Source organism: uncultured Clostridium sp., from assembly GCF_947039605.1.
GTDB lineage: Bacteria > Bacillota > Clostridia > Clostridiales > Clostridiaceae > Sarcina.
Window position 1 is genome coordinate 1 of the sequence record NZ_CAMQZG010000021.1, and the last position, 57,671, is coordinate 57,671.

Here is a 57,671-nt window from a genome sequence, read left to right on the forward strand (position 1 = left end):
TTTAATCGAAAAACAAAAAAAAGGACATCGACATTGTAGTTTGTCGACGTCCTGACTCCTAGATATTAAAATCTAGGAGTTTTTTATACTATGCTTCTAATTCATCTTTTTCTTTAAATATAACTTTTCTTAACATATCTACTGGAATAATTGTAAGTGCGAATACTATTAATATTACCCAAGCTTTAAAACTTATAGGTGTGCAATCAAATAGTGAACCACCAACAAATGTTAATGCTATTTGTACTATTACTATTATTCCCATTACTTTAATAAAGCCTGGATTTTCTTTAATATTTTCAAATATATTTAGACTACTACTTCTTACATTAAAACCATTAAATACAGCTGCTAAAACAAACATTGAGAAGTATGCTGTAACATGCTCTGTTGATAATGTTATAGCGCCATATTTATCTGTTGTACTTCCAAACATATTTAAGAAATATGGAAGTTTCAAGAATACAAAACTGATTATTGTAACCCATGTCCCTGCAAATAAGACTTGTATCATCATCTTCTTAGATACAATACTTTGAGTTCTTGATTTTGGTCTTTCCTTCATATATTTTTGAAGTGCAGGCTCTGAACCAAGCGCTAAAGCACCAAGACCATCCATTATAAGGTTAATCCATAAAATATGAGTAATACTTAGTGGTTGATCAAGATTTAAGAATGGTGCTATAGCTGAAACTGCAACTGCCGCAACATTTATAGTTAACTGGAATTTAATAAATTTAAGTATATTGTTATAAATTGTTCTACCATATAAAATAGAACTTTCTATTGACTTAAAGTTATCATCAAGTATAACTATATCTCCAACTTCTTTAGCTACATCTGTTCCTGAACCCATAGCAAACCCAACATCTGCTCTTTTAAGTGCTGGTGCATCATTAACTCCATCACCAGTCATACCACAAACAAGATTAAGTTCTTGTGATAATCTAACCATTCTAGATTTATCTGTAGGAAGTGCTCTTGCTATAACTCTAAGATTAGGAATTATCTTCTTAATCTCATCATCTGACATCTTATTAAGTTCTTCTGATGTAAGTGCTATATCAGTATTCAGTTTTATAAGTCCACAGTCTTTTGCAATTGCTACAGCTGTTTCTTTTCTATCTCCTGTAATCATAACAACTTGAATACCAGCACGTTGAACATCGCCAATTGCTTGTTTAGCTTCTGGTCTAACATCATCTCTAATTCCAACAAATCCAATAATTATTAAATCTTTTGGAAGTTCATTTTCAACGAGACTCTCCTCTGAATAAGCAAATGCTAAAACTCTCATAGCTTTTACTGCTAATCCATCTATTTTTTCATTTATTTTATCCTTATCAATATCAATAATCTCACCATTTGCATTTACATACTTAGTTGCATTTGCAAGTAATCTCTCTGGTGCACCTTTATAAACTGTTTTGCCATTGATTTCTGATGCTGAATATTTATTTGTAGAGTTAAACTGTTGAACTTTATCAATTTTTATATCTTCATACTTTTGCACTTGTGATTGTGTTAAAAAGTTAAGAAGTGCTTTATCCGTAGCATTTCCTCCTATAACTTTCCCACTAGCATCAAACATAGCATCAGTATTTTTACCGATACAAAGTGACATTCTTTCTTTTATCTCAGTACTTGTTCCATATGAACTTGCTATATCTCCATCAAAGAATTCTACAACTTCAAGTTTACCTTTTGTTATAGTACCTGTTTTATCACTAAATAAAATATTTAATGAACCAGCAGTTTCTATTCCTATAGGCTTTCTAACCAATACATTTCTTTTTAACATTTTTGCAGTATTCTTCATAAGAACTATTGCAATCATAAGAGGAAGACCCTCTGGAACTGCCATAACAACTATTACAACTGCAAGCATAAGTGCATCTAAGACATCTCTTATAATTTCCATATAACCAATTGCTAAATATGCATTAACTCCGCCTATAGCAATTACTTTATGAACCATAAATGATACCCCTATAATAGTTGCACCAATATATCCAAATTTAGAAATTTTATCTGCAAGGTCTGTAAGTTTAATTTTAAGTGGACTATCTACATTTTCATCAGCCATATCTTCAGCCATTGAACCCATAACAGTCTTCATACCAACTTTAGTTACAGCCATTATTCCTGACCCACCAACTACAACTGCACCTCTAAATAAAGAATGCTTATCAACAAATAAATCGCCTGTTAATGTTACCTTTTTTTCTAAATCAGCCTCTGTATATAAATCAGTAGCTTTCTTTTTACATTCTTCTGTTTCACCATTAAGCGCTGCATTATCGACACTTATAGCTCCATCAATTAAAAGTCCATCTGCTGGTATCTTATCTCCTGATTGAAGAATAATATAATCACCTGCAACTACTTCATCAATGCAAATTTCTACTGCTTTACCATCTCTATATACTTTACATCTATCTTTTACTGCATTTTCTTTTAATTTTCTATACTCATTATCTGATGAAACTTCTGTTTTTGCAGATATGAATGTAACAAGAAGAACTGCTATACCAATTCCTACTATTTCTCCAAGTTCTGCATATCCAAACCAAGACATAATAAATAATATTACAGCAATTGCTACAAGTAGCTTTATCATTGGGTCTCCAAATGCCTCTTTGAACTTTGCAAAGAATGTTTCCGGTGGCGCCTCATGAATTATATTATCTCCATACTTCTGTCGACTCTTTTCAATCTGATCTTTATTTAATCCATTTAACATATTTTACCCCTAACTTTTATTAATTTATATATTCTCAAAGTACTTGCAATTAAATTGCATGCACTTGAATAATCTACTGATATAATGCTAATACTTCGTTTAAGTCGCCTAGTTTACCTTCTCCAAGAGCTTTAAACTGCCACTCTATTCCTTGTCTATACAATTCTGCAAATATAACTGAAGTCGCTGTTGAACCATCTTCTTTTAAATTAAATCTACAAATTTCTTTTTCATTTTGAGCTTCATCTAAAAGTCTAACATATGAATTGTTTATCATTCCAAATGTTTGTCTTTTTTCTTTGGCTCCATGAATAGTAACAACAAAAATAACTTTTTGAATTGAAGCATCAATAGTATTTAAATCAAGATTCATTCTCTCATCATCACCATCTCCAGCACCTGTTCTGTTATCATCTCCAAGTTTAATTCCTTGCCCTTGTTTATTGTTAAAGAATATTACATTAGAAATTGTGTTAAATTTATTATTTGCATCAAGTAAAAATGCTGCTATATCTAAATCAAACTCAGAACCTCCAACTGCTATATCCCATCCTGCACCAAGAATTACTTTTTTTAGGCCAGGATTTCTCTTAGTTAAATCTAATATATCATTTTTTTTAAGATTTAATGCTAATCCACCTTGTGCTGGAGTCTGCATATTATCATTTGATGTTCCACCAAAATTGCCGCCTAAGTTTATTCCCATTTTAAAACACCTCTTTCTTATTATTTATAACTCTCATATAAACTTGAAACACTTGCATCTAAAAGTTTTCCTACAGCCTTAAATTGCCATTCAGAACCTTCTCTCACAAGTTCTGCAAATACTATTGCAGTATTTGTGCCACCATCATCTGTTAGATTGTATCTACAAATTTCAGCACCTCTTTTATCCTCATCAACAAGTCTCACATATGCATTTCTAACTTTTCCAAAATTTTGATTTCTAGTTTTAGCTTGATATATAGTAACTGCAAAAACTACTCTTTCAGTATCAGTTGGAATTTTATCTAATGCTACTGAAATTTTCTCATCATCACCATCTCCAGCCCCTGTTCTATTATCTCCATGAAGATATATTCCAGCCTCCCTTTGATTTCCATAGTACACCAATGATTGTTTTCCTGTAACCCTTCCACTCTTACTTAATAATACTGCTACTAGATCTAAATCATAGTCTGCTTGAAAACTAAAAAACCCCTTTTTAGCAACATCCCATCCAGCACCAAGTATTATATTTTTAAGCCCTGGATTTTTTTTAGTTAAATCTAAAACATCATTTTTTTGTAAATTTAGCATATGCATCCACCCCTCTTTATTTAAACTAATCTCTTTTAAATTACATATATAAACCTAATATCCCATTCAAATCTGCTATTTTACCCTCACCAATCGCTTTAAATTGCCATTCATATCCATCTCTAGAGATTTCAGCGAATACAACTGCTGTTGCTGTTGAACCATTTTCTTTTAAATTGAATCTACAAACTTCTCGCTCATTATTCTTTGCATCAAGCAATCTAACATATGAGTTTTCTACCATTCCAAATGTTTGTCTTTTATTCTGCCCTTCATGAATTGTAACCACAAAAACTATTTTTTCGACGTCCTGTCTAATTTCTGATAAATCCATTTCTATTCTTTCATCATCTCCATCTCCAGCACCGGTTCTATTATCACCCTGAAGCGAAATGCCTTGTGCCTTCATATTATTAAAGAATATTATATCATCAGGAACTCTTGCAGCTCTCCCATTAGAATTCAATAAAAATGCTGCTATATCTAAATCAAAATCAAACCCATTATTCGCAACATCCCAACCTGCACCAAGTATTACCTGTGTAAGTCCTGGATTTTTTTTAGTTAAATTTAATACGTCATTTTTTTTAAGATTTAATGCATTAACATTATTTGATGATGCATTTCCACCCATAATACCACCTAAATTTATCCCCATGTGTAAAATCCCTCCTGAACTTTTTATTGATTATATCATATTAAATTATGTCATAAATAAACAATTTATTACATAATTATTATCTTAATATAAAGAGTTTCTTAAGACTCTGCAATATTTCTCTTCATATTCGCTTTAATATTCTCAAGTTTATGAGAATTTTCGGCTCTTTTTTGTCTATTAGCAACTTGTATAGCCTTTGTATCTTCTATACCTTTCATTATTGTTTCAAATGATTTCTCTAATGTTTCCATTGCTACTGAACTACCAGATGCCATTTTAGCTATTTCAACTGATTGTCTTGCTGTACTAGATGCATTTCTTAATATAAGCTCATTTGTCTTATCATCAAGTTGCTTAATTGACTTAGCTTGAATCTCTTGTCTTTTTAAGATAATTGCTTGTGCTAAGCATTGCTTGAATATAGGCAATGTAACTATAAATGATGAATTTATTTTTCTCATAAGATTAAAGTTTGACATTTGTATTGTCTGTATCATAGGAGCTGCCTGTATAGCAACATTTTCTGCTATTTGAAGGTCATAAACTCTTTGTGATAGCATATCTTTACTTATTTCAAGTTTTTGAAGCATCATATGCTTTTCTTCTTCATTCATTGAAGTATCCATTGGAATTTGTGCAAGGTATGTATCTATTTCTTCTATAGCCATTTCACCTGCAACTATATATTTTTCTAAGATTCTATAAAACTCAAGGTTACCATCATATAATCTTTTAAGATGAGCATTAGAATCTCTTATATCACTTTCATATTTCTTTAAAGTAACATATACCTTTTGAACTTCCATTCCCATACTATCGTATTTTTGGAATAAGTCTGCTACTTTATTGCCCATTTTTTTAAATAGTTTTGCAAGTCCTGAATCTGGCTTTACATTTTCAAGGTCTTTAACATCAAATTTATCCATTATCTTTGTAAGGTTAACAAGCATTTCACTTGCCTCTTCTGACTTAACTGCCTTCATTGAATTTAAAAGTTCATCTGATACTTTTGAAATATTATCACTAGCCTTTTGACCAAAATTTATTATTGAGTTTGTATTTTGAATATCCACTTCACTTGTTAGAGCCTGAACTTCTCTCATACCTCTAAGTCTTTGTTTATATTCACTTATATCAGCAGAAAAATCTTGAACCCCCATATTATCAGTTTGAGTAGTCATAGCTCCACCTTGCTGTTGCCCCATGTTCATGCCACCGTGATTTGCCTGTGCATATCCTTGATTCATTCCCATTTGATTATTTTGATATTGTGGTTGCTGCTGTCCATAACCACCCATTTGTTGGTTCATTCCTTGTTGTTGATTCGTTTCACCCATATTAGAATTTTGGTAATTATTCATTCCTTGATTTTGATTCATGTTATTACCATATTGATTCATCCCTTGATTTTGACCTTGGAATTGATTATTTGTTCCATGGTTTTGACCATTGAATTGATTATTCATATTCTGATTATTAATTGGATTTCCATATTGATCATATTGTGGCATTCTATTATTCATCCCATATTGACCTTGACCATTCATATTTTGATTATTCATATGACCTTGATTTGTACCCATCTGATAATTTATATTATTCATATTCTGCATTTCTTCTGGGCTTGGTGCATTTTGATACTCAACATCCATTCCCTTATCCATGTTTATTACATCTTCATTTTCAAAATTATTCATAAATTTTCCTCCAAACATCTATTTATTAAGTATTCTTGATAAAAACCCTTGTTTTACAGTTCCAATATTCCTATAATTTGTGTTATAGCTCATTTCCTCAAGTCTACTTATATTCACTATATTATTATTTAGCACATTAGTTATATTAAGTAATCCTGATGGATTGAAAATAACTATATCTACCCCGACGGTATGAAGATACCCAAGCAACATTAATATATTATCACTAATTCTATCCTCATTATTCAAGAAAATCGTTATCTTAGGTATATTAGATGTAAAATCAAAATTATCAATGAGTCTTACGATTTGTTCATTCATTGTAAGTATTAAAACTAATAGCTTTAATCTAGTTTCTTTATCTAATTCTTTTGTATATACACTTTTATCTGTAATTGCTTCATTAAATTTGTTTAATAAGAAGTTTTGAACCTCTTCACTATATTTCCCAAATTTATAATCTTTTGATTTTTTAATTTCATTTATATCAAAACTACCATCACTAAGTTGACAGAACATAAGACTATACATATCTTGACTAACACCGGCTTCCTCTGATATAAATCCACTATTAAAAAATAATGTATTTTCTGATTTTGCACAGCAATTAACCATTTTTTGATACTCTTCCTTATTTTTATAAACTCCATCTAATTTCTTAAACAAGCATGGTACTGTTACTATTTTTCCTTTTACTTTAAATCCAGGTCTAAGTCTTGCACCCTCGTTCCAATAACTTAATATATCCTCTGGTATTCCATCAATTAAAATGCTTTTAGTATTACCATCTCTATACTGCCATGGCATAAACATTCCTGTCCCATCAAAAAGTTGTTCTTGAACTTCTCTTTGAATTTGCTTTGTTATACTTTCAACATTATCTATTAACGTTCCTTTTTTAGATCTTTCCTCTAAATTTTCTACATTTAAAATCCCCATGTACTTTTCACATACACTTAAATTTTCTATATCAATATCAGAGAAATATTCCTCTTTTAAAGGATTTATATAAACAACATCAAAACCCATTTTATATAGCATTATAAGAAAATAAATTGAATGCTTTTCTATAGTTCCATAATAAATACACTTAGGATTTATATCATTGTCGTAATCAATTTTTTTAAGATAACTATAAGCCCATACTATAAGCTTTGTTATAAAATTATTTCTTGCACTATCATTAAAGAAGCTTTCATTTTTAAGAGCTAAATTAACCACATTTTCTAACGCAATTAAAAACTTTTGATTTTGGTTAGAATCTTCTAATATACTTATATCTTCATTCGCTAAATTATAGATATTCATGTTATTAAGCTCATTGAATATATACTGTATAAGCTCCATTTCTCCTTGAAGAGGTAAATTATTATCAAAAACTAAGCAAACATTTTCATTTTCTTTACACTTAGAATTAAGTGTTTTTAGAACATTATTGTAATTATTCTCTTCTTTCACACCTATATATCTATAAAAATATGGTTTAAACTCAGCAAAATCGCCAGTTCTTTCATAATTTTTTCTAAACATAGAGTGCGTTAAACTCATCAGTTCCAACTGTTGCCTCTCCTCCTACAAAAAAAATTTATTAATGTTTTAATTATAACACTTTTATAGTATAAATTTTAGAAAGTTATTTATTAAATTCTTTTTTCAGATAATCTATTAAATCTTCAGTAGAATGTATTCCTTCTTTTTCTGTCACAAATGCATCTACATGTCTAAAGCAGGCATGTTTTGGAATTATTGCTTTTCCTCTAGTTGTAAACTCTAAATCAACTTCACTGTCACCCGCTGTAAAAAGATTATCAATGTCATATTTTTTAATTATATAATCAACAGCATAAATTTTATTGATTCTCTCATCTATTATAAAAATTTTAACTCCTATATGCATTACTTTTATATTTGTCTTGAATTTGTTTTTTAAAACACTAAAAACAACTTGTGCTTCCTCTTTTGTTGCACATTTTATAGTTATATAAAATCCTTCTATATTTCTTATATCATCATACTTTAAATTTAATGTCTTAATATAATTAATATCGTCTACTACTACACTTTTATTTACAGTACTTTTAATATAATTGTCCCATTCTAAATCAAGTTCTCCTGATATATATATCTGCGCTCCATTTGTGCAAATTATAACTCTCGGGTTATATTCCTTTATAAAGTCCACTCTAAGTGTTTGCTTTAAATTTCTCATTGTACATGGTATAAACTCTAAATTATCATTATTTAAAATTTCAAGGAAGTCAGTATAACTCTTTTCAGTCATATATGTTACTTCTTTTTCTCCCATATGCTCAACACATCTATATCCTTTATTTTTAGCATGAATAATTGTTCTATCAAGATCTGTTATGAAATGAATTTTTTTCATTACTCAACCTCCATCTCATCTATTATTGCAATAGCTCTATATTCACACTCCCTATATTCTTCTATTGGAACATTTTTAGCTTTTGCAAGTAAAACTAGTTGTTGTACTTCAATATCATTTATATCATTTAAAAGTATAATTCTAGCCTTTCTTCTTAAAAGAACTCTACTAGCTTCACCTATGCTAAGTTTAATTTTATTGATGTCTTCAACATTATATAATTTCTGAATTCTTTGAGTTATATCTTTAGCATAATTTATATCAATAGATTTTGTATCACCTACTGAATTATCCTTTTTAAAATGCTTAGCTATTTGCTCTACATAATACTGTGAATAATCATATTCTTTTAAATATTCTATATTTATAGCACCATGAAAATCACCTGCATTAATAAACTCATCATTTAAAATAGTTCTACTTATTAAACCACTTGCAGTTGAGTTTAAAATAGAATTAGGAACTGCTATATCATCTCTTGTCCCGTATATATTGCAACGTCTTGCTGGGTCTGCTATAACCGCTAAAGAACTATCAATATTTTTATTATTTTCATCATTAAATCTATCAATAGATGTTTTAAGCTCATTGATTATAGAACCTTTTCCTGTCCATCCATCAACAAACTGAATATTAGTATTTTCATTATGTTCTAAAATATACTTAATAGCATTAAAATCTATTCCTTTTCCTCTTATAATTGAAATGCTATAGTGTGGAATCTCAATATTATACTTAAATTTTAAATACTTCTTTATTAATATCCCATAAGGTGTACCTGCCCTTGCAAGTGATACAATTACTAATCCACTATCTTTATCTTTATATATCTTTTCTGCTAATACAGATACATACTCTGCTATTTTTTCTGAATACTTCTCTACCATATCAAAAAAAAGGTCTTCTACTTCTTCTGTTGGTATCTCTTCCTTTGAAATGAAATTAGAATAACTTATTCCCCTTGCAATAAGCTTTTCTTTTTCCTCTATACTTATTTCTTTAAATTCACCTGTAAGGTCTTTTAAAAGAAATATACAATCCTCTTTATAACTGCCTTTTATATTCATTTTATGCCCCCACTATATTCTAAAAATAGCTATATTATTAGTTAGCTTTATATCTAAATCTGTCTCTATAATTAAAACTACTTTATCATATTCTTTTTCAATACTAGATTTATTATAAAAATAATATTTTACCCCTCTATCATCAAAACTGTGTTTCTCTAAAATAGGATATCCCTCTTCATCTTTGCAATATATAGGGCTTCTAGTTGTTGTTTTAAACTTTACATTCCCACCCATATAAGACGCTATTCTTGATGGTATATATATATTTTCCCCATGTCCTAAAATCAGCACTTTTTTATATTCACCTATTATCTTTTTTATCTTCTTTGCAGCTTTTCTACTATTCTCCTCAATCGAAACTATATCCTCATATGCAACCCCAAATCTTCCTGTATCTTTTAAATAATTTTCCTTTTTACCCTCTAACGTGTCATGGGATTTCTTATTAAAATCACCACTTATATCTATAACTTCTATCCTTTCATTAATTGTGCTTTCATCTTTATCATAATAGACAATATTATCAGAATTTTTTATACTTCCTGATATTAATGATAGAACATCTATATCTACATTTTTTTCTAATTTAAATTGCTTGTACATCTCTAGATATTCTTCATTTCTCCAATCAAGAACACTAAGAATTGTGTATTTATTTATCCCTGTAACCACTTTTAATTCTTCAATAATATTAAGCATTGATTTTCCTGTTGTAATTTCATCATCAACAAGTATTATTCTATCTTTTGATTTCAAAATGCTTAATTCTTCTAAATAGCACTTATGCGTTGTAGCATGTGAATGTTCTTCCTCAAACTTTAATATAGACTTCATATCCTCTATATTCTCTCTAGTTGTAGTCAAATAAACTGAATCTTTAATTGCTGATGCAACTGCCATACCAAGACCTGTTGCTGTTTCTGCAAATCCTAAAACTGCAATTCTATCCTTACATATGTATTCTGTTTTAAAATACTCTTTATAAGAATCATTTTGCTTTTTAAAAGCTTCAATAATCTCTTGTGTATACGCATTTTTTTCGCATGTAAGCGTTGCTAGCATATACCCAATAATTCTACATATATCTGGACTTACCTCTATATGCTTACCTAATATCTTACTAACAAAAAGAAAATTTCTTTTTTCATTATTCGCTCTACTTGCCATTACAATTAAATCTTTTAAATCTATATCATACTTATTTTCTTTTATTTGTATATCCATTCATTTATCCCCTTTAATAAAGAACTTGTCCATCTAAGCCTTCTTTTAAAACACCAAAGACATCAGCTCTCTCAATTATTTTTCTAGCCCAATTTAAATGTGGAGAAGCTTCATTCATTTTATTGTTTGAAAACCCTTTAAATACTCCTCCTATTTCCTTAAGACCCGCTATACTTATAGCATCCATATAGTCCTCATATTTAACAACAAAATTAGCATTTACATACTTTACTTGTTGTGGATGAATAACAGTTTTCCCAAAGAATCCATTACCTATATCAAACTTTAATTCTTGTAAAAGTCCTTTTACCTCTAATGAATTTATATCATCTGAAAAATACTCCCAAACCGGCGCTGATATTATATAATTACTGCCCTCTCTTGCAAATATATTTATTATGTCAATAAGACAGTCTCCAACCACTTTTATATCATATATATTAGCATCTACACTTCTTCTTAGACCAAACTTTGATGAAAAATCAGTTCCTCCTACTCTTATATTTAAAACCATCTCATCATATTTTTTAATTATCTTTTTCAATTCTATAAGCGTCTTTAATCTACTTTCTTTATAGATTATTTCTTCACTTTCTAATATCGGCATAACATAAAACCTTGAATCAAAAACTCCTGATATCTCTTCTGTATAGCTTAAATAATCTTCTGCATTATCTACATTAAACTTTGGAAAAACAAAGCCTGATAAACATCTAGCTTCATTAATCTCTAACCTTTCAACAAAGCTTACAAATTGCTTGTAATTTCTTACTCTTATAAAAATAAGAGGCATGTCTTCTACCGAAATACCTCCATTATCAATTTCATTTGAAATTTTATTTAATTGTCTAAAAATATTTTGTTCAGCCCTATCAAGGTCACTTTCTTTTATAGAATCCTCAAAACAAATAGTTATAGCCGATACTTTACCCTTTAAATCATTTTTAATTTTTTCATATACATCCATAAGGCCATTCATATATAAATTGGCTCCTACCGCATATTTTAAAATATTCTTGTCACTAAATTTATTAAATTTTAAAGGTAACTTTTCATAAAAGCCCTCTTTTAACTTATTTAAATATCTCATTTTTTCCACCTTTTTCTAATTGTCATATAATTTATATTATTATACCACAAATTACCTTAAAAAAAATTATGTCAATTATTAAAATATTACTACTATTATCTTAATAAACTTCTTATACTTCATAAAAATTAAAAGAAAAAGAAGACTATCTTAAAATTAATTAAAATAACCTTCTTTATTCTAAATATTTACTCTGAAAATACTGGCTTATCAAATAAAAATGAATCTGAATTTTCATAAACAGAACTATACTGACTTATTAAACTTCCTATGCTATCAGCATAATAGGGTTTTGTTGCATACTCATGCCATACATTATTTAAGTTAGATGTATATCTTAACTTATATGGTGTATTTTGATTATAAGTTGCATTATTTACATATGTATTTGATAAAAATTTAGCTGCCCCGTATATTGCTTTTGGAACACTTGTCCACCCATGTTTATATGCATAAGTAGTCCCAAGTATTAATGCCCTGTTATTAAATCCCGGCAAATTATTTCTTGCTCCAATTCCAAATAAATTAAAAACAGTAACCGGCTGTGAGAGTTTTATCATTCTATATCCAACTAAATTTCCATTACTATATATAGGATGGTTTACATCCGCTATAGAACTTATGGTTACACCCTCTGCAAGCGTGCTTTCTCCATATCCTGTCTCTAAAACCGTTTGTGCTGTAAGATATACAGGGTCTATGTTATATCTTCTAGCTGCATCATTCATAACCTGTGCCTGTCCTTTTAAAACACCTTTGTTAGATAAAACATTATTTAATTTACTAACACTTATATCTCTATATCTATCAATTCTTAAAAACTCATATCTGCTACTAGCATTTTGAGGATTGATATATTTTTTATATGTTGAAGCTTTAGTTTCACCCCAAACATCATTTTGCATATCAGCATAATTACTCATACTTGTATTATAACTCGTATATATAGTTCTTGACCCTTTAGAATTTACACTTGATGAGATTGTATTTAAATCATTTAAGTAATATGTACTTACAAATCCAATTGTTCCATCATATTCTACCTTAGCCCATCCATCATTCTCTGCTATAATATTAAGCTTTGCCCCTACTGGTATATTATCAATTATAGAACTATTAGTTGTTGCACTACTTCTTAAATGCAAATAAGAATAGCTTCCTAAATTTGTAACTACCGCTTTTTGAAAACTCGCCGCCTTCGCTTGCATATGACCTGATGCTATTATTATACTAGCGATAGCAAATGTAGTTAATATTTTTTTGTTATTCATTGTAAGTCACCTATATCCTCTTAAATATCTCTTCATTCATTTTATATCCTCTAAAATTATAAATTATTGTTTATCATATTTCAACTATATTGCAATAATATCGAAATTAAATTGGAACTAAATTGTTATATATAACAATATAATTTACATTTTGAACCAAATAACTTATTCCTTTATAAAATAAAAAGAGCTATATCACAATAGCCCGCTATCTACAATATATAGTTTTTTTTAAATACTATATATTATAAGTAACTTAACTTTTGATATAGCCTATTTTTTATATCCTAATTATATTATGCTTCTAATACTATATTCTCTTCCATAATATAATTATGCATTTCTGTTTCTTTTATTACATTAAAATCAATAACTTCAGCAAGTCCTATATTACTTCTTCTTTCCATTAAAAATGTATCTTTCCATACCCCAAAAATTGTTCTAGCAATTTTCTCTCTATATCCAACTTCTCTAAATCCACACTTTTCATGTAATTTTTTACTTCCAATATTATCTTCAAGTACAGTAGCTTGAAGTGTCCAAATATCAGCTTCTTCTGATAACTCTACTAATTTATCTAAAAGCTTTGTTCCTATTCCTTTTCCTCTTTGTCCTGCTTTAACATAAATACTAAGCTCTGCAACTCCACTATATTGTATTTTACCATTTATTGCTGTAAGTGCTGCAAAACCAAGTACTTCATTATCTTCTAATAAAATTATATTAAATCCCTCTAGATGAGAATCTATCCATTCATCATAGCTAGGCACCATCCTTTGAAAAGTAGTGATTCCCGTCTTTATTGAGTTCTCATATATGGCGGCCATTTCGCCCCAATATTTATTTTCTAATTCGATTATTTTGTACTTTTCCATGTACCTAACCTCCTATTACTATTGTTAATATTTTATTAACAACGACTTCTTATATCGCGAATATTATTATAATATATATATACTCAAATTTAAATAAGATAACTGATAAATTTATATTGATTTTTTTAATTTTTTGTTAATAACTAGCCATTTTTTTATCATTTAGATTTGCACTCTATTCCTTTGCCACTTTTTATATTGTCAGCATATTAAAATAATTAAAACGACTCTTTTTTTAGTCATAGTCTCATTTTCTAAGTAATAAAATTTAAAACATATTTTATTACTTTTGCTCAAAATAGCTCTTTTTTTGATATATATATACTTATTAAATGATATTTTTATTATTTTTATAATATCTTATAAAATATCTATATGATTTCTATTTTCTTTTGTTACATTTCAAATTTTTAAGCTTTTATTCCAATTGTTAACTCTATCTAAATAACCCAATATTCATATCTTGTTCATATAAAAGCAACCTTTTTGTTCTCATAAAAAAATACCAATTTAAAAGTTTACAACACTCTAAATTGGTATACTTTTATTCTATTATTTTTCTTAATATATCAAGCTCTTCTTTTGATATATCTCTCCATTTCCCATATTCTATATCATCTAAATTTATATTAAGTATTCTTATTCTCTCAAGTACCTGAACTTTATATCCAAATGCTAAACACATTTTTCTTATTTGTCTATTTAGTCCCTGTGTTAAAATTATTTTAAATATAAATTCATCTACTTTTTGGAGCTTACATTCTTTTGTTATTTTATCCCCTATTTTTACCCCACTACTCATACTACTCAAAAATTCTTCTGTTACTTCTTTATCAACAGTCACTACATATTCTTTTTCATGACCATTTTCTGCCTCTAAAATATCATTCGCAAGTTCACCATCATTAGTTAATATAATTAAGCCTTGTGAGTCTTTATCTAACCTTCCTATTGGAAATATGTATTCTCCATAATTCACATATTTTATTATGTTTTCATCTTTACTCTCATCTGCTGTACATATTATTCCCTTTGGTTTATTAAGTGCTATATAAACTCTATCTTTCTCTTTTAATATATCTCCATCAAGTAAAATTTTATCTTCTTCTACTTCAACCCATTGACCCTGTATTGCTTTTTCTCCATTTACAATAATTCTTCCATCTTCAATAAACTTTCTAGTGTCCTTTCTTGAACAATATCCATAATTGCTTAGTAACTTATTTATTCTCATTTTCTTTTCCTCACAAATTATATTTTTTCTTAAATTTATTATATTACAAATATCTACCCATAACAAAAGAGATGACTTTTTTTGAAAAGTCATCTCTTTTGTATTCCCTTATATTTCAACTAGGCACTAAGCACATTTCCTTCAATGTCCTTACCTTTATGTTTTTCCTTATACATTCTTCTCCATAAATAGAATCCATAGAATGAACTTACTCCATACTGAAGCCAAGTCATTGCACCTGATAAATTATTTATTGAGAATCCTTGTTTAACCATCGTTTCTACAAATACAATAAATCCTATATTTGATAGAATCCAGAAATACCACTGCTCTACATATCTTCTTGATGTAAGATATAATGCATATGTAGTAATAACTGATGATAATGAATCCATTATATATGATGGATCTGCTGCTATATGAACATTAAATATATTCATCATTATGCTTGGTATATTTTTCAAGAACATTCCATATAATACCCACGCAACTAACATTATGATTATTGTTTTCACCCATTGCATTGGTGTAAACTGTCTAGCTTCAACAATTCCATCTTCACTTTGCTCTGCACTCCTCTTCCACATATAGAAACCATATATCTCTAAAGGGATTAGTATAAATAAATTTTTCAATCCTTCCCCATATAGTCCACCTATAAATGAAACAAGTGTCATTGCAAGAGTATTTAATATCCACCAAAAGTAAACTGTTAAACTAGCTTTCGCTTGATATATTGATGTTATAACTCCTGATACTGTAGCTATAAGTCCTATGAATCCAGTAACCGTTAAAACAGTTTTAAAGTCCCAATCATTTAAAAATGCTGGCACAAAAAAAGTTAGTATACTTGATATCATAAATACTACAAAAAATATTTTTTGAAAAGGTGTAAATGCTTTATAAAATTTCATTTTTTCCTCGCTCTGTTAACTAAGATTTGAAAATTCATTTATCTCTATTAAACAAACTTACAGTTCATTCTATATATATTTATACCTAGTTTCAATAGCACTATAAATTTTTATTATATATTTTATTTACTTCTTTTATATATATTGATTTTACTTTTTTATATCTATTTATTTATTGATTTCATAATCGCATGTTTTAAAAACACGAATATTATGATTTTATTTTCTTTTTAGAATATGTTATTTTTCTTCTTTCCATTCCACAAATTTCTTTTTCTTTCTTTAAAACTCTTTTTTTTCTCATAATATTTTTCTTTAATTCTTATAATCAAATCTCAATCAAAACTCTCCAATTATTATGGAATATATATTAAAATGTAATTCCTTTACAATCCATATTATTATAAATATTTGCAAAAACCACATCAAATATTTTCTACTTTTTAAAAGTAAGGTATTAAATCTAACTAAAGTAATAACAAATAAAGTTGTAGCTAGCAACAATCCTATATAGTTTGAAACTTTAAAAAAACTTATCATCACATCACCACTCTTGCTCTACATTAAAGAAACTATAAATAAAACTTTGTATCATAACTGCAACTTGAAACAATCCATATAAGACTTCTGGTATAAAAAGTAGTTTTACAATATAATCTTTAGCTCCTCTTTTCTGCGTATATTTAAGCCTATAAAAAGAATCAACATACGTATAAAAAGTTACTAATATAACTAATTTACTTACTTGATAGCTTCTAAATAAATATATAAAAACTATCATAGCTATAAATACTATTAACCTTTGTAACATAACAAAAACAAATAATATGTCATTTAAAAAATCTTGTGCTGTAACCTTATCAAATCCATGAAATCTAACTGTATCAACACCACCTCTTAACCATCTTAATCTTTGTACATATAATTCTTTTACCCCTAAAGGAACTTTAGTCCATGCTAGCATCTCTATGGCTACTGAAACTTTCCACTTATGCTTAACGCATAAAGTTAATTCATAATCTTCAACTAAATTATTTTCTAAATATACCCCTGTTTCAACTCCAAATCGCTCTTTTCTATACTCAATCACATATTTTAATACCTCAACTTTAAATATTGCCGCCATTCCATGTACTACCTTTATTCTTCCATCAGTCTCAACTCTATGTGCATCAAACTGCCCATACTCAATATGTTGTAAATGCCAAACAAAGTCTTCTAATAAATTTATTTTTTCACTTTTATTATATTTTAAAATTCCTGCTCTTGAACAAACAGCACCATATGCTTCATCTGACTCTATTTTTTTCAAACCTTCAAATATGCAATTTTCATCTAAAAGTGTATCTGCATCCATTACTAATACATACCCTTCAATTTCATTATTTCTAAAATATTGGTTTAACGCTCCTGCTTTTTTACCTTTATTCTCAACAGTCTTAATAACCTCAAATGTTTCATTTTTATATTTTTCTAAAACTTCTTCTGTTTTATCTGTACAGTTATCACATATTATAACAATTTTATCAGCTGGTCTAGTTTGTTTAAATATACTTTCTAACGTTTCTTCTATCTTATCCTCTTCATTATGTGCTGGAATTAACATAGTTAATTTTTTCATTTGTTTTACACCCACTTAGTTCTCTTCTAATTTATATTTATAAGGGTATTGTTTCCTAAAATCTTATATATATCCTTATAATGAAAAAATACTCTAGAAATTTTTCTAGAGTATTTTATATTCAATTAACCATATAAACTAAATGGTCTTTTTCAACTTCAATTAGCTCTGATTTATCAAAATTAAAAACTTTATCATCCTCTTCATAAGAACTTACTATATTAAGATTCCTATACCTTGGATTTGCAACAAGTTTTGAACTAATTAAAAGCTTTGTATATGGATGAAGTGGATTTTTATATAACTCATCAGCTTTTGCAATTTCAACTATTTTACCTTTATACATTACAGCTATTCTATCGCTTATATAGCGTACCATAGATAAATCATGTGCTATAAATATGCATGCTAAATCATGATTATTTTTTAAGTGCTTAAATAAATTAACAATTTGCGCTTGCATAGATACATCTAATGATGCAATAGGTTCATCTGCTATTATAAGCTTTGGTTTTAAAATTAACGCTCTAGCTATCGAAACTCTTTGTCTTTGCCCCCCTGAAAGTTCTGATGGATATTTAAATAAATCTTCTTGTGTTAGTCCAACACTTTGAGCAGTCTTTTTAACTCTTTCTAATAATTCTTTTTTACTTTTACAAATACCCTTAATTCTAAGTGGCTCTGATATAATACTTAAAATATTCTTTTTTTGATTTAAACTAGATGTTGAATCTTGAAATATTATTTGCATATCAGTTGTTATCTTATCTTTATTTTGCTTATATTCTCTCTTATTATTTAACTCTATCCCTTGAAATTTTATAGACCCCCCTGTTGATTCATGTATCTTTATTATACTCCTCCCAAGAGTTGACTTTCCTGAACCCGACTCTCCAACAATTCCCAAAACTTCACCATTATAAAGTTCAAAACTAATATCGTCCACAGCTTTAACTATACTTTTTCTACTAAGAGAAAAATGTTTTTTTAGATTTTTTACCTCAAGAACCTTATTATCAAGCATTATTTAAAGTCTCCTCTAAATGGATGTTATTTAGTTCTTTAAACAATGGATGAAGTGTCCAAGTTGCCGCCTTATGTGTTTTGCTAATCTCAAACATTGGAGGTTCTTGATTGAAATCTATTACAAGTGCATTTTTATTTCTTCTTGCAAAACAATCTCCTACGGGAATATCAATAAGACTTGGTGGTGCACCCTCTAAACTTTCAAGGTCTTTATTCATATCCTCACCTGGAAGTGCATTCATAAGTGCTTTAGTATAAGGATGTTTAGGATTTTCAAAAATTTCTCTTGATGTTCCAATCTCCACAAATTTCCCTGCATACATAACTGCTACTCTATCTGCTATATTTGCAACAATAGATAAATCATGTGTTACAAATATAATACTTAATTTTATTCTATCTCTTAAATCTAAAATCAAATTAAGTATTTGCTTTTGTATTGTAACATCAAGTGCAGTTGTGGGTTCATCTGCAATTAAAATATTAGGATTTGTACAAAGTGCTATTGCAATAACAATTCTTTGTCTCATTCCACCTGAAAATTCATATGGTCTTGAATTATATCTTTCTATCGCATTTTCTATTCCTACAAGTTCCATAAACTTAATTGCTTCAAGTTTTGCTACTTTTTTGCTCATCCTTTTTTGATTTAATATACCTTCTCTTATTTGATCTCCAATTTTCATAGTCGGATTTAATGCTGTCATTGGATTTTGAAATATCATAGATATATAACTCATATTTTTTTCTTCCTTACTTTTTAATGGAAGATTTATTTCTCCCTCTGCTATGTATCCATTTTTCGGAAGAATACCTTGAATAGCTCTACAAAGCATTGTCTTTCCACATCCTGATTCACCAACAATTGCAAGAACTTCACCCTTGTTAAGATCTAAATCAATCCCTCTAACAGCTTTTACAATTCCACGTTTTGTTACTATATCTACCTTTAAATTATTTATTTTTAAAATACAAGTCATAAATCCACCTCCAATTGAAATTTTAATTATAGATGAGATTTAACTCTCATCTATAATGTTTTTTTAATCTTGTGAAATTGTCCATTCATCTACATTAAAGAATATCCCAACTCCATGATGTCCAAGTACTGTATCTGATGATAAACCTTTTAATTTATCCTCAGCTGCATAAATTGCATCAATATATGCTATATATGTGTATGGCATATCAAGAGCCATCTCTTCTTGGAATTCTTTATAAAGTTTTAATCTTTCATCATTGTCATCAGTAGCCCTTGCTGCTTTTAATAACTCATCAACCTTTGCATTTGAATATCCATTATAGTTCGCCCCCTTATCAGTTCCAAAAACTTTATAAGTATGATCATCAGGATCAAATGGACTTCCCCATCCTATAAGATAAGTATCCTGATTTGCCCAGTCTACCTCTGCGTTAACGGTTACTTTAGTTTCTACACCAATTTCCTTAAATTGCTGTGAACATATATTAGCCATATCTATCCTAACTTGGTCACCCTCACCACAAACTATTTCAAATGCTAACTTTTGTCCATCTTTTTCATATATTTTATTAGCTCCAAGTTTCCAGCCTAATTTTTCAATCTCTTCTTTTGCTTTCTGGGGATTATACTCAAACTTCTCCATATCTGGATTGTTATACGGTCCTGCTTGAAGAGGTGAATATGCTGTGTATCCTTGTCCTAAAAGAACACTATCAATTATAACTTCTCTATCAATTCCATAACTTAGTGCATTAGGTAAATCTTTATTTGCTTTAAAGAAATCAGAATTAAAGTTATACATTATACCTCTATAATCTGCTGTTTTAAATTCATGAATTTCAAAATCTTCATTTCCTTCTAAAGCTGGCATATCTTTTGGTGTAATTTGCGCTAAATCAAGTTCTCCTGATTTAAGTTGTAATGCCTTTGCCTTTGCATCTGTAACTATCTTAAATATCATATTATCAATTTCTGGCTCACCCTTATAGTATTCAGTATTCTTTACAAGTGTTATACTTTGTCCTGTATCCCATTTATCTAATTTATAAGGACCTGTCCCTATTGGCTTTTTATTAAACTCACTTGTTGTAATATCTTTCCCTGCTAAAATATGCTCTGGTATTATTCCAACAGTTAAATAATCTAAAATAGCAACATTAGGCTCTTTAAGTTTTATTTTAACTTCAGAATCCGAAACTATTTCTACCGATTCAATATCTTCATAATTTGATGCAATCTCTGACATAGAATCTGGATTTTGAATAGTTTCTATTGTAAATTTAACATCCTTTGAAGTAAAAGGTTCTCCATCATGCCACTTAACATCAGTTCTAAGTTTAAAAGTATAAGTATCACTTGCTTTATCAAATTCCCAACTTTCTGCAAGTGCAGGAATTATATTATTATTCTTATCTCTAGCTGTAAGTCCTGTAAATATAAGAGAGTTTATCTCTCCATGTTCTTTTATAGCTGGATTTATACTTGTATAATCTCCACTTCCATAAACTAAAGTTTCATTATCACCTTTAGCCTCAACCTTTGATGACTCTCCCTTTTTCTCCTCTATATCATCTGTGCCACAAGCCACAAATCCAACTGATAATGCCATAACCCCTGCAAGCATTAAAGCTTTTAATTTAATTTTTTTCATTTTTAAACTGCCCCCTTAAATTTATAAATTACTTTGTTTTTTATTTGAAATACCTCTTAAATAATTACCTATATTGGTAATACAAAGAAGTGTTATAACTAAGAAAAATCCTGGGATTATAATAATCCACCATAAATTTGATAATAATGCACTATCAGCAAGTGATAGCATACTTCCCCAAGAAATACTATCTATCGGAAGTCCTATTCCTAAAAAACTAAGCGTTGCCTCAGTTCCTATCGCCGCAGCTATACTTGTAACTACCATAAACATTATTGCGGGTATAAAATTAAGAATCATATGCTCTTTTAATATATGAAAAAATCCTGCCCCCATAGTTTTTGAAGCTAGTATATACTCACTATGTTTTATTTGACTTACCTCTGCTCTAACAACTTTAGCCATATTCATCCAACTTGTTATTCCTATAATAAAGGCTAAACTTATAACACTTGATTCTCCAAGCATCCCTTGAATAAAAATTATCACTAAAATTGATGGTATTGTAAGTATAATTTCAGTTATCCTCATCATTAAGTCATCAATATAACTATTTGAACATGCGCTCACAGTACCGTATATAATTGCAATTACTGTTGATATTAAAGTAGCTAGAAAACCTATAAATAGTGATATTCTACCTCCATACCAAATCATTGAAAAAATATCTCTCCCCATTGTATCTGTTCCAAATAAAAACTCACTACTTGGAGCACTTGAAACATCTCTTAAGTTTAAATAACTTGGGTCATGTGTCATAACTCCCTCTGCAAAAATACAAAGTAAAATTATAACCCCTAAAATTCCAAATGATATATATGGTCTTTTACTCTTTATCTTTTTTAAATTTTTATTCTCTTTAAGATTATTTAAATAACCCTTATTTCCTATAATTTTAAAATCACTTTTTTGTAAATTCAAAATATTCCCCCCTTACTTGCTTTGTTCTAGGGTCTATTTTATTATTTATCATCTCAGCTACAATATTGCTTATTATTATAACCACACCTGTAATTAGGCATAAAACCATTAGCATATTATAATCATGATATTTAGCACTTTCAAATGTAAGTGACCCCATCCCTGGATATGAGAATATCTTCTCAACAACAAATGTACCTCCAAGAATATGAGGAATTGAAATTGCCATAATTGTAATAAGTGCAGGCATTATATTTTTAAGACAATGCTTATAAACAATAACCCTATTACTACAACCTTTTATTTTTGCAAGTAAGACATAGTCTTCTCTAATCTCTTCTAAAAGTTTATTTCTTATCATGTAAGCATAATACCAAACATGACCTAAGACCATAACTATAAGCGGTAATATTAAATGTTCTATTCTTGATACTACACTTTCCTCTTGTCCTATTTTGTAAGCTCCACTACTTGGTAAAACATTTAGGTTAATACTAAATATAAGTATTAATACTAAAGCTACCCAAAAAGTAGGAATTGAATTTATTATATTACCAACCATGCAAACTATCCGGTCAAAAATATTACCTTCATTAAGCGCACAAAATATCCCAAGTAATGTACAAAGAATAAATGTAAGTATATAAGCTGATACGCCAAGTATAATTGTATTTATAAAAACATCACCAATAACTGATATGACATCATCTTTATACTTATATGAAATTCCAAAATCACCTTTTAGTGCATCTTTAATCCAAATTCCATATTGCTGATATATTGGTTTATTTAGACCTAATTTTTCTGTTGCAACCTGTTGTTGCTCTATAGACATTCTTTCGACGGCCTCTCCATAGTAAGACTTCAAAGGCTCACCTGGTGCTAATCTAGACATATAAAAAACAATGAAAGAAAGTATGAAAATAGACAAAAAGAATTGTAAAAATTTCTTTAAAAATATAATCTTTATCCCCTCCTAAAAATTTTGACTAAGTAAATTTTCTCGTTAACGATAAATGTTTATCTATTGATTATCTTATCTCAATTGCCGATATTTTACAATATCTTTTTTGTTTTTTACTTTAATAATTTAATTAGATTAAAATAATATAAGTTAACATAATATTCTGTTTTTACTATTATTTATTTATTTTTATCAGCATATTTTATTGATTTATTAAATGTATACGTTTTATTTTTTTCATTTCATCTGCTATACTAAAAAAAACAAATGATAAGGAGCTGTTATTATGCTATTAGTATTCTGTAACAACTATAGAGAGGTTCAAAAATTAAATGTATTTAGCGATACAAAGGATATCCCATATATAGAGTTTTATATCCCAAGAAAAACTACAGACTTTAAAATCTGTAAGCCTTTTGAACTTGAAAAAACAATAGAGGAAATCAAAGCCAGCCTAAAAGATGATGAATGGATGTCTGACTTAAACGTTAGTGGCTTATCTAATGAATCTACTTGTATTTCATATGCTATAACAAAAGAAGTAATGTATGTTGTACCAGTTGAAAACTCAACACACAAAGAAGTTAAAACTTTCATAAATAATCTTATTAGAAATAATGAAGTCATTGATATTGATAGATTACAAACAGAGCTTAATAGAACTAAAGCATCTACAATTTCAGAATTTGCCGAAAACATAATAAGAAGAATTTAATCTAGTGGGCATGTTGTTAATTCAATATGTCTTATTTTTTTATTTATGACATAAATTTTTTTCTTAAAGTACATACTAATATTGTAATAATATAATCTATAAGTCAGTTAGGAGGCATTATTTTGAATCTTAATAACAAAAAAGACGAAAATAAATTAAAACTAGAATATACACTTAATAGTTGTATAAGTCTTCCATCTAATTTCAAAAGAACTGATTATTTTCAAAGTAGTAAATATAAAAATAATGTATATGAAATTGAAAGCTTTGATGATTATGATAAAAATTTAGTTAGATTCATTTGTAGATTTATTTATTCTTTTGAATCAATAAAAGAAACTAAGTTTTATTCAGATGAACTAGAAAATTATAGAAAATCAATTGAAAGTTTTCTTGATTCTATACTTAGTATATCCTCTAAAGCTAGTGAAACTGAAGCTGAACTTTTAATCAGATCACTTGCACCAATTGCTTTTCCTATACTAAGAAAAAATACTCCTAATATTATTCGCATTTCAGATTTTCCAGAGGACTACTTAGAATAATTATCTATAAACAGATAAAAGACTATTCCAAATTATTTGAAATAGTCTTTTGCTTGTTTATTTAATTACTTGATGCAAACTCACTTATTTTATAAGTTCCTGTAGTAAATATTGCAATTCCCATAAGAAGTAATACTACTACTCCACTAACTAAATTCCCCTTTGCAATTTCTCCAACCCAATAAAATGGTGAAATATATCCTATCATCCCAAGATATGATACCGATTCAGGTAAATAAGGAACCATAATTCCTATTATCCCAATAAGGAAAAGTCCAAGCCCTGTAAATGTTACTACTCCAGATACAATTTCAGGCTTTTTAAACCACCTCACTGTAAATATTGTAATTGCTACAAATACAAAACTAGCAAGTATCACAGATATATATCCATTAAAAGCTACAACCCCCTCAAGCATCTTTGTTTCTTTAACTAAAGTATAAGTTACACACATTGACATTGATAAAAATATAAATGCTGAAAGAAAACTACCTATTAAAACCTCATAACTTCTATTAGGTGTTGTTATAGCTCTTTTTAAAACATTCTGTGCTTTAAGTTTCATCAAATCATCTGTTATCATTGCGGTTGTAATAAAACCATAATAAATAATCATTAATAAACTCATAAGTCCAAGTGGCAAACTTTCTTTTCGAATTATTTTAATTGAAATATTCTCATCTAATTTTGCCCCTAAAATTTCTTGTTCTAATAAACTTGTTGTTGCCTCATTGCTTATACTTATTACATCTAAACTTCCTCCATTTAAACTGTGTACTAAAACTTCTGGTAACTTTTTGTTTTTTATTTTTTCCTGATATCCAGATTTTATAGTTATAGCTGCATTCCATCCCTCGTCTATTGCCTCTTCATCATCAAACCCGTTATCTAAAATTTTTATATCTTTATTTTTTTGAATCTCACTAATTAACATTTGTGAATATTCACTTTTGTCCTCATCTACAATAATAATTTTTTCTTTTTCTACTGTATGGTTTCCTCCCATTGTCATTAATACTATTATGGGTAATAAAACTCCAAAGGATAGCATTACAGGATTTTTAATAAGTCTTTTTAAATTTATAACTGTAAGTTTAAATATTTTCATTACTCTACTACCCTCTTTCTTTTTAGCACTAGTGCCGTTACTAATCCCATTATAAATATTATAGCTATAGTATTTAATATATCTCCTTTAATAAGAGCAAAATCTGCATGTACTTCATAACAAGTAAACATATTACTAATAGAGTCAAATGGATTAAACTTTGTTATTGCATTTAAAATATCATTGCTTCCCCCAAAACTTCCAAGCATTGTAACTAGCATAATTATCATTCCTGCACCTGCACCTATTTTTTTAGGTATCAAGACTTTCATAAGGATTAGTATAGCAATACCAAATATGCAAGTAATCAAACTCAATAATCCTATTATAGCTAAATTGCCTGTAAATCCATTACCTGTAATCCTAAATATAGCAATATATATAGACATCATAATTACTAAAACAACTCCACTTACGGCTATCTCATAAAAAACTAATGTATACTTTGAATTTGGCGTTGAATTTTCTCTAATATTCAAAGTTTCAGTAAACTTCATACATCTTGCTTGTGAATATTGTCCTATAAACATTGCAACTATCATAACTATGAAACTAGCAGCTATTGGTCCCATATCTTTTGCTTCTTTTTTCACATCACTCTCTACAATTTTTGCTACATTACCAAACATAAGTAAGTTAATCTCATCCGCACTAATTCCCTCTTCCATCAAATTTATTTGTTTATGATAATTATTTATAATTTGCTCTACAGCCTTTCCTTGTCCTTGATTTTTTTCTTCTTCTAATTTAATTTCAAAATCTAAATTATTCCAAAGTGCATTTTCATATCCTTTTGGAATATTTACAACATGACTTTTATCCGAATCTTCTATTTCTATCTGCTCACTCATAACTTCACTTTCAAAAAAGTCAGATAACCCTTTTGATGCTACTGTATTATCAGCATCTTCTATCATAATTCTAATTTTTTCAACTTCATTACCCTTTTCAATTGCAAATGTTCCACCTAAAAAAAATACTAACCCAGCTGGAAATATTACATACATTAATAACATCAAAGGCAAGGTTGCAGCCATCTGCTTTAATGCTATTTTCATTACTATAAGCAATTTCTTCAAAACTGTCCCCTCCTAATCTCTTAATTTGTTACCTGTCAGTGCTAAGAATATATCCTCTAATTTTTCTTCTACATAATTAATATTTCTTACTTCAACATCTTTTTCTTCTAATATAGTAAGTAAATTTAATATCTTAAACTTTTCACTTATCATACATACCAGCTTATCTTTTTTTTCTTCTATTCTTGTAATACCCTCTATAGCTTCAATTTCTAGTAAAACGTCACCAGTTAATTTTGAAACTTCAATTTCAACTTTTTTATTCTTACTAAAAGTATCTCTAATTTCCTTTTGAGTCCCACTAGCAATTTCTGTTCCTTTATCTATAATAAATATTCTCTCACAAAGTTCCTCAACCTCTTCCATATAGTGAGATGTATATAAAATGCTTGTCCCCCATTTATTAGCTGTACTTTTTATAAAATCAAAAATATGATTTCTTGATTGTGCATCAACGCCTACTGTAGGCTCATCTAAAATCAAAAGTTTTGGATGATGCATAAGTGCTACTGCCATATTAAGTCTTCTCTTCATTCCACCTGAAAATTTATTAACCTTCTTTTTCTTTGTATCCTCAAGCCCTGCAATTTTAAGTGCTTCTTGTATTCTCTCTTTTAAAAGTTTTCCACTAAGCCCATATAACGCTCCAAAATACTCTAAATTATCATAAGCTGTTAAAGCCTCTATAAGTGCTAAATCCTGCATTACATATCCTATACACGCTTTAGCTTTTAAAGTTTCTTTATCTATGTTATATCCACACACCTCTACAGAACCGCTATTTGCTCTAATTATTCCTGTAATAATATTTAACAAGGTTGATTTACCTGCCCCATTTGGTCCTATAAGTCCAAATATTTCTCTTTCCCTTATTTCAAAACTTATATTGTCTACTGCTAATTTATCTTTAAATCTTTTTGATACATTTACTACTTTTAATGCTGACATAAATTAAAACCTCCCGTATTTCATCTTATATTTATATAATAAACAAAATTTAGGAGGCTTTCTATTACTTAAAGTCACTACTTAAAATGACTTAAGTCACTATTCTATTTTTAAATGCAAATATGGCAATTTGAGTCCTATCTCTAAGGTCGAGTTTAGATAAAATATTAGTTATGTTATTTTTAATCGTTCCCTCTGATAAAAATAATTCACCTGCTATTTCTTTATTAGTTAATCCCTTTGCAATATATTCAATAATTTTAATTTCTTTCTCAATTAAGTTATGCTTTGAATTATCAAAAGTTATTTTAACATCTACTGATTTATTAATGATTTTCTTAGCCATTTCATGATTAATCACAACACTACCATTGTAAGCTGATTTAATTCCTTCATATATCACTTCTGGAGAACTATCCTTTAAAAGATAGCCATAGGCTCCATACCTAAATGCATCTCTTATATATTCACTATCCTTAAAAGTTGTAAGTATAAGTACTTTTATTTTTGTAAATTGCTCCTTTATAAGTCTTGTCCCTAAAACTCCATCGCAATTTTTCATTCTAATATCCATCAAAACAACATCTACATTATGCTCTTTACACAGTTCAAGCCCCTCATACCCATCACTAGCAGTTGCAACCACCTCTATATCTGGAAATGTTGAAAGCATTAGCCTTAATCCTTCTCTTATAAGTCTCTCGTCATCTACAATTAAAAGTTTAATCTTCTCCATAAATACCTCCATCACTTTTTGGAATTATTATCTTAGTGAACATTCCCTCATCACTTCTAGATTTCATCTCTACCCTACCTAAAAGTTCAGAAGTTCTCTCTTTTATACTTTTAAGTCCAACACCACTTTCTACTATATTATCAGTACCAACTCCATCATCCTTAAATACTATCATAAGTTCATCCTCATAAAACTTAACTATAATATCTATCTTACTAGCTTTGCTATGCTTTACCGCATTAGATAAAACCTCTTGAACTATCCTATAAATATTATTACCTTGTATAGCAGATAACTTCCACTTATCCCCTGTTATAGATAGCTTTATATTTATTCCTGAAAATTTCTCTACATTTTTACAAAACTCATTTATCCTTATAAGAGACTCATAATTTGAATATTCATCAGGCTTTAAAGCTCTAACTGCCACTTTAACATCCTGAAAACTATCAGATACAAACCCTCTTAGCTCCCCTGCCATCTCACCAAGCATATTTTCTTGTGATTTCCCAATCCTCTCCATAGCTGATAATTGTATCATTGTTGTAGATAAAACATGTCCTACCCCATCATGTATCTCTCTAGAAATTCTATTTCTTTCCTTTAATATAGAAAGTTCCTCAACTGATTGAGAATAAACTTCTAACTCTTTATTAAGTCTTTTAAGTTCACACTCTGATATTCTAATCCTATCATATAAATCCTGTGCTTCATTCTTACTCATATTTAAACTATATATATATTCCATCAATATATATATTACTATTATTATTCCAACTGAAGATATACTATCTATACCTTTAAAAATTCCAATATCTTTAAAACTTATAATAATAAAACATCCTAAAAGCTTTCTTCTAATACTCTTTTCAAAGTAAAATAAATCACTAATACTTGAAATTAAATAAAAACCTATTTTAAACTCAATTATTATTGATAGACCTAAAACAACTAAAAGTTCTATAAAAATGCTACCTAATTTTAATATCTCTTTATCTAAATAAAACTTTCTAATATTACTACTAATAATAGCTAATAGTACCACAACTATAATTCCTGCTTTTTCTTTACTTATTACAAGCTCTATAAAAAATAAACATAGAAATATATATTTAACTTCTAAAATCCTATTATTCCCCAATACCATTCCCCCTCATTAGTCATAAATAATATTGTACCATTTTTTCACATGCAACTCCTTCAACATTTTGTAAACTTATTCTTTATATATATTTTAATTATTAGTATTATAAAAATATTAATACTTTTCATTTTAATTATTAATCTTTTATCAATTTAATTCTAATATTCATCTCATATTTCTTAATTAAGTTTCCTTATTACTAATAGATCTTAAATATACACTTTTTTCCCTTTGCCTTTTTCCCTTTATTAATTTAATATTGATATAGTTATATTGATATTTTTTGTTTTTACTAACAATCTTTTCTATATAATAAATTAACAGTACTAATTCCCTATTTAAATTAGATTTTAGTACTAATAATTTCTACAAAAGATAAATTTTATATTACGATATACATTAGGAGGCATTTATTAATGAACAGAAAAAGATTAACAGCGGTTATATTATCAGCTGGGCTTGTACTAAGTAGTGCTAGTTTTCATCACACAAAGCAAGATAACCATATACTTTTAGCAAACCATGAAGCTAATGTTGTAAGCTCAAATAATGATTCTACACAGACTACAACTATAAATAAAACTTCAGTGCAAAATGAAAATTCAAATACTGAAAAAGAGCAAAATTCAACTAAAGTTGAACCTATACATATAGAACATAACTCAAAAAATACTTCTCACTTAGTTTCTTCTACAAAAGAAACTATTAAACCTGAGGTAAAAAAAGATTCAATTTTACATACAAAAATTAAGACAAGCACTCAAAATAAGAAAACTCATTCAAGTAATGTGAATTCTAATTTAGCACTTGAAGCTAATACAAATATTCAAATAGCATATATTGGTGGATCAAATAATACTCAAATGGATTCAAATAATACGAATACTTATAGCTTTGCTGCTATAAATCCAAATTCAAAAAGCTCTGAAACAAACGTTAATATAGCACCTAAAACATCAAGTAAGGCTCCATTAACATTTGCTTCACCACTTCAAAAGAAACTTTATGAGTACTTATCAGTACCTGCTAATCAGGCTACAACAATGCAAACAGCAATAAGTTTACATGATGGAAATCCAAATGATACATGTGTTCTTTTCCAATCATCTGCATTAAGAGCTAATGGATTTAATATACCAATGAATACTGCTTATACAACTGTATTCCAAGGAAACCTACTTGAAAGAGGTTGGGAAAAACATACAAACTTTAATAATTTACAACCTGGAGATATCTGTTTTGCTTCAACTTACCATACATTTATGTTTATGGGTTGGTATAATAAAGAGAAAAAAATAGCTTATGTTATGGGAAATGAATCTTATATGAATAGTAAATATTATCGTGAAAGACATATAGATGGACAAGTCCCTACTCCTGAAAATGGATATAATAATCAATATCAAGCAACGTCTTACTACACATATACAGGAACTCCAGATAAAAAGCCTGTTCTTTCTGGCCAAATTATAGGGGGAACTACTAATGTAATGTCTCAACCTTTTGACGGTGGTTCAGTACTTGGACAAGTTTATTATGGTGATAATGTAGCTATATTAAAACAAGATGGTTATTACTATCAAATAGAAAAAAATGGTCTAATAGGTTGGGTTTATGCAGTTGATTTAATGCCTACTGGAACTTTAAAAAATTATGTAGCACCTAAAAAAGATGATACACATAAGAAAGATGAGCCTATTACTCCTGTAATTGTTTCACCTTCTAACAAAGGTGAAACTATACAAGTAACTTCCCCTGTAGGTTTATGGTTATTACAATCACCTTCACTGCAAAGTTCTAAAATTAAAATAATGCCTTATAATACTAAGATTGAGGTTCTTGGACAAAATGGTTCTTGGACAAAAGTAAATTATAATGGAACTATCGGTTGGTGCTATACTCAATACACTAAAATTGTAGCTAAACCAGATGTTAAACCTATTAAACCAGATGTTAAACCTATTAAACCAGATGTTAAACCTGTTAAACCAGATATTATTATTGGAACTACAACTATTACTTCTAATATTGGATTATGGCAATTATCTTCTCCTTCTATGCAAGGTGGACATATAACTGTTATTCCTGATAATGTAAAAGTAAATGTTTATAATGAAAAAAATGGTTGGTATGAAGTTAGTTATAATGGTGTTAAAGGTTGGTCTTATGCTGAATATACTAGTGGATTAAATAAAAATAGTGGAAATACTCCAAAGCCAACTGCTCAAACAGCAAGAGTGCACTCAAATATCGGATTATGGCTTTTATCTTCTCCTTCTATGCAAGGTGGACATATATCTGTTATGCCTAATAATTCAAACCTTACAGTTTTAGACCACAGTGGAAACTGGACTAAAGTTAACTTTAATGGAACTATTGGCTGGTGTTATTCAGAATATATAACTCAAACTAATAATAAACCAACTCCTATAAAGCCAGTAAAGCCAATTATAAATAATACTTCAATTGGAAGTACAACTATTACTTCTAATAATGGTCTATGGCAATTATCTTCTCCTTCTATGCAAGGTGGACATATAACTGTCATCCCTAGCGGAGTACAAGTACAAGTTTTTGCCGAGCAAAATGGTTGGTATGAAGTTAGTTATAACGGTGTTAAAGGTTGGTCTTATGCTAAATATACTAGTGGACTAAATAAGCCTTCAGATCATGTTTCAGCAGCTTCTGCTATGAAACAAGTAACTTCAACTATAGGATTATGGTTATTACAATCTCCATCTCTTACAGCTGGGAAAATTGAAATTATGCCCTACCAAGCTAATTTAAAAGTTTTAGCCCAAAATGGTGCTTGGACTAAGGTTGATTATAATGGTACTCAAGGTTGGTGTTATAATCAATATACTAAAAATATATAATATATTACTATAAAAAAATAAGGATTAAAGCAAAATGCTTTAATCCTTATTTTTATTTTTCGCTATCTAATATAAACATACTAACTATTGATGAAAGTATCGCACCAGCTATTGGTGCTACTATAAATAGCCATAATTGCTTCATTGCTATTCCACCTGCAAATAATGCTGGTCCAAGACTTCTAGCTGGGTTAACAGATGTTCCTGTAATTGGAATTCCAACTAAATGAACAGCTGTAAGAGCAACCCCTATAACTATACCGGCAACTATAGGACTTCCCTTTTTACCTGTAACAACTAATATTACTAAAACAAATATAAATGTAAGAACAAATTCTGTTAAGAATGCTCCCCACCATGCATAATGTCCAAATCCATCTTGACCAAAATTATCAAGTGGCATATTTCCTGCTTTTAAAATTAAATATAATACTCCCGATGCCGCAATAGCTCCTAAGCATTGTGAAATTATATAAGCTATAAGTTCCTTGAAACTCATTCTTCTATTTATAAACATTGCAATTGATACCGCTGGATTTATATGACACCCTGATATTGTCCCTATACTATAACACATAGCCATAATTGCTACTCCAAACGCCATTGCTATACCAAGTATACCAATCCCACCAATTCCACCACCAAGAACTGCTGTTGATGGTCCTATAAATACAAGTACGAAAGTTCCTATGAACTCTGCTATAACCTTTTTAGTCATTTAGACTCACTCCTTCATTTTTTGTTTTTCTTTTGTAAAATAAATATTTATTATTTCTTTTCAACAAATACCTATACTACAATTATTTTTCCATAGTTTCAACTTTTTATTTATTTTTATATAATTTACTTATTATTTCCCTATTTTTATTGATATTATTTCAAATTAATTAAAGTAATGATTAAAATCTTATTTTTCTTTAAAAATGATTATTAGCAAATTAAACTTCTTTTATTTACAATTACTCAAACAAATATTATACTTACATAAGAAAATTATAGAATCGAGGGTTACTAATAATGAATTTAAATGACTATGAAGATATAAATAAAAATGTTTCTATGGAGGAATTCGGTAGATTTGTAGCTATAAATGATAAAAAATCTAAAGTTACAAATATGCTTGCTCTTAGAAAAATGTCTATGGCTGGATTTGATTATAAATCAAATCTTTTAGAACTTAAATCATTTGATGATGAATATAAACGTTATGCAAGAAAAGGTAACTGTGACCAAATTCTTTTATGTGAAAAAAGAGTTGCAGTTGTTAGAAAAATTGAAGAAATTGAAAAGGTACTTAGAAGCCTTTAATTTTATTTAAGTGGTAAATCATCTTTAACTAAAACTTAAAGATACATTTACCATTTATTTAATGTTATAATATTTTAGAAATTTTAATTAGGGAGATAATATAATGACTATTGGTTTAAAAAGAGAAGATGAAATAAAATACTTAGATAAAACTATTGCTGCTATAGATAATTTACTTGCTTCTTTTGGTGTTTCATCAGATAGGCAAAGCAAAGATATCAAAAGTGATAGAAGACATTTTTGGACTAACTTTAGTGAACTTGATGAGATAGAAGTTCAACAATTTAACCAAGATATGGCAATGCAAGAAAAACTATATGTAAAAAACAGAACTAAAATAAATACTCTTCAAACACAAAGAGAAGTTCCTTATTTTGCAAGAATAGACTTTAAAGAAGATGGTGATTCTTTTGCCGAAAGTTTATATATTGGAATATCAAGTGTTATGGAAGATGATTTTGACTTCCTTGTGCTTGACTGGCGTTCTCCTATCTCTAATATGTTTTATGATTTTGAAATGGGTAAGGCTCATTATCAAACACCTAACGGAGAAATTGAAGGTGAAATTGTTTTAAACAGACAATATAATATCAAACATGGAGAAATCAAATTTATACATGAATCAAATTCTAGTATACATGATGACTCGCTACTTGATATTCTTTCATCAAATACATCAGATAAAATGAAAAATATTGTTTCTTCTATTCAAAAACAACAAAATGAGATTATAAGAAATGATAAATCTAAAATACTTTTACTTCAAGGTTGTGCGGGTTCTGGTAAAACATCTATTGCTATGCATAGAGCCGCTTACCTTTTATATAAGCATAGAAAAACTTTAAGAGCTGATAATATTCTAATATTTTCACCAAACGAAGTTTTTAGTGATTATATAGCTGATGTACTTCCAGGACTTGGTGAGCAAAATATCAAACAAACTACATTCGAAGGTTTTTATAGCTCATACTTACCTTCTATATTTGAATATGAGAAAAAACATGATTATCTTGAGTATACTTATTCAAATCAAAATGATAAAAGATACCAAGTTAGAAATGATGGTATGATATTTAAAAATTCAAAAGAATTTATGCTTATTTTAGATAAATTCTGTGATACATTACCTGATATACTTCCAAATTTTAATGATATTAAATTTGATGGAGAAGTTATTATTAGAAAAAATAAAGTTAAAGAAACATTTATTGATAGATTTAGAAATGTTCCTTACTTAAATAGAATAGAGAATTTAAAACAAAGTATCATATCACAAGTTGAAACTAAATATCTTAAACAAGCTAAAAAGAAAAATTCATCTGATTATGGATATAATATGATTGACCATGGTGAAGATTTTAATACTTATCTTATTGATGAAATATCAGAACAAGTTAATGCTATGTTTAAACTTGTTAATCCTATTGAAATTTATAAAAGACTTTGGCTTACTATTGAAAATTATACAAATAAGCCACTTGATGATGTTAAGTCATTAACTATAAATTCAATCAATGATTTGATGGTTAATTTTGAGGATATAGTTCCTGCATTATATATTAGATGTGCTATGGAAGGTTTTAGAGATTATAGTAATATAAAACATATAATTATTGATGAATGTCAAGATTATAGCCCACTCTTCTACTCTCTTATAAATAAAACATTTAAAAATGCTTCTGCAACTATTCTTGGAGATTTAAATCAAAGAATTGCAAGTAATACAAATATAACTGCTAAAGAAGAAATTTCTTCTATCTTTGGTGAAGATAAAACTGAAATTGCTTGTTTAACTAAAAGTTACCGTTCTACAAAAAATATAACTAACTTTGCTAAAGAAATTCTTAGGTCATCTGAAGCTGTTGAGGCTGTTGATAGAAATGGTTTAGATGTTCAACAAATTAAATCATCAAATATAAGTAATGATGTTGCAAATATTGTTAAAGAAATTACTAAAAGAGATTTAACTTCAATTGCTATAATACCTAAAACTGGTAGTGTAGCACAAGAACTTTATGATTCACTTAAAGATAAAATAGAAAACCTTAATCTTATAATTGATGAAAATAGTACCTACTCAAGAGGTATTACTATAATTCCATCATATATTGCTAAAGGTTTAGAGTTTGATGCTGTAATTATTCCTGATGGAAATTCAACTTCTTACTCACTAGATTCTGAAAGAAATCTACTTTACACAGTTTGTACAAGAGCACTTCATGAGCTTCATATACTTACTGAGTCAGATTTTTCAAATTTATTTAATTAATACAGAAGCTGCAAAGATATTAAAAGTCTTTGCAGTTTTTTTATAGAACTCCTCCTATCCCCATTTAAACATATACTTGAATTCTATAACATTAATTACCAACCTTAATCGCCACAATTTTGACATTCTTTATATGTATAATATTCTATTTAGATACAAACACATAAAGGAGAACATATGGAAAATAATAGAACTAAAATAGTCATAGCACTTATGCTTACTATGTTTCTTGCTGCCTTTGAGGGTACGGTTGTTAGTACAGCAATGCCAACAATCGCAAGAGATTTAAATGGTTATAAGTTAATAAGTTGGGTTTTCTCTGCTTATCTTTTAACATCAGCAGTTTCAACCCCTATATATGGTAAACTTTCTGATTTACTTGGAAGGAAAAAGGTCTTAATAACAGGTATTATAATATTCTTAGTTGGTACAGTACTTAGTGGCTTATCACAAACAATGGTTCAGCTTATAATTTCTAGAGCAATTCAAGGTCTAGGGGCTGGGTCAATAATAACACTTACATATACAATAATTGGAGATTTATATGATATATCTGGAAGAGCTAAAATACAAGGTCTTCTTAGTACAATTTGGGGAGTTGCTAGTATTCTTGGACCTTTCATAGGTGGAGTTATACTCCTTAAACTTTCATGGCATTGGATATTCTTTGTAAATATTCCATTTGGATTACTTGGAATATTTATGATAAGTAAGTACTTCCATGAAGAAGTACATGCACATAAAATCAAAATAGATTATCTAGGAACTTTGTTCCTTAATATAGCAATTGTAGCATTATTATTTGCTTCACTTGAAAGTTCAAATGAAAAATATCTTATCGGTTGTTTAATACTTTCTATTATTTCATTTATAATATTTATATTTGTTGAAAGAAAAGTTGAAGAGCCTATAATACCATTTGATATATTCAATAAGACAAGTATTTATGCAAATATAATAGGATTTATTGTTGCAGTTATAATAATTGTAATTCAATCATATCTACCTTTATATACACAAAATGTACTTGGTTATAGTCCAATTATTTCTGGATTATTCCTTGCACCAATATCAATTTCTTGGTTTATTAGTTCTTTCTTACTAGCTAAGTCTTTAAAGAAATTTGATGCGAAAATAGCAATTATAATATCATCAGCATTAATATGTATTGCATCACTTATGATTGCTTTCCTTAATATATCAACACCAATTATTGTATTAATAATTGCTATGTTTATAATAGGTTTTGGTTTTGGTGGAATAATGAATACAACTATTATAATTTCACAAATAACTGTTCCTGATGCAAGACAAGGTGTATCTACATCAACTATGAACCTTATTCGTACAATTGGTCAAACTCTTGGTGTAAGTATTCTTGGTTCTATTTTAAATAGAGGGATAACAATGCACTTTAATGAAAAAGGGATTCATAATATTACTTCAAATACACTTGGTAGTGCTACAAATCCACTTCACTTCTCACTATTTGATATACAAAAAGGGTTTTATTCAGGATTACATCTTGTATTTATATCACTTTTAGTACTTGCAATAGTAGGCTTGATAATAAGTGTACTTTCACCAAAAATAAAAAATCATCACTAGAAAGAGGTGTTTACTTTGAGTAAAGGTAAAAAAATTATAATTTCAATATTAGCTATACTAGTCGCTTTAATTATTGCAGTAGTAGTCACTTATTATGTATCTTTTAGTCCTAAAACCCCTACTACTCCAATAACAAACAATGTTCAAATAAATGAACTTGCTCTTGCTAAAAAGTTTATTCCAAAAGATATTGATTTAAGCTTTAAAGGTATTAGTGCAACATCTAATGCTCAGTTTAGTGCACAGGAACTTACAAACCTTGCAATTTATGCTGTAAATCAAAGTCCTGAAGCAAAAAAATACGTAACTGGACTTGAGGTAAAGATTACAGATGGTAATATTGTAATTTATGTTACTATAAATTACAAAGGAATCCCACTTGAAGGAAAACTTATATTCGAACCTTATGCAAAAGATGGAAAAGGTTTATTCCACTATGTATCAGGTAATGTTGGATTTATTCAAATACCTAAAGATTTAATCTTTAATAAATTAGAAAATAATTCAGTTGTTCAATTTGATAAAACTAACGGAAATATAGTTCTTTACTTCAATAATATTAAACAAATCAAAATTGAAAATATTTATACTAAAGAAGATAATATAAATATTGTTTTTAAGGGTAACCTTAAATTCTTCTAATATATTTTAAATACTAACAAAAGCAACTAGTTAATTTAACTGGTTGCTTTTTTGTAATGTCACAAAACTTCACTAAACTTAATATTCTGTATTAAAAGATAATTTAAGGTACTGCTAATAATATTCTTCTATTATCAATTGTTCTTATACAAAATAATTGATAACTAATATTTTTTAAATTCAATATTGGTGGCAGGATTTTAATATCCTATCATCACTTATTATAGAGGTGTTTTTTATGACAAATGAAAATTATGGTGATTATAAAGATAAACCTAAAGGGAATTGCTTTCCTAATAACTTTTCTTGTAATGAAGTACAAGATATTGAAACTTCTCTTGAATCTATTCTTGAGTCTGAAGCTAGTATATCTGATTGTGCTTCAAAGTTATTTTCAAGCATTTTCCCCTGTGAACTTGATTCTATAGATGACATTCAAAAAAAGATAAATCTATTTACGACACTTTTGCTTGCTTATAACAATAGACCTTGTTCACTTGGAAAACTAATCAAATCTATTAATGAAACCTGTGATGAATATATTCCACAACCCCACATAGATATTTTCGATTCTTGTATAGATCAAAAAGGGGGAAATTGTTGTGCTCCACCAAGATGCTATCAACCTAAAAAACCTACTCCCTCTTACCACTATACACAACCTAATCCTTGTAATTGTAATACTTCCCCAAACTGCACTTGCACTTATAAGACTTATGACTGCCCTACTCTTTGCAGTTGTAATTACAAACCTCCTTGTCCACCTAAAAATGCTTGTAAGCCTTGTACACCATCTAAGCCTACTTGCTATAAACCTCAGTTTGCACAATATATCTCTTGTGGAATTTATTTTTTAGAAAAAATCAATATATACTCTTCTTCTAGTAATACACAAATAACATATAATCTTTATTATAATAACAAAACAAAAAAAATATTTGCATTACAAGCAGCTCCCTGTAGCACTTCAAAATCATTTATTATAAATTAAGAGTTCTTTATGGGTACTATACAATCAAAATAATCTATCTTATTACCTTAAATCCAGAATGAAATATTACCCATTCTTTAATATCAGTTACTCCAACTACTAGTAACTCTGTAGTTCATCACAATGTGATTGCTACTAATAACAAAAAGCTCCTGAAATACTTCAGGAGCTTTTGCTACTTTAACACAAATAATATTGTTTGATAAGCTTCACTATTTGCTTGGCTTCTTTTGATTGCGCTGATGGAACTTTAAATGATATTGGTGCATTATAAACTACTCCACCAGCTCCTATAACACTATTGTTCTGAACCCCTATTTTAACATCTACGTCTAAATCAAATGTTCCTGCAGTTTCAAAAGAAACATTTGAAACAGATTTTCCTGGTATAAATTTAACCTCAACTTTCTTACCTGTTACTCCTTGAACATCAATCATATAAATCCCAAGGTTAGTAAGAACTATTGAATCTCTTATAAATTTAAAACTCATTATAACCTGCTCATTATCTAGTAGATATTCATTAAGTATGCTAGAATCAGCCACCATACTTCCTTTACCCATTAACTTATCGTATATCCCCATATTAAATCTCCCTTAATTTTTAATTTCTTTATCTAAGTATACTCTAAAAATAAACTCTTTATATCCCCATTTATAAAAGGTTTAAATAATTTACTAGCTTTTCATTAAAATATGTTATATGATAAATTAAAACGACCTAAAAAGGAGTATTTAATATGTCAGTTTATATAATCAATTACTATTTAGTAGAAGCAATGCACTCATGCGGATGTGGTTCAGATCACCATGAGCAGCACGACCACGAAGAAAGAGATAACACTTCTGTTATTGGAGAAATTAAAGAACTTGGACCTTGGGCTGAACTTATGCCTGATTGTTACATAGTTAAATCAGAGAAATCTGCTGAAGAAATTGCAGCAAAGGTTAAATCTGTAATGGAAGATAAAGATAGAATTTTTGTAACAGAAATAAATAAAGAAAATGCTGCTTCATTCACACCTGGTGCAATGGAATGGATTAGACAATAATATATAACAAAAAAAGAATGCTTTTTAGCATTCTTTTTTATTATGTTATGTATATCTACCCTATATTTACAAAAGTAGTCCATTTAACTTCTACACCTTAGCACATATGCTGGTGGTATATTCATATATGTTTTATCTGTACAAATTTCCTCGAAAAATCTATCAAATAAACTCTTCTTTACAAGTGAATATTGAAAAGTTATAAATTCACCACTATTCTCTATTATCTCTGCTGTCTTAGTTAATATCTTATCAGATACTTCCTTTGGCAGTGATGCAAATGGTAAACCAGAAACTATGTAATCAACTTTTTCAATATTATATCGCTTTAATATATCATCTATATTTTCAGCACTCTCATTTAATATAAGAACATTTTTTTTATGTCCATATAATCTATTTAATTTATGATAAAATTCTTTATTTATTTCTATTAATATAACTTTTGTATTTTCATTTGCTCTAGCAACTAGTTTTTCTGTAAATGCTCCTGTTCCAGGACCATATTCAATAATGCATTTTGCACTCTCAAAATCAACCTTACTCAACATTTTGTTTGCTAAAAATCGACTGCTTGGTGCTACTGCTCCTACTTTTCTTGGATTTTTGATATATTCTAATAAAAACATAAAATTACTCCAATCGTTTCTTTTTATTATACTATATATTTTCAAAAAAATAAATTTTAATAATTTTATTATCAAAAATAATGATTATTGATAATTTATTATAAAAATCCCTAATTAATCTAAACACTTCTAGGTTAGCCTTAAAATATTTATCTTTGTTTAATTTTTTATATGTTCAAATATTTTTCTATCATTTTTTCAACTTTTTTTGTTATTTTTAACCAATAAATATTTATCAGATCTCTTATTCCATACAAATATAGTAATCGATCCTATTATAATCAATAAATACCCTATCAAAGAATATTCATCAGGAATATTGTTCCATATAAACATCCCAATAGCCGTAACAAATATAACATTTGTATAACTAAATATAGATATCTCTTTTGCAGGTGCATACTTATATGCTATTGTAATAGCAAATTGGGTGCAAGATGAGAATATCCCAGCTAAAATAAGAGCTATTATTTGATAAAAATCAGGCATAGCAAACCTATATATCATAAATGGAATAGACAAAATCGCTGATGTAAATGCATAAAAGAATACTATTGTATTAGTACTCTCTTTTTTCCTTAAAAATCTTAAAAATGTTGCAACTCCCCCTCCAAATACTCCTGAAAGAATAGCTATTAGAGATATACTTAAACTTTCATTTCCACTTGGTTTAACCACAAATAAAACACCAATAAAAGCTATTATCATTGCTATTATATGATGTTTTTTAATATTTTCCTTCAAAAATATTGCAGAGAATATTATTACAAAAAATGGACTTAATTTTCCTAAAACAACTGCATTAGCAAGAAGCATATGACTTATAGCATAATAACTAGCCCATACACCAAGAGTTCCGCATAATGCCCTTAAAAAAAGAAATTTTCTATTTTCTTTACTTCCAAAAAACTTATCATCAGATCTTAATATTATAAATACAGTTGTTATAACTGTTATTATATTTCTAAAAAAACTTTTTTCATAAAAAGGTAAATTCCCTGCTTCCTTTATAGCTGTTGAAGCAAGTGCTGCTGTTAAAGATGATACTATTATTAATAGTATTGCCTTGTTTTTATTACTCAAAAAAACTCTCCTCTATTTTTTATTTGAAATCTTATAAAGTATAAGTCTTTTAATTATAATTTTCAACTCATTAAAATTTGTGCAAAAAAAAGGAAAACCTCTCATATCTTATCAAATATGAGAGGTTTTATATTTATATACCTTTTACAAATTCTAAATTACTAATCATGTCTTTATTATCTACAAATTTCACCTCAACTCTTAAAAGTTCGGATTTTTGTAAATTAGTATTCCCCTTTACCTTTACATCTACTACATTACTAATTGCACCTGGTTCTAATATATCTGATGTTTTTAATTGAACGACTTGTCCACCTATTTTATATATATATTTCAGACCTGCTATTTTTTTATCTGACTCATTTTTTATTCTTGTACTAACAACTCTAATATCTTCATTTTCTACAATTTTAGACTCTATAAATTTCAAATCTCCTAAATTAAAATCCTTATTTTCACCCTGCACTGAGATATTTTTTGTTAATGTTGCAAGATTATTAACACTTGAACTATTTGCATTAATCTGAGATTCACTTACTGCAACCACTCCAAACCCTATAACCCCTGCTATTAACACTACTATTGCCATTCCTATTGCTGCTTTATTCATTATCTTATCCCCCACATATCTAAAATTCATATTTTGTAGTTCTTAAATATATAATCACATAAATAAAGTATAAATTCAATCTTATATTCCCTTTTTAACTTATAATAAACAAAAATTTAATATAATTTACTTTTTCTTGAAAATATTATTCAAAAAAGTTAGTTTTAAAATAAATATTAAAGCTAACACTATTATCTTTTGATATCATTTCATATCTAAATTCATGTTTTTCTAATATATTTTTAACTATATAAAGACCAAGTCCTGTTCCACCTGTTTTTCTATTTCTTGATTTATCAACTCTATAAAATGCCTTAAATATATTCTTTAAATCTTCCGCTAAAATATTTGTTCCCATATTTTTAACTTCTAAATATTTTTCTGTTAATATTATATATACTATTTGAGAATCATTCGTATATTTAAATGCATTTAAAATAATGTTATTTATAGCTCTTTTAAATAATTTTTTATCCACTAAAATCCAAATTTCATTAGCAATATCTAATTTTATATTTAAATTCTTTTCTTTCGAAAAATATTGCAGCTCATAAACTATTTGTTCTACTAAATCACCTATGCAAACCTCTTCTAATACCAATTTACTTTGAGAACTTTCAAGTTTACTTAGTGATAATATTTCATTAACCAATTCCTTCATTTCCTCAACTGTCTCAACTGTCTCACCAAGATATTTATCCCTATCTTTAAATTTACCTATATTATATTGCATTCCCTCAAGTTGCCCTACTAAAATTGTAAGTGGTGATTTAAGTTCATGTGATATTGTTGCTATAAATTCTTTTCTATTTTTCTCTTGTATTCTTTCTTTTTCTATATCACTTTTAAGATCTAAATTAGCATTTTCAAGTTCTAAAATATTTTGTTCTAACTTCTCACTCATATTGTTTAAATTTGCATAAAGTTCTGAAATTTCATCATTTGATTCACTCTTTATTTTATTTAGAAAATCTAAATGAGCAATTCTTTTTGTATATTCATTTATATCAATAATAGGTTTTGCTATAAACTTTGAATATACCTTTGCTAAAATAAATGAAACTATTAAAGCTATAATTATCATAAAGGGTGTAAATAATGATAAAGCTTTACTTGCCTCATCAATTGGCTTATATATTGCTGAAACTTCTAAAGTATATTTTTTCCCATTACTTGGATCTTTAAAATCTTTTTCTACCGTAATCTGTTTTCCTTTATCACTAAACTTATTATGATTAAAGTTAAACGGTCTACCTTGTGGCATGAATACTACATTTCCACTAGAATCTATAAGTTTAACTAAAACATTATTTTCATAAGAGAAGTTATATAATAAACTACTAATATCCCCCTTAGTATCTTCTATCTCATTTACTAACTTACTGCTATTTTCATTTATAAGATTAGTTTTATATTTATTATAAAATCTTGGCATAAATGTATACATAAATATATATAAAATAGCAAATGCTGATAAAATAAAACTAGCTGTAACTATAAAAATCTTAGTCTTTATACTAGCCTTGTTCCAACTATTTTTCAAAAACATATCCTATCCCCTTTACAGTATTAAGATACTTATAATGTATTTTCTTTCTTATATTCTTTATATGAGTATCTATAACTCTAGTGTCGCCAAAGTAGTCATATCCCCAAACTTTATCTAAAAGCATATCTCTACTCACAACACTTGGGTACATTTCTATAAATAACTTTATAATATTAAATTCCTTTAATGTCAAATCTAATTCCTCTTCTTTAAAATACCCTTTAAACGTACTTAAATTAAGTCTAACATCTTCAAAACTTATATTATTAACATCTTCTCCTACGGTTAAACTTCTTCTAAGTGCTACTCTTACCCTCTTTATAAGAATATTAAAAGAAAATGGTTTTATTATATAATCATCAGCCTCTAAATCAAATGCTTTAAGTTCATCACTTTCTTCACCAAGTGCTGTTAAAAATATAATTCCTATTTTCTTATTTTTACTTCTAATAAGTGCACAAAGTCCATGTCCATCAAGCTTTGGCATCATAACATCTAAAACAACTAAATCATATTCTTTTTCTTTGAATTTTTCATAACCTTCAATCCCATCACTTGCACAGTCTACCTCATAATTTTGAGTTCTTAAAAATTCATAAATAAGCTCTTGTATCTTTAAATCATCTTCTACAACTAATATCTTTTGTTTCATTACACTAACTACCCCCACAAAATTTGTATACCTCTATTAAAACATAATATTTTTAATTTTTTGTAAACTAAGTTAAGATATTAAGCTTTAAACCTAATATCTTAACTCTATAATTACCCTACTAAAATAAGAGTTTTATTTTTCAATTGATATACTTCATCTGACTTTTTTGCAATATCCTTATTATGAGTTACCATCACAACCGTTTTATTATAATCTCTCACTAAATCCTTTATAAGAGTTATAATATCATTTGAAGTTTTTTCATCAAGATTTCCCGTCGGCTCATCTGCAATTATAAGGTCAGACTCTGAAACTAAAGCTCTTGCAATTGCAACTCTTTGTTGTTGTCCACCACTAAGTTTTAAAACCTTTTTATTAGCTAAATCTTTGCTAATCCCAACTCGATCTAACATTTCTAGTGCTACTTTTTTCTTCTCCTTATTTTTTATATTTTTTATTTCCATAGCTGACACAACGTTTTCTATTGCACTCATATAATTTAAAAGATTATACCCTTGAAAAATTATTGATACATACTTATTTCTAAAAGTACTAAGTCCTATCTTGCTTACAAGCGTCCCATCATAACTTACCTCTCCACTTTTAGCTTTATCAAGCCCTGATGCTATCGATAAAAATGTTGTTTTTCCAGAACCAGAAGGTCCTATTATTGTATAAAACTTACCTTTTTCAAAATCTAAATTTATATTTTCTAAAATCTTTTTACCATCCTCATACCAATAAGATATATTTTCAAACTTTAATACACTACTCATAAATACTCCTCCTAATTATGTTTACTTAAAATAGTTTTAGGGTGTAATCTCATAATAAATCCTGCTGGAATTATTGTAGATATTATTGCAACTAAACTTGCTAATATCCCCATCTTTGTAAATTCATCTGCTGTTATTTCAATATTTAATTCATCAATAGCCTGTGCATCTGCTCCTGGCCCACCCATTCCTGGTCTTGACCCAAGCGAACTTTCTTCCATCTCACTTGTAACTTGTATTTCATTATTTAAAAGTTTTGCTCCAACTACATTACTCACACTTCTCCCAATAACCCCTGCTATACTAAGTGATATAACTAAGACTAAAATTACTTCAACTAAAAATTGTCCTATTATCTTAAATTTACTCTCTCCAAGACTTAAAAGTATTCCTATTTCATTTGTTCTATCCTTTATAGATAACATTATTATAAGAGCTAAAATTACTGCTCCAAATATAGTCACAATAATAAGTGCTGTACTTGAAAATGATGCTACATTATCTATTGGTCCCATCATTGTTTCATAAGCCATAGTATCTGCATCAAACATAAAAGTATCTAAATCTACAGATGTTTTTTCTGCTTCCACTATAAACTTATCTACATTTATCGGATCATCTAAGTAAAATACCATCTTTCCTACTGAATCTGTATACTCTTCACCTTTTAATCCACTAACTAAATTATATGGCACAAACATTTTATTAAATGGACTACTTGATACATTCATAAATGCATCTGAACTAAACTCACCACTATTTCTATATATCCCAACTATTTCCAATTCCTGTGAAACAGTTATATCTGTTGGACTTTCTACTATGAATTTATCTCCAACCTTTAAATTATTTTCATTTGCTAAAGTTTCTTCTATTGCTACTATATCTCCTGTATCTGTATCAACAATCCCTCTACCATCTATTAACTCAACATCACCATTCATGTACTCTGTTGATGCTTCTAGATTATTAACACCTGTTAAATTTAAATCTCCCCTTATCGGACCTCTCATTCCACTACTTTCATCTATTTCCTCTGTACCTATAGCTAAAATAGAATCTGAATTTACTGTTGTTACTGTTGTTACTAAATAACTCTCAACATATTCAATTTCTTTTAGTTCTTCAAGATAATCTAAAGTTATTGGCATTTCTGTAATTTTTCTATTTCCACCACCTGCTCCACTCATCATATTTCCTCTCATCTTTTGAACATCTAATGTTAACGTTACATCAGCTCCAAGTTTTTGCCTTGCTAAAACACTAGACTTCTCTGCTGCTGATTTAATTCCAAAACTAGCTAATATAACCACACAAACTGTAAGCATAACTGCAAGTAATATACTCGTCTTTCCTAATCTAGATTTTGAACTTAAAAAAGCTCTTTTTATAAAATTCACCTAATCAATCCTTTCACCTTGTTTCTATATTTCAGATAATAAAGGCTCTATCTTAAGCTAACTTGTATCTAATGTGGAGTTTGTGTGGAGTTGATTTTATGAAAAATAAAAATAGCCTGTATAAATGGGTATACTTCCATTTACACAGGCTATTTTAGACTATAAAAAAGACCGTATAAGATATACGATCTTTAAAAGCAAAAACTATCTTCTATTATTTTGTGCTTTTCTAGCTCTTCTACAAGCTGGGCATCTTACTGGCTCGTTATCAAATCCTTTTTCTTTGTAGAACTCTTGCTCTCCTACTGTGAATACGAACTCTTCGCTACAATCTCTGCATACTATTGTTTTATCTTGCATGATAATCCTCCTAAAATTTAAAGTTCAAAATGGATATAATAACCTCTAAAAATCAAGAGAAATATCTATCTATATGAAACTTTTTTTATTCTTTTTTAAGCTTATTAGCTTAGCTTTATAATAACATAGCTAATTAGGTTTATCAATACATTTATGGTATTTTTTTCCAATATTTTTATTGATAGTATATATGTATTTCCCTTTAACTTTCTTGCCTAAAAAATTAAAAAATATTCCTATTTTTTATTAAGATAATATTACTTTTCTAGCCCTTTTTATGCAAAAAAGGACTGTATCACTACAATCCTTCATAAATCCCATAAATAATTTTCTTAGTAAAAAAAATTATTCATTAACTTCTTTTCATATATTTTTTTATTATATAAGTCCATCTTTTTCATATAGTCTAATTGCTGTAATAATATAACTTAAAGTACAAAAATCTTTTGAAATTTGCTTTGCTGCTTCTTTTAATCCCGTAATTAAAAATTTCTCTTTAAACTGTTCTAAAAGTACTATACAACTTATAGGACTGATTGTTCTATCTTTTGTATCTAATGTTCTTGATTCTTTTATAAATGGATTCTCCATAGCAATATTTATAGCTTCTTCAAGTTCTGCACTTATTTCAAGTGTTGGCATTTCATCAAATACTTTAACTTGCTTTTGTGTAAATTTTAAATTTTCTGCTTTTGTTATATCTGTTCCTACAAATATACAATCATAGAATCTAGCATCATAAAAATCTGTTCCATCTAAATTTACACCATCAAATACTGCATTTCTAAATGTTGCTCTTTTAAACTTACTATTTTTCAAGTTTGTTCCTATAAACTCTGTCCACTCAAAACTTGCCTCATAGAAATCACATGTTTTAAAGTGTGCACCTCTTAAACTTGCAAAATCAAAGTTTGAATTACAAAACTTACAGTTATAACAACTTGCTCTTCTAAAATCTGTATACATGAAGTTTTTATTTTCTTTATTTGCTTTATTATATTTTATTATGTTCACCTTTTTATTAACAGCCATTTTTCCTCCATTAAGTACCTTTGTACTTTAATTCATTTATTTTAAACCACTTCTTTTATAAAGTAATAATTTATCTTTAAGCTTACATCTGCCCTAGTATGTGGACAGTATACTACAATTATACCATCTTTGATACTACTTCTTTTTATAATTTAAAATTCTAACAAATTATCTTCCTTTAATAATTTATATAAAGTTGGCTCTATATTAAACTCATTCATTATAGCCTTAACCTCTGCAAGTGACTTTTCTTTCTTCTCTTTTGAAACTTTCCCCTTAGATGCTCTAATTAAAATATTCTTTGGTGAGTGAGATATATCTATAAACTCTAAAAGTTGAGTTTTATATCCTAAACATTCTAAAAGACTTCCTCTAACTGAATCTGTCATAAGTGCAGCCATTCTCTCTTTTATAATTCCATACTTAGTTATAGCAGTAAGATTATCAGTTTTAATTTGCTCATTAAACTCATGTTGACAACAAGGAACTGAGAAAATCATTTTTGTATTCCACTTTATAGCATTATATAAAGCATAATCAGTTGCTGTATTACAAGCATGAAGTGTTATAACCATATCTACTTTATTGCTATAATTAAATCCATTTATATCTCCAAGTTCAAAATGAAGATTTTCATAGTTATATCTTTGTGCTATATCATTACATTTTTTAATAACATCTTTTTTTAGGTCTAGCCCTATAATTTTTACATCTATCTTTTTAATTTCCACAAAATAATAATAAAGAACAAATGTAAGGTATGACTTACCACAACCAAAGTCTAATATAGTAAGTTCTTTATAATCTTTCTTTTTAACCTCATCATCTATAACTTCTATAAATCTGTTAATCTGCTTATACTTATCATATTTTGAATTAACAACTTTTCCTTCTTGTGTAAAAACCCCTAAATCTATTAAAGGCTCAATTATCATTCCTTCTTTAAGAATATAATTTTTTTCTTTATTATGTGAAGTCTTTTCTCTCATTTCTGAGTTATCTATTTTCTTCTTATTTAAAAGTATTTTACCTTTTTTTGATATTTTCATCTCTGCTGTAAAATCATCTGACCAAATACTGACTTGCTTATAATTATCTTCTAAACATTCTAAAACTTTTTCTTCTAACTCACCTTTTTGAATATTCTCATGAAACACTTGTTTATCTGTATACTTTTCAACTTGGTAACTTTCTACATCATCTTTAAGTTTGATACTAAAAACTATCTTATTATACTCATAGTCTTTACTCATTTTATTACTTAAAACAACTTTTATAATATCATTATTTAAAATCTCATTGATTTTCAATCTTAATTCTTCCATCTTTAACACACCTTACATGTTTATTTTTGATTTAATTCTACAGATAATGATACAACACTATACTTGTCCTTTTCAAGTGAAATTCCCCTTCTTAATCTAAATACCTAGAGATACAAATTTCTAAATTCAACAAAAAGAAATATTTTTTGAATATTTTCAACATTTCTTTATTTTTTATACTTGACTCCCCAGTTTTATTATGTTAAACTTGGTTTACAGTTGGTACTTAATAGTGCTGTCTTGTAGAGCATGGGTCTTTCGCCGGAACCATGCTCTACTTTTTTTATATGGAAAAATAATAGCTAACGAATGCTATATTGAGAGGAAATTAAATAGTGAATTTTAAAGAATTAGGAATTAAAGAGAATATAATTGACATACTAAAGAAAAATGGAATTACAACACCTACTGCAATACAAGCAGAAAGTATTCCATCTATATTAAAAGGAAATGATGTAATCGGAGAAGCTCAAACAGGAACTGGTAAAACTTTAGCTTTCCTTTTACCTACTATACAAAATATATCTACAAAAAATAGTAATACTCAAGTTTTAATACTTTCTCCAACAAGAGAACTTGCTATACAAATAACTGAGGAAGCTCAAAAGCTTACTGAAGGAACAGATATAAAACTTTTAGCTGCTTACGGTGGTAAAGATGTTGGATCACAACTTAAAAAGCTTAAGAATGATATACACATGATAGTTGCTACTCCTGGTAGACTTCTAGATCACCTTAAAAGAAAAAGTATTAATCTTAGTAAGATTAACACAGTTATAATTGATGAAGCTGACCAAATGCTTCTTATGGGATTCAAAAATGAAATTACAGATATAATGAGCTGCGTACCAAAGAAATGCCAAACACTTTGTTTCTCTGCTACAATGGACTCTGCTGTAAAGAAACTTGCTTACAGATATATGAATGATCCTAAATTCATAGAAATCAAAGAAGAAACTGTAACTGTTGATTCAATTAACCAAGAAGTTGTTGAAACTACTCACAGATGGAAGCAAGATGCCCTTTGTAGTGCTTTAGAAGAGGATAATCCATTTATGGCAATCATCTTCTGCAGAACAAAAAGAAGAGCAGATGAACTTGAAGCCGGATTATATAAAAGAAAAATCAAATGTGAAAAAATCCATAGTGATGTTCCACAAGCTAAAAGAGAAAGAATTATGAAATCTTTCAAAAATGCTGATATTCAGCTTCTTCTAGCTACTGATGTTGCATCAAGAGGTATAGACGTTTCAGGAGTTACTCATATATATAACTATGATATGCCAGAGAGTGTAGAAAGCTATATCCACAGAATAGGTAGAACAGGAAGAGCTGGTGAAGATGGTTATACTTGTATGTTTACAGATCCATCAAACTTACCTATGCTTGAAGAAATAGAGAAATTTATTGGATTCAAAGTTAAAAGAAGAGATTTAGATATTAAAAAAACTAAATAATTATAAAATGCCCTAGCGAAATTATTTCATTAGGGCATTTTTTTTACTCTTATCCTCTTCTAAGTATTTTTATATCTCAAATAATTTTACTACTCCTCAAAACAAAGTTTCATAATATCAATAAATTCTCTTTTACTAGGCAATTTTTTTCTCCAATTGTTAGGTTCATCATCCTCAATCAAAAAGTTATATATATCAACTAGTTCTTTAATGTTTAGTTTAGTTTTTTCAATATTCATAGTTACAATAACGTCAGCTCTTAATGCATTGTCTACTAAGTTTCCATATTTTCTAGTTAGATTTTCTAAATTCATTTCCTTTCCCTCAATATGAACAAGATAATCTTTAACATCACTTTCTAAAAAAACTTTCTTATTTCTATTTAGTTCACAATACTCATCTCTGCTAATATCTCCACTCTCCAATATTCAACACCTCTTTCCCTATATAAACCTTATTATTATTATTTCCAATAATATAACTTTTTAGAATAAGCATCTATAATTTTTATGTAATTATTTTATTCATTACTTATATTATATAAAAAAAAGCAGCTAGTTTATTACTAGCTACCAAAATAAAATTATATATTTCTTAAAACTTCAACTTGATATCCATCAGGGTCAATTACAAAATAATATTTTGGAGGTTCTCCTGGAAGCCCCTTCAACGGTGTTACTTCATATCCCATTTTGATATGTTTTTCTCTTAAAGCTTCTATATCATCTGCACCTATAGCAATATGGCTAAAACCATTTCCTATAACATAAGGTTTTTCTGGATCATAGTTATATGTTAACTCAACCTCATATCCACCAACTACATCTGAAAGATATACTAAATCAAATTTATACTTTGGAAATTCTTTTCTTCTTGTTTCAATAAGACCTAAAGCATCTCTGTAAAATGCTAAAGATTTTTGTAAATCCATAACTCTAATACATGTGTGCAACATTTTTATTGCCATTTTCAAATCCCTCTTTTCTCTCATATTTTTTCTATTAAATTATACTACAAAATAGCTTTTTTACCTAATATTCACTACTTTTCATATTTAAAAGAAAAAACTCACTTGAATAATTACAAGTGAGCCTGCTCTTTAAGCTTTCATATTTGCATCGCATTGGACACATAGGGTTTCTAACCTATCTCTTAGGTTAATTTCCCGATTTTCACTAACCATTACACTAATCTTATCTCCCGACATCATGATTGTATCTCCATCTGGAATAAGGTGTATACCCTCTCTCTCAATAGAAATAACAAGTGTATGATCTACAAGTCTTATTTCCTTTAATTTTTTACCCACAATTGATGAACCCATTTCGATTATATAAGAAATAATTATCTCTGCACTCTCACCAGTAACTGGTGTACCATTTTGTGCATGTAGTCTCATTTTAAATAATGATTCATAAACTGGTTCACATCTTAATAGCTCTGCTGTTAAATAAGAAACTCCACAAACTAAAGCAATTCCACCAATTTGTGTAAATGAACCACTCATTTCACAAACAAGTACAAATCCTGTTATTGGTGCTCTTACAATTGATGCAAACATTGCTGCCATAGCAAATAATACAAAAGTATTCATAAATATAGGATTTACTCCTAAATATTGAACTGCTACATCTCCAAAAACAACACCAACTAAAGACCCAAGTGTTAGAAGTGGGAATAAAATCCCTCCTGGTGTCCCAGCACAAAAACTTATCATTGAAAATATAAATTTTGCAACAAGTAATATGACTGCAAATTTTAAAACTGTCCCACTAATTAAAATATGATTTATAAGATGTATTCCTCCACCTAAAACTTGTGGTATAAATATTCCGAAAAACATAGCACAGATGAAAGGTATTATCATTCTATACTTTACAGGAACATTTATCTTTTTGTATAATTCCATAGTTTTTACAAGAGTTTTATTGTAAAGAACCCCTGCAAGCCCCATAATAACTCCAAGAATTATTATATAAGGATAATATTTAAATGGAATAACTGGCATTACATGAGTTGCAAGTATTTGTTTTGAACCAAAAAATGCCCAAGTAACCACATCTGCTGAGACTGTAGCCGCAATTGCTGATACAAAAAGTGTAGGTGTAAACTTTTTATGCACTTCTTCTAAAACAAACATAACCCCTGCAAAAGGCGCATTAAATGCTGCTGCAAGTCCTGCACCAGCTCCGCTTGATATTAAAAATCTTTTCTCAAGTTTAAGTCTTTTAGTCACATTCCCATATAAATTTGCTATGGTTGCACCAAGTTGAATTGATGGTCCTTCAATTCCAAGTGATAGCCCCGACCCTATAGCTAGAACTCCACCAATAAATTTATATAGAATAACCTTCACTGGTGAAGGTTCTTTAAAATGACCTGTTAATATCCCTTCAATTTGTGGAATACCACTTCCACTAATCATTGATTCATCTTGAACCATATACCCAACTATAAGTCCTATAATTGCAAGAACTGCAATTCCGATAATTATATACCACTTGTGGCCTGCTAAAAAAGCATAAGCTGCAAATGTATATGTGTCTACATGGTCTAAAACTAATCTATAAATTGAAATTACAAGACCAGCTATTAAACCTACAACAACACTTTGTAAAACTATTCTAAGTTTTATTCCACTAAGCATGTCGTACATTTTTGAAATTTTACTGTCCATTTTTTTCTCCCTTTAAAGACCGACCTTGCCTATTAATTTTTTATTTATTCCACAGTAATGCTTCTGTGACGTGTTACATCTTAGTTATACTCTTTTTACCTAATAGTATCAATGTAACATAAAATATAACTATTATATTCTATTAAATTCCAACTAAAAAAATACTATAAATTTTATCAATCTCCCTATTTTTCATTTGAATTATTTAACAATTGCCAAATTATAGAGATAAATTCTTCTTTCTGCTAAATTTTCTCAAAAAAAAGAATTTAAGTTTATTACCACTTAAAAATCTTAAAAATGTTTCTTAAATTATAAAATTAAAAGAAATTTTATAAACTTGTAAGTTTTACTATATAAATTTATAATGAAAAGATATTCAAAGTTACTAAGGAGGAATTTAAAATGGAGAAAACAGCACAATATTACGTAGAACAATTAGATATGATTGCACACCCAGAAGGTGGCTTTTACAAACCTAGTTTTGAATCAGAAGAAAAAATCACTTCAACTGATTTAAATACAAAATTTGAAGAAAAAAGAACTCTTTGGACTAGTATTTACTTCCTACTAAGAGATGGTGAAGTTTCAAACTTCCACAGACTAAAATCTGATGAAATGTGGTATTACCATGCAGGTAACTCACTTACAATATATATGATAACTCCTGATGGAGAATTTATCACAAAACAACTAGGACTAGACATTAAAAATGGTGAAAGCCCACAAGTTCTAGTACCTAAAAACTATATCTTTGGTTCTGCTATGAACAATGAAGGATTTTCTTTAGTTGGTTGTATGGTATCACCTGGATTTGAATTTAGAGATTTTGAATTATTTGAAAGACACTGTCTATTAGACTTATATCCACAACATAGTGAAATAATAAGAAAACTAACTCAAAATCCAAATAATAATAAGGAGAACTAATTATGGAAAAACTAACTATTCTTGGAACAGGTTCAGCTATGGTAACTAAATGTTATAACACTTGTTTCACAATTTCAGATAATACTGAGCATTTTCTTGTAGATGCAGGTGGTGGAAATACTATACTTGTAAACCTAGAAAAAGCTAATATTAATATAGATAAAATTAAACATATGTTTATATCACACACTCATGGAGACCATATACTTGGTGCACCTTGGGTTATAAGAGCTGTTGCTACAAAAATAGCAAAAAAATCTTATGATGGAATATTTACTGTATACGGTGAAAAATCAGTACTAGATGCAATAAAAACTATCTGTAACTTTGTACTAAAAAAGAAATTCTTAGATATGTTTGGAAAAGAAATCATATTTAAAGAAGTATCTGGTGGACAAACTTTAAACATACTTGGTAGAGATACTACTTTCTTTGATATCAAAAGTACTAAGCTTTTACAATATGGTTTTAAAACTACTCTACTAAATGGAAAATCTCTTGTCTTTATAGGAGATGAACCTTACAGAGAAGAAGAAAAAGACTATGCCCTAAACACTGACTATCTTCTACATGAAGCATTCTGTCTTTATTCTGAAAAAGACAAGTATAAGCCTTATGAAAAACATCATGCAACAGCAAAAGATGCATGTGCAAATGCAACACTTGTCAATGCAAAAAATGTTATCATCTATCATACTGAAGATGATAATCTTGATAAAAGAAAAGACCTTTATACAAATGAAGGTAAAACTGAATTTACTGGAAACATAATAGTTCCAGATGATTTAGAAATTATAGAACTTTAGAAAAGTAGGAAATCGTAAATTTATGATTTCCTACTTTTAACTTTTAATAAATAGTCTGTCCACTTGTATTTCCTGTCAATATAGCTTCACATTTCATATTATTTCGTATATCGATTAAATCACTACCAGTTTGCCTTAATTCTCTTACATACTCTTCTAATTTAGCTAGTTGAGCTAAACTTTTTAAATATTTTAATTTCCATTCATCAAAATTTGTTTTAAAAGAAGTGAAACTTTCTCCTACCCAATATTCTTCTGATTCTATTGTATTTACCTCTTCCTCTAATGCAAGAAATAATGTTGTCAATTTTTCAAATTCATCTTCAAGTACATTATTTAACTGTTCTAAACTTTCAATGTTAATATAAAAATTACTCCATATACTCGGCATACTTACACGACTCCTATTATTGATTATTACTGTTGCTATTACTATTACTAATTTCTTCATATAATTTATTAATACTTGAAAATGCTTCATTTTTATTATTTTCAAGAGAGTTTATTGTATTATCAATAGCGCTACCTAATGAAAGATTGATTGATTTTATTCGTGGATCTAATACTAAACTATCAAGCAAAGTATCTACCGCCCCCATCCCTTGTACAAGTTCCTCTGAAAGCCTCATCTCATTATCTGATAAATCTATAACACCATTGTCAATTGAGTCACTTTTACCTAAAGCCTTTCCCAATTCATCTATTGCATCTTCGTATTTTTCTATTTTATCTCTATACATTCCAATTTCTAGATATTTTTGATCTGACAAAAGTCCCCCTCCTTTTAATCTGCAATTTTTTGTGAAAGTACCATATCCGTTCCAAGTATCTCACTTGTTGCGATTTCTATATTTTCTGCTATATCTTTGATATCTTTGATACTATCTTCCAAATTTTCAAGAACTATTTTACTAACTTCTTTAAATCCAGCTCCATACATCCCCTTCATTTCATCTTTTGCAAAAGAAACCGCATTTTTTATTGCTAAATGAGAGGCATCTGTTTCATCATAAATTTCTATTAATTTTGTATATGACATCTGCACTTTATCATAATCTAATTTAATAGTTTTACTCATTTAAATTTCCTCACTCTCATTTAGTTTTTCTTTTTCTTTACTTATATAATGCGAAAACTGCATTTCTTCCTCATCTTGGAATCCTATAAATAATAATCTTTTAATTTCTTTATGATTAAATACTTCTAACTCCTCTTCTCCTTGAACCCCTACCGGTGCCTTACATCCACAATAATCAAAAACTTCTCCATCTATCTCTTTTCTTATAAGTCTTCCAATAATTAAAATTTTTTCTTTTCTCTCTTGATCTATACTCACAATTGAGCCTATCGGTAATAACTTGACCATAACTTCTTTCCCCACCTTTTATTTTTTCTTTTTATTCGTATTGGGTAAATATGAATATATTTCATCTTCCATAAAATCAATTAGTTTATATCCCCAATACATACTAATCATACGTTTTAAAGAAACTACTGAAATTATTAGCATCCCTATCATCATCCATGGTCCTATTCCATGATTTCTAGTGTACGTAATTCCTACTGTAGCTGCTAAGCCTAAAATTACTGGATCTACCTTTTCCTTTTTTTCTTTCTTCTTTTTCATTCCACTATACTCTTTAACTAAATTTTTTTGAGTTACATAGTAAAAATATATTGCTAATAAAAATCCAATCATTGTCACAACTCCAAATACTGTAATTGCACCCAT

General features: G+C 28.4%; 57 protein-coding genes (1 of these 57 running past the window's edge). 12 read left to right on the forward strand and 45 right to left on the reverse strand.

What is annotated here, in order from left to right; translation table 11 throughout:
* Positions 1 to 88: 88 nt before the first annotated feature.
* The 20 genes from Q0V24_RS09280 to Q0V24_RS09375 form a co-directional block, all read right to left on the reverse strand.
* Positions 89 to 2,743 carry a calcium-translocating P-type ATPase, PMCA-type gene (locus tag Q0V24_RS09280; protein ID WP_297520739.1) on the reverse strand — a complete coding sequence of 885 codons (2,655 nt, stop codon included), beginning with the start codon at positions 2,741 to 2,743 and terminating at the stop codon, positions 89 to 91.
* Between the two features lie 73 nt (positions 2,744 to 2,816).
* Positions 2,817 to 3,449, reverse strand: a complete 633-nt coding sequence (locus Q0V24_RS09285; protein WP_297520741.1) for a TerD family protein — start codon at positions 3,447 to 3,449, stop codon at positions 2,817 to 2,819.
* A 20-nt stretch (positions 3,450 to 3,469) separates the two neighbouring features.
* Complete coding sequence (locus Q0V24_RS09290) at positions 3,470 to 4,042, reverse strand: TerD family protein (protein ID WP_297520743.1); 573 nt, start codon at positions 4,040 to 4,042, stop codon at positions 3,470 to 3,472.
* 40 nt (positions 4,043 to 4,082) lie between these two features.
* Positions 4,083 to 4,700, reverse strand: coding sequence for a TerD family protein (locus Q0V24_RS09295; RefSeq protein ID WP_297520745.1), 618 nt, complete (start codon positions 4,698 to 4,700; stop codon positions 4,083 to 4,085).
* A gap of 101 nt (positions 4,701 to 4,801) precedes the next feature.
* Complete coding sequence (locus Q0V24_RS09300) at positions 4,802 to 6,400, reverse strand: toxic anion resistance protein (protein WP_297520747.1); 1,599 nt, start codon at positions 6,398 to 6,400, stop codon at positions 4,802 to 4,804.
* Between the two features lie 18 nt (positions 6,401 to 6,418).
* Complete coding sequence (locus tag Q0V24_RS09305; protein ID WP_297520854.1) at positions 6,419 to 7,948, reverse strand: YceG family protein; 1,530 nt, start codon at positions 7,946 to 7,948, stop codon at positions 6,419 to 6,421.
* A gap of 85 nt (positions 7,949 to 8,033) precedes the next feature.
* Complete coding sequence (locus tag Q0V24_RS09310; protein WP_297520750.1) at positions 8,034 to 8,786, reverse strand: HAD family hydrolase; 753 nt, start codon at positions 8,784 to 8,786, stop codon at positions 8,034 to 8,036.
* The gene (locus Q0V24_RS09315; RefSeq protein ID WP_297520752.1) at positions 8,786 to 9,853 is read right to left on the reverse strand and encodes a cysteine protease StiP domain-containing protein; all 1,068 of its coding nucleotides are present in this window, start codon (positions 9,851 to 9,853) and stop codon (positions 8,786 to 8,788) included. The genes Q0V24_RS09310 and Q0V24_RS09315 overlap by 1 nt, the downstream gene beginning before the upstream one ends.
* A gap of 12 nt (positions 9,854 to 9,865) precedes the next feature.
* Positions 9,866 to 11,080 (reverse strand): phosphoribosyltransferase domain-containing protein, encoded by a 1,215-nt coding sequence (locus Q0V24_RS09320; protein WP_297520754.1) that lies wholly within the window; start codon positions 11,078 to 11,080, stop codon positions 9,866 to 9,868.
* A 13-nt stretch (positions 11,081 to 11,093) separates the two neighbouring features.
* Complete coding sequence (locus Q0V24_RS09325) at positions 11,094 to 12,170, reverse strand: HpcH/HpaI aldolase/citrate lyase family protein (RefSeq protein WP_297520756.1); 1,077 nt, start codon at positions 12,168 to 12,170, stop codon at positions 11,094 to 11,096.
* Positions 12,171 to 12,358: 188 nt separating this feature from the next.
* Positions 12,359 to 13,441, reverse strand: coding sequence for a glucosaminidase domain-containing protein (locus Q0V24_RS09330; RefSeq protein WP_297520758.1), 1,083 nt, complete (start codon positions 13,439 to 13,441; stop codon positions 12,359 to 12,361).
* 296 nt (positions 13,442 to 13,737) lie between these two features.
* Complete coding sequence (locus tag Q0V24_RS09335; RefSeq protein WP_297520760.1) at positions 13,738 to 14,316, reverse strand: GNAT family N-acetyltransferase; 579 nt, start codon at positions 14,314 to 14,316, stop codon at positions 13,738 to 13,740.
* A 544-nt stretch (positions 14,317 to 14,860) separates the two neighbouring features.
* Positions 14,861 to 15,550 carry a pseudouridine synthase gene (locus Q0V24_RS09340; protein ID WP_297520762.1) on the reverse strand — a complete coding sequence of 230 codons (690 nt, stop codon included), beginning with the start codon at positions 15,548 to 15,550 and terminating at the stop codon, positions 14,861 to 14,863.
* Between the two features lie 119 nt (positions 15,551 to 15,669).
* Positions 15,670 to 16,464: a nicotinamide riboside transporter PnuC gene (gene pnuC / locus Q0V24_RS09345; protein WP_297520764.1), complete on the reverse strand. Its 795-nt coding sequence runs from the start codon at positions 16,462 to 16,464 to the stop codon at positions 15,670 to 15,672.
* Between the two features lie 544 nt (positions 16,465 to 17,008).
* Positions 17,009 to 18,085, reverse strand: coding sequence for a glycosyltransferase family 2 protein (locus Q0V24_RS09350; protein WP_297520766.1), 1,077 nt, complete (start codon positions 18,083 to 18,085; stop codon positions 17,009 to 17,011).
* Positions 18,086 to 18,206: 121 nt separating this feature from the next.
* Positions 18,207 to 19,109, reverse strand: coding sequence for an ABC transporter ATP-binding protein (locus tag Q0V24_RS09355; RefSeq protein ID WP_297520768.1), 903 nt, complete (start codon positions 19,107 to 19,109; stop codon positions 18,207 to 18,209).
* Entirely contained in the window at positions 19,102 to 20,091 is a 990-nt protein-coding gene (locus Q0V24_RS09360; RefSeq protein WP_297520770.1) for an ABC transporter ATP-binding protein, read from the reverse strand. The genes Q0V24_RS09355 and Q0V24_RS09360 overlap by 8 nt, the downstream gene beginning before the upstream one ends.
* 63 nt (positions 20,092 to 20,154) lie before the next feature.
* Positions 20,155 to 21,744 (reverse strand): ABC transporter substrate-binding protein, encoded by a 1,590-nt coding sequence (locus Q0V24_RS09365; RefSeq protein ID WP_297520772.1) that lies wholly within the window; start codon positions 21,742 to 21,744, stop codon positions 20,155 to 20,157.
* A gap of 21 nt (positions 21,745 to 21,765) precedes the next feature.
* Complete coding sequence (locus Q0V24_RS09370; RefSeq protein WP_366938296.1) at positions 21,766 to 22,665, reverse strand: ABC transporter permease; 900 nt, start codon at positions 22,663 to 22,665, stop codon at positions 21,766 to 21,768.
* The gene (locus tag Q0V24_RS09375) at positions 22,646 to 23,635 is read right to left on the reverse strand and encodes an ABC transporter permease (protein ID WP_297520858.1); all 990 of its coding nucleotides are present in this window, start codon (positions 23,633 to 23,635) and stop codon (positions 22,646 to 22,648) included. The genes Q0V24_RS09370 and Q0V24_RS09375 overlap by 20 nt, the downstream gene beginning before the upstream one ends.
* Positions 23,636 to 23,915: 280 nt before the next feature.
* Here Q0V24_RS09375 and Q0V24_RS09380 point away from each other — a divergent pair, with 280 nt between their 5' ends.
* Both Q0V24_RS09380 and Q0V24_RS09385 read left to right on the forward strand, forming a co-directional pair.
* Complete coding sequence (locus Q0V24_RS09380; RefSeq protein WP_297520774.1) at positions 23,916 to 24,344, forward strand: hypothetical protein; 429 nt, start codon at positions 23,916 to 23,918, stop codon at positions 24,342 to 24,344.
* Positions 24,345 to 24,466: 122 nt separating this feature from the next.
* Positions 24,467 to 24,889 (forward strand): hypothetical protein, encoded by a 423-nt coding sequence (locus Q0V24_RS09385; RefSeq protein WP_297520776.1) that lies wholly within the window; start codon positions 24,467 to 24,469, stop codon positions 24,887 to 24,889.
* Positions 24,890 to 24,950: 61 nt separating this feature from the next.
* Here Q0V24_RS09385 and Q0V24_RS09390 read toward each other — a convergent pair whose 3' ends face one another.
* The 5 genes from Q0V24_RS09390 to Q0V24_RS09410 form a co-directional block, all read right to left on the reverse strand.
* Positions 24,951 to 25,997, reverse strand: a complete 1,047-nt coding sequence (locus tag Q0V24_RS09390) for an ABC transporter permease (protein ID WP_297520778.1) — start codon at positions 25,995 to 25,997, stop codon at positions 24,951 to 24,953.
* Positions 25,997 to 27,076 carry an ABC transporter permease gene (locus Q0V24_RS09395; RefSeq protein WP_297520780.1) on the reverse strand — a complete coding sequence of 360 codons (1,080 nt, stop codon included), beginning with the start codon at positions 27,074 to 27,076 and terminating at the stop codon, positions 25,997 to 25,999. Before Q0V24_RS09395 ends, Q0V24_RS09390 begins: the two co-directional genes overlap by 1 nt.
* A gap of 12 nt (positions 27,077 to 27,088) precedes the next feature.
* On the reverse strand, positions 27,089 to 28,024 hold the full coding sequence (locus Q0V24_RS09400; protein WP_297520782.1) for an ABC transporter ATP-binding protein: 936 nt from the start codon (positions 28,022 to 28,024) through the stop codon (positions 27,089 to 27,091).
* A gap of 91 nt (positions 28,025 to 28,115) precedes the next feature.
* The gene (locus tag Q0V24_RS09405; RefSeq protein ID WP_297520784.1) at positions 28,116 to 28,760 is read right to left on the reverse strand and encodes a response regulator transcription factor; all 645 of its coding nucleotides are present in this window, start codon (positions 28,758 to 28,760) and stop codon (positions 28,116 to 28,118) included.
* A complete protein-coding gene (locus Q0V24_RS09410) occupies positions 28,747 to 29,901 on the reverse strand; it encodes a sensor histidine kinase (protein WP_297520786.1) in 1,155 nt (384 codons plus the stop codon). Before Q0V24_RS09410 ends, Q0V24_RS09405 begins: the two co-directional genes overlap by 14 nt.
* Positions 29,902 to 30,320: 419 nt before the next feature.
* On the opposite strand from Q0V24_RS09410, the gene Q0V24_RS09415 reads away from it, so the two are divergent.
* On the forward strand, positions 30,321 to 32,780 hold the full coding sequence (locus Q0V24_RS09415) for an SH3 domain-containing protein (RefSeq protein ID WP_297520788.1): 2,460 nt from the start codon (positions 30,321 to 30,323) through the stop codon (positions 32,778 to 32,780).
* A 52-nt stretch (positions 32,781 to 32,832) separates the two neighbouring features.
* Here the strand turns inward: Q0V24_RS09415 and Q0V24_RS09420 are convergent, their stop codons facing one another.
* A complete protein-coding gene (locus tag Q0V24_RS09420) occupies positions 32,833 to 33,498 on the reverse strand; it encodes an MIP family channel protein (protein WP_297520790.1) in 666 nt (221 codons plus the stop codon).
* 299 nt (positions 33,499 to 33,797) lie between these two features.
* Here Q0V24_RS09420 and Q0V24_RS09425 point away from each other — a divergent pair, with 299 nt between their 5' ends.
* The 5 genes from Q0V24_RS09425 to Q0V24_RS09445 all read left to right on the forward strand — a co-directional run bounded on the left by Q0V24_RS09425 (position 33,798) and on the right by Q0V24_RS09445 (position 39,598).
* On the forward strand, positions 33,798 to 34,088 hold the full coding sequence (locus Q0V24_RS09425) for a hypothetical protein (RefSeq protein WP_297520792.1): 291 nt from the start codon (positions 33,798 to 33,800) through the stop codon (positions 34,086 to 34,088).
* A gap of 103 nt (positions 34,089 to 34,191) precedes the next feature.
* The gene (locus Q0V24_RS09430; protein WP_297520794.1) at positions 34,192 to 36,357 is read left to right on the forward strand and encodes an AAA family ATPase; all 2,166 of its coding nucleotides are present in this window, start codon (positions 34,192 to 34,194) and stop codon (positions 36,355 to 36,357) included.
* A gap of 177 nt (positions 36,358 to 36,534) precedes the next feature.
* Positions 36,535 to 37,965, forward strand: coding sequence for an MDR family MFS transporter (locus Q0V24_RS09435; protein ID WP_297520796.1), 1,431 nt, complete (start codon positions 36,535 to 36,537; stop codon positions 37,963 to 37,965).
* A gap of 15 nt (positions 37,966 to 37,980) precedes the next feature.
* Complete coding sequence (locus tag Q0V24_RS09440) at positions 37,981 to 38,607, forward strand: hypothetical protein (RefSeq protein WP_297520798.1); 627 nt, start codon at positions 37,981 to 37,983, stop codon at positions 38,605 to 38,607.
* Between the two features lie 238 nt (positions 38,608 to 38,845).
* Positions 38,846 to 39,598: a hypothetical protein gene (locus Q0V24_RS09445; protein ID WP_297520800.1), complete on the forward strand. Its 753-nt coding sequence runs from the start codon at positions 38,846 to 38,848 to the stop codon at positions 39,596 to 39,598.
* Positions 39,599 to 39,778: 180 nt separating this feature from the next.
* On the opposite strand, the gene Q0V24_RS09450 is transcribed toward Q0V24_RS09445, so the two are convergent.
* On the reverse strand, positions 39,779 to 40,183 hold the full coding sequence (locus Q0V24_RS09450) for a PH domain-containing protein (protein WP_297520802.1): 405 nt from the start codon (positions 40,181 to 40,183) through the stop codon (positions 39,779 to 39,781).
* Positions 40,184 to 40,338: 155 nt separating this feature from the next.
* On the opposite strand from Q0V24_RS09450, the gene Q0V24_RS09455 reads away from it, so the two are divergent.
* Entirely contained in the window at positions 40,339 to 40,650 is a 312-nt protein-coding gene (locus Q0V24_RS09455; RefSeq protein WP_297520804.1) for a hypothetical protein, read from the forward strand.
* A gap of 83 nt (positions 40,651 to 40,733) precedes the next feature.
* Here Q0V24_RS09455 and Q0V24_RS09460 read toward each other — a convergent pair whose 3' ends face one another.
* The 10 genes from Q0V24_RS09460 to Q0V24_RS09505 form a co-directional block, all read right to left on the reverse strand.
* Positions 40,734 to 41,279, reverse strand: a complete 546-nt coding sequence (locus Q0V24_RS09460; RefSeq protein ID WP_297520806.1) for an rRNA adenine N-6-methyltransferase family protein — start codon at positions 41,277 to 41,279, stop codon at positions 40,734 to 40,736.
* 198 nt (positions 41,280 to 41,477) lie between these two features.
* Positions 41,478 to 42,362: a DMT family transporter gene (locus tag Q0V24_RS09465; protein WP_297520808.1), complete on the reverse strand. Its 885-nt coding sequence runs from the start codon at positions 42,360 to 42,362 to the stop codon at positions 41,478 to 41,480.
* A 133-nt stretch (positions 42,363 to 42,495) separates the two neighbouring features.
* Entirely contained in the window at positions 42,496 to 42,972 is a 477-nt protein-coding gene (locus Q0V24_RS09470) for a hypothetical protein (RefSeq protein ID WP_297520810.1), read from the reverse strand.
* Positions 42,973 to 43,117: 145 nt separating this feature from the next.
* Positions 43,118 to 44,521, reverse strand: coding sequence for a HAMP domain-containing sensor histidine kinase (locus tag Q0V24_RS09475; RefSeq protein ID WP_297520812.1), 1,404 nt, complete (start codon positions 44,519 to 44,521; stop codon positions 43,118 to 43,120).
* On the reverse strand, positions 44,505 to 45,173 hold the full coding sequence (locus Q0V24_RS09480) for a response regulator transcription factor (RefSeq protein ID WP_297520814.1): 669 nt from the start codon (positions 45,171 to 45,173) through the stop codon (positions 44,505 to 44,507). The genes Q0V24_RS09475 and Q0V24_RS09480 overlap by 17 nt, the downstream gene beginning before the upstream one ends.
* A gap of 113 nt (positions 45,174 to 45,286) precedes the next feature.
* Positions 45,287 to 45,952, reverse strand: coding sequence for an ABC transporter ATP-binding protein (locus Q0V24_RS09485; protein WP_297520816.1), 666 nt, complete (start codon positions 45,950 to 45,952; stop codon positions 45,287 to 45,289).
* An 11-nt stretch (positions 45,953 to 45,963) separates the two neighbouring features.
* Complete coding sequence (locus tag Q0V24_RS09490; RefSeq protein WP_297520818.1) at positions 45,964 to 47,352, reverse strand: ABC transporter permease; 1,389 nt, start codon at positions 47,350 to 47,352, stop codon at positions 45,964 to 45,966.
* A 204-nt stretch (positions 47,353 to 47,556) separates the two neighbouring features.
* A complete protein-coding gene (locus Q0V24_RS09495) occupies positions 47,557 to 47,712 on the reverse strand; it encodes a zinc-ribbon domain-containing protein (protein ID WP_297520820.1) in 156 nt (51 codons plus the stop codon).
* A 378-nt stretch (positions 47,713 to 48,090) separates the two neighbouring features.
* The gene (locus tag Q0V24_RS09500; protein ID WP_297520822.1) at positions 48,091 to 48,744 is read right to left on the reverse strand and encodes a pentapeptide repeat-containing protein; all 654 of its coding nucleotides are present in this window, start codon (positions 48,742 to 48,744) and stop codon (positions 48,091 to 48,093) included.
* Positions 48,745 to 48,896: 152 nt separating this feature from the next.
* Positions 48,897 to 50,069, reverse strand: coding sequence for an SAM-dependent methyltransferase (locus Q0V24_RS09505; protein WP_297520824.1), 1,173 nt, complete (start codon positions 50,067 to 50,069; stop codon positions 48,897 to 48,899).
* 335 nt (positions 50,070 to 50,404) lie between these two features.
* Here Q0V24_RS09505 and Q0V24_RS09510 point away from each other — a divergent pair, with 335 nt between their 5' ends.
* Positions 50,405 to 51,526 carry a DEAD/DEAH box helicase gene (locus tag Q0V24_RS09510; RefSeq protein WP_297520826.1) on the forward strand — a complete coding sequence of 374 codons (1,122 nt, stop codon included), beginning with the start codon at positions 50,405 to 50,407 and terminating at the stop codon, positions 51,524 to 51,526.
* Positions 51,527 to 51,615: 89 nt separating this feature from the next.
* Here Q0V24_RS09510 and Q0V24_RS09515 read toward each other — a convergent pair whose 3' ends face one another.
* The 3 genes from Q0V24_RS09515 to Q0V24_RS09525 form a co-directional block, all read right to left on the reverse strand.
* On the reverse strand, positions 51,616 to 51,951 hold the full coding sequence (locus Q0V24_RS09515; RefSeq protein WP_297520828.1) for a hypothetical protein: 336 nt from the start codon (positions 51,949 to 51,951) through the stop codon (positions 51,616 to 51,618).
* Positions 51,952 to 52,109: 158 nt separating this feature from the next.
* Positions 52,110 to 52,493, reverse strand: coding sequence for a VOC family protein (locus tag Q0V24_RS09520; protein WP_297520830.1), 384 nt, complete (start codon positions 52,491 to 52,493; stop codon positions 52,110 to 52,112).
* A 132-nt stretch (positions 52,494 to 52,625) separates the two neighbouring features.
* Entirely contained in the window at positions 52,626 to 54,203 is a 1,578-nt protein-coding gene (locus Q0V24_RS09525) for a ClC family H(+)/Cl(-) exchange transporter (RefSeq protein WP_297520832.1), read from the reverse strand.
* A 405-nt stretch (positions 54,204 to 54,608) separates the two neighbouring features.
* Here Q0V24_RS09525 and Q0V24_RS09530 point away from each other — a divergent pair, with 405 nt between their 5' ends.
* A complete protein-coding gene (locus Q0V24_RS09530; protein WP_297520834.1) occupies positions 54,609 to 55,133 on the forward strand; it encodes a cupin domain-containing protein in 525 nt (174 codons plus the stop codon).
* Between the two features lie 2 nt (positions 55,134 to 55,135).
* Positions 55,136 to 55,939, forward strand: coding sequence for an MBL fold metallo-hydrolase (locus Q0V24_RS09535; RefSeq protein WP_297520836.1), 804 nt, complete (start codon positions 55,136 to 55,138; stop codon positions 55,937 to 55,939).
* 43 nt (positions 55,940 to 55,982) lie between these two features.
* Here Q0V24_RS09535 and Q0V24_RS09540 read toward each other — a convergent pair whose 3' ends face one another.
* The 5 genes in view from Q0V24_RS09540 to Q0V24_RS09560 are tightly spaced (at most 18 nt apart) and all read right to left on the reverse strand, a layout consistent with a single transcriptional unit that may run on beyond the window.
* Positions 55,983 to 56,330: a hypothetical protein gene (locus Q0V24_RS09540; protein WP_297520839.1), complete on the reverse strand. Its 348-nt coding sequence runs from the start codon at positions 56,328 to 56,330 to the stop codon at positions 55,983 to 55,985.
* Positions 56,331 to 56,346: 16 nt separating this feature from the next.
* Positions 56,347 to 56,709 carry a hypothetical protein gene (locus Q0V24_RS09545; protein ID WP_297520841.1) on the reverse strand — a complete coding sequence of 121 codons (363 nt, stop codon included), beginning with the start codon at positions 56,707 to 56,709 and terminating at the stop codon, positions 56,347 to 56,349.
* A gap of 14 nt (positions 56,710 to 56,723) precedes the next feature.
* On the reverse strand, positions 56,724 to 57,017 hold the full coding sequence (locus Q0V24_RS09550; RefSeq protein WP_297520843.1) for a hypothetical protein: 294 nt from the start codon (positions 57,015 to 57,017) through the stop codon (positions 56,724 to 56,726).
* A complete protein-coding gene (locus Q0V24_RS09555) occupies positions 57,018 to 57,305 on the reverse strand; it encodes a DUF4176 domain-containing protein (protein ID WP_297520845.1) in 288 nt (95 codons plus the stop codon).
* An 18-nt stretch (positions 57,306 to 57,323) separates the two neighbouring features.
* Positions 57,324 to 57,671, reverse strand: partial view of a hypothetical protein gene (locus Q0V24_RS09560; RefSeq protein WP_297520847.1) — the 3' end only. Its footprint extends 405 nt past the window's final position; the window shows 348 of its 753 coding nt (coding positions 406–753); the start codon falls outside the window, past its right edge; its stop codon occupies positions 57,324 to 57,326.

What these genes read in the sequence shown, in the direction of transcription:
- Q0V24_RS09280 (WP_297520739.1), bottom strand. Translation starts at nt 2,743, where the DNA reads ATGTTAAATGGATTAAATAAAGATCAGATTGAAAAGAGTCGACAGAAG.
- Q0V24_RS09285 (WP_297520741.1), bottom strand. Translation starts at nt 3,449, where the DNA reads ATGGGAATAAACTTAGGCGGCAATTTTGGTGGAACATCAAATGATAAT.
- Q0V24_RS09290 (WP_297520743.1), bottom strand. Translation starts at nt 4,042, where the DNA reads ATGCTAAATTTACAAAAAAATGATGTTTTAGATTTAACTAAAAAAAAT.
- Q0V24_RS09295 (WP_297520745.1), bottom strand. Translation starts at nt 4,700, where the DNA reads ATGGGGATAAATTTAGGTGGTATTATGGGTGGAAATGCATCATCAAAT.
- Q0V24_RS09300 (WP_297520747.1), bottom strand. Translation starts at nt 6,400, where the DNA reads ATGAATAATTTTGAAAATGAAGATGTAATAAACATGGATAAGGGAATG.
- Q0V24_RS09305 (WP_297520854.1), bottom strand. Translation starts at nt 7,948, where the DNA reads ATGAGTTTAACGCACTCTATGTTTAGAAAAAATTATGAAAGAACTGGC.
- Q0V24_RS09310 (WP_297520750.1), bottom strand. Translation starts at nt 8,786, where the DNA reads ATGAAAAAAATTCATTTCATAACAGATCTTGATAGAACAATTATTCAT.
- Q0V24_RS09315 (WP_297520752.1), bottom strand. Translation starts at nt 9,853, where the DNA reads ATGAATATAAAAGGCAGTTATAAAGAGGATTGTATATTTCTTTTAAAA.
- Q0V24_RS09320 (WP_297520754.1), bottom strand. Translation starts at nt 11,080, where the DNA reads ATGGATATACAAATAAAAGAAAATAAGTATGATATAGATTTAAAAGAT.
- Q0V24_RS09325 (WP_297520756.1), bottom strand. Translation starts at nt 12,170, where the DNA reads ATGAGATATTTAAATAAGTTAAAAGAGGGCTTTTATGAAAAGTTACCT.
- Q0V24_RS09330 (WP_297520758.1), bottom strand. Translation starts at nt 13,441, where the DNA reads ATGAATAACAAAAAAATATTAACTACATTTGCTATCGCTAGTATAATA.
- Q0V24_RS09335 (WP_297520760.1), bottom strand. Translation starts at nt 14,316, where the DNA reads ATGGAAAAGTACAAAATAATCGAATTAGAAAATAAATATTGGGGCGAA.
- Q0V24_RS09340 (WP_297520762.1), bottom strand. Translation starts at nt 15,550, where the DNA reads ATGAGAATAAATAAGTTACTAAGCAATTATGGATATTGTTCAAGAAAG.
- pnuC (WP_297520764.1), bottom strand. Translation starts at nt 16,464, where the DNA reads ATGAAATTTTATAAAGCATTTACACCTTTTCAAAAAATATTTTTTGTA.
- Q0V24_RS09350 (WP_297520766.1), bottom strand. Translation starts at nt 18,085, where the DNA reads ATGAAAAAATTAACTATGTTAATTCCAGCACATAATGAAGAGGATAAG.
- Q0V24_RS09355 (WP_297520768.1), bottom strand. Translation starts at nt 19,109, where the DNA reads ATGCTTGATAATAAGGTTCTTGAGGTAAAAAATCTAAAAAAACATTTT.
- Q0V24_RS09360 (WP_297520770.1), bottom strand. Translation starts at nt 20,091, where the DNA reads ATGACTTGTATTTTAAAAATAAATAATTTAAAGGTAGATATAGTAACA.
- Q0V24_RS09365 (WP_297520772.1), bottom strand. Translation starts at nt 21,744, where the DNA reads ATGAAAAAAATTAAATTAAAAGCTTTAATGCTTGCAGGGGTTATGGCA.
- Q0V24_RS09380 (WP_297520774.1), top strand. Translation starts at nt 23,916, where the DNA reads ATGCTATTAGTATTCTGTAACAACTATAGAGAGGTTCAAAAATTAAAT.
- Q0V24_RS09390 (WP_297520778.1), bottom strand. Translation starts at nt 25,997, where the DNA reads ATGAAAATATTTAAACTTACAGTTATAAATTTAAAAAGACTTATTAAA.
- Q0V24_RS09400 (WP_297520782.1), bottom strand. Translation starts at nt 28,024, where the DNA reads ATGTCAGCATTAAAAGTAGTAAATGTATCAAAAAGATTTAAAGATAAA.
- Q0V24_RS09405 (WP_297520784.1), bottom strand. Translation starts at nt 28,760, where the DNA reads ATGGAGAAGATTAAACTTTTAATTGTAGATGACGAGAGACTTATAAGA.
- Q0V24_RS09415 (WP_297520788.1), top strand. Translation starts at nt 30,321, where the DNA reads ATGAACAGAAAAAGATTAACAGCGGTTATATTATCAGCTGGGCTTGTA.
- Q0V24_RS09420 (WP_297520790.1), bottom strand. Translation starts at nt 33,498, where the DNA reads ATGACTAAAAAGGTTATAGCAGAGTTCATAGGAACTTTCGTACTTGTA.
- Q0V24_RS09425 (WP_297520792.1), top strand. Translation starts at nt 33,798, where the DNA reads ATGAATTTAAATGACTATGAAGATATAAATAAAAATGTTTCTATGGAG.
- Q0V24_RS09430 (WP_297520794.1), top strand. Translation starts at nt 34,192, where the DNA reads ATGACTATTGGTTTAAAAAGAGAAGATGAAATAAAATACTTAGATAAA.
- Q0V24_RS09435 (WP_297520796.1), top strand. Translation starts at nt 36,535, where the DNA reads ATGGAAAATAATAGAACTAAAATAGTCATAGCACTTATGCTTACTATG.
- Q0V24_RS09445 (WP_297520800.1), top strand. Translation starts at nt 38,846, where the DNA reads ATGACAAATGAAAATTATGGTGATTATAAAGATAAACCTAAAGGGAAT.
- Q0V24_RS09450 (WP_297520802.1), bottom strand. Translation starts at nt 40,183, where the DNA reads ATGGGGATATACGATAAGTTAATGGGTAAAGGAAGTATGGTGGCTGAT.
- Q0V24_RS09455 (WP_297520804.1), top strand. Translation starts at nt 40,339, where the DNA reads ATGTCAGTTTATATAATCAATTACTATTTAGTAGAAGCAATGCACTCA.
- Q0V24_RS09460 (WP_297520806.1), bottom strand. Translation starts at nt 41,279, where the DNA reads ATGTTTTTATTAGAATATATCAAAAATCCAAGAAAAGTAGGAGCAGTA.
- Q0V24_RS09470 (WP_297520810.1), bottom strand. Translation starts at nt 42,972, where the DNA reads ATGAATAAAGCAGCAATAGGAATGGCAATAGTAGTGTTAATAGCAGGG.
- Q0V24_RS09475 (WP_297520812.1), bottom strand. Translation starts at nt 44,521, where the DNA reads ATGTTTTTGAAAAATAGTTGGAACAAGGCTAGTATAAAGACTAAGATT.
- Q0V24_RS09480 (WP_297520814.1), bottom strand. Translation starts at nt 45,173, where the DNA reads ATGAAACAAAAGATATTAGTTGTAGAAGATGATTTAAAGATACAAGAG.
- Q0V24_RS09485 (WP_297520816.1), bottom strand. Translation starts at nt 45,952, where the DNA reads ATGAGTAGTGTATTAAAGTTTGAAAATATATCTTATTGGTATGAGGAT.
- Q0V24_RS09495 (WP_297520820.1), bottom strand. Translation starts at nt 47,712, where the DNA reads ATGCAAGATAAAACAATAGTATGCAGAGATTGTAGCGAAGAGTTCGTA.
- Q0V24_RS09500 (WP_297520822.1), bottom strand. Translation starts at nt 48,744, where the DNA reads ATGGCTGTTAATAAAAAGGTGAACATAATAAAATATAATAAAGCAAAT.
- Q0V24_RS09505 (WP_297520824.1), bottom strand. Translation starts at nt 50,069, where the DNA reads ATGGAAGAATTAAGATTGAAAATCAATGAGATTTTAAATAATGATATT.
- Q0V24_RS09520 (WP_297520830.1), bottom strand. Translation starts at nt 52,493, where the DNA reads ATGGCAATAAAAATGTTGCACACATGTATTAGAGTTATGGATTTACAA.
- Q0V24_RS09525 (WP_297520832.1), bottom strand. Translation starts at nt 54,203, where the DNA reads ATGGACAGTAAAATTTCAAAAATGTACGACATGCTTAGTGGAATAAAA.
- Q0V24_RS09530 (WP_297520834.1), top strand. Translation starts at nt 54,609, where the DNA reads ATGGAGAAAACAGCACAATATTACGTAGAACAATTAGATATGATTGCA.
- Q0V24_RS09535 (WP_297520836.1), top strand. Translation starts at nt 55,136, where the DNA reads ATGGAAAAACTAACTATTCTTGGAACAGGTTCAGCTATGGTAACTAAA.
- Q0V24_RS09540 (WP_297520839.1), bottom strand. Translation starts at nt 56,330, where the DNA reads ATGCCGAGTATATGGAGTAATTTTTATATTAACATTGAAAGTTTAGAA.
- Q0V24_RS09550 (WP_297520843.1), bottom strand. Translation starts at nt 57,017, where the DNA reads ATGAGTAAAACTATTAAATTAGATTATGATAAAGTGCAGATGTCATAT.
- Q0V24_RS09555 (WP_297520845.1), bottom strand. Translation starts at nt 57,305, where the DNA reads ATGGTCAAGTTATTACCGATAGGCTCAATTGTGAGTATAGATCAAGAG.